Origin of the sequence: Pseudomonas sp. JH-2, assembly GCF_036231725.1 — a bacterium.
Lineage (GTDB): Bacteria > Pseudomonadota > Gammaproteobacteria > Pseudomonadales > Pseudomonadaceae > Pseudomonas > Pseudomonas delhiensis.
The window spans coordinates 1-52,604 of sequence record NZ_JAZAQP010000044.1 but is presented as its reverse complement, the minus strand read 5'-3'; the positions used below and the strand labels follow the sequence as shown (position 1 = coordinate 52,604).

45 protein-coding genes and 1 pseudogene are annotated in these 52,604 nt (G+C 69.7%); 23 read left to right on the top strand and 23 right to left on the bottom strand.

Annotated elements, in window-relative coordinates:
* Nucleotides 1-266: 266 nt before the first annotated feature.
* The 5 genes from VV867_RS24245 to acnB all read right to left on the bottom strand — a co-directional run bounded on the left by VV867_RS24245 (nt 267) and on the right by acnB (nt 6,701).
* A complete protein-coding gene (locus tag VV867_RS24245) occupies nt 267-1,007 on the bottom strand; it encodes a murein L,D-transpeptidase catalytic domain family protein (protein WP_109933570.1) in 741 nt (246 codons plus the stop codon).
* Nucleotides 1,008-1,087: 80 nt separating this feature from the next.
* Nucleotides 1,088-2,125 carry a L,D-transpeptidase gene (locus VV867_RS24240; protein WP_109933569.1) on the bottom strand — a complete coding sequence of 346 codons (1,038 nt, stop codon included), beginning with the start codon at nt 2,123-2,125 and terminating at the stop codon, nt 1,088-1,090.
* 84 nt (nt 2,126-2,209) lie between these two features.
* Nucleotides 2,210-2,905: a pseudouridine synthase gene (locus VV867_RS24235; protein ID WP_109933568.1), complete on the bottom strand. Its 696-nt coding sequence runs from the start codon at nt 2,903-2,905 to the stop codon at nt 2,210-2,212.
* Nucleotides 2,905-3,120, bottom strand: a complete 216-nt coding sequence (locus VV867_RS24230; protein WP_275627036.1) for a cysteine-rich CWC family protein — start codon at nt 3,118-3,120, stop codon at nt 2,905-2,907. Before VV867_RS24230 ends, VV867_RS24235 begins: the two co-directional genes overlap by 1 nt.
* 971 nt (nt 3,121-4,091) lie before the next feature.
* Entirely contained in the window at nt 4,092-6,701 is a 2,610-nt protein-coding gene (acnB, locus tag VV867_RS24225; RefSeq protein ID WP_328567765.1) for a bifunctional aconitate hydratase 2/2-methylisocitrate dehydratase, read from the bottom strand.
* 391 nt (nt 6,702-7,092) lie between these two features.
* Here acnB and VV867_RS24220 point away from each other — a divergent pair, with 391 nt between their 5' ends.
* Nucleotides 7,093-7,569, top strand: coding sequence for a DUF1289 domain-containing protein (locus VV867_RS24220; protein ID WP_089392036.1), 477 nt, complete (start codon nt 7,093-7,095; stop codon nt 7,567-7,569).
* 24 nt (nt 7,570-7,593) lie between these two features.
* On the opposite strand, the gene VV867_RS24215 is transcribed toward VV867_RS24220, so the two are convergent.
* Nucleotides 7,594-8,940 (bottom strand): class II 3-deoxy-7-phosphoheptulonate synthase, encoded by a 1,347-nt coding sequence (locus VV867_RS24215; protein ID WP_089392035.1) that lies wholly within the window; start codon nt 8,938-8,940, stop codon nt 7,594-7,596.
* Nucleotides 8,941-9,160: 220 nt separating this feature from the next.
* Between VV867_RS24215 and VV867_RS24210 the strand changes: the two genes are divergently transcribed.
* Nucleotides 9,161-9,907 (top strand): spermidine synthase, encoded by a 747-nt coding sequence (locus tag VV867_RS24210; protein ID WP_109935493.1) that lies wholly within the window; start codon nt 9,161-9,163, stop codon nt 9,905-9,907.
* Between the two features lie 15 nt (nt 9,908-9,922).
* Here VV867_RS24210 and VV867_RS24205 read toward each other — a convergent pair whose 3' ends face one another.
* The 3 genes from VV867_RS24205 to VV867_RS24195 all read right to left on the bottom strand — a co-directional run bounded on the left by VV867_RS24205 (nt 9,923) and on the right by VV867_RS24195 (nt 14,185).
* Nucleotides 9,923-11,581: a ShlB/FhaC/HecB family hemolysin secretion/activation protein gene (locus VV867_RS24205; RefSeq protein ID WP_275627033.1), complete on the bottom strand. Its 1,659-nt coding sequence runs from the start codon at nt 11,579-11,581 to the stop codon at nt 9,923-9,925.
* A 79-nt stretch (nt 11,582-11,660) separates the two neighbouring features.
* Complete coding sequence (locus VV867_RS24200) at nt 11,661-13,106, bottom strand: collagen-like triple helix repeat-containing protein (protein WP_109935491.1); 1,446 nt, start codon at nt 13,104-13,106, stop codon at nt 11,661-11,663.
* Between the two features lie 287 nt (nt 13,107-13,393).
* Complete coding sequence (locus VV867_RS24195; protein ID WP_109935490.1) at nt 13,394-14,185, bottom strand: crotonase/enoyl-CoA hydratase family protein; 792 nt, start codon at nt 14,183-14,185, stop codon at nt 13,394-13,396.
* Nucleotides 14,186-14,490: 305 nt separating this feature from the next.
* Here VV867_RS24195 and VV867_RS24190 point away from each other — a divergent pair.
* Nucleotides 14,491-16,214 (top strand): annotated as a pseudogene (locus VV867_RS24190) (DEAD/DEAH box helicase).
* A gap of 367 nt (nt 16,215-16,581) precedes the next feature.
* Here VV867_RS24190 and fabI read toward each other — a convergent pair.
* The 7 genes from fabI to gloB form a co-directional block, all read right to left on the bottom strand.
* On the bottom strand, nt 16,582-17,379 hold the full coding sequence (gene fabI, locus VV867_RS24185; protein ID WP_275627031.1) for an enoyl-ACP reductase FabI: 798 nt from the start codon (nt 17,377-17,379) through the stop codon (nt 16,582-16,584).
* Between the two features lie 22 nt (nt 17,380-17,401).
* Nucleotides 17,402-19,018 carry an ABC transporter ATP-binding protein gene (locus tag VV867_RS24180; RefSeq protein ID WP_275627030.1) on the bottom strand — a complete coding sequence of 539 codons (1,617 nt, stop codon included), beginning with the start codon at nt 19,016-19,018 and terminating at the stop codon, nt 17,402-17,404.
* A 1-nt stretch (nt 19,019) separates the two neighbouring features.
* Entirely contained in the window at nt 19,020-20,039 is a 1,020-nt protein-coding gene (locus VV867_RS24175) for an ABC transporter permease (protein WP_109935487.1), read from the bottom strand.
* 3 nt (nt 20,040-20,042) lie between these two features.
* A complete protein-coding gene (locus VV867_RS24170) occupies nt 20,043-21,128 on the bottom strand; it encodes a microcin C ABC transporter permease YejB (protein WP_328567764.1) in 1,086 nt (361 codons plus the stop codon).
* A complete protein-coding gene (locus tag VV867_RS24165) occupies nt 21,128-22,951 on the bottom strand; it encodes an extracellular solute-binding protein (protein ID WP_328567763.1) in 1,824 nt (607 codons plus the stop codon). Before VV867_RS24165 ends, VV867_RS24170 begins: the two co-directional genes overlap by 1 nt.
* A 519-nt stretch (nt 22,952-23,470) precedes the next feature.
* On the bottom strand, nt 23,471-25,081 hold the full coding sequence (locus VV867_RS24160; protein ID WP_109937220.1) for a LysM peptidoglycan-binding domain-containing protein: 1,611 nt from the start codon (nt 25,079-25,081) through the stop codon (nt 23,471-23,473).
* Nucleotides 25,082-25,160: 79 nt separating this feature from the next.
* Entirely contained in the window at nt 25,161-25,940 is a 780-nt protein-coding gene (gloB, locus tag VV867_RS24155) for a hydroxyacylglutathione hydrolase (protein WP_328567762.1), read from the bottom strand.
* A gap of 125 nt (nt 25,941-26,065) precedes the next feature.
* On the opposite strand from gloB, the gene VV867_RS24150 reads away from it, so the two are divergent.
* From VV867_RS24150 to dnaQ, 3 genes are all read left to right on the top strand, one after another.
* The gene (locus VV867_RS24150; protein ID WP_328567761.1) at nt 26,066-26,824 is read left to right on the top strand and encodes a class I SAM-dependent methyltransferase; all 759 of its coding nucleotides are present in this window, start codon (nt 26,066-26,068) and stop codon (nt 26,822-26,824) included.
* A 69-nt stretch (nt 26,825-26,893) separates the two neighbouring features.
* Nucleotides 26,894-27,340: a ribonuclease HI gene (rnhA, locus tag VV867_RS24145; RefSeq protein WP_109937217.1), complete on the top strand. Its 447-nt coding sequence runs from the start codon at nt 26,894-26,896 to the stop codon at nt 27,338-27,340.
* Nucleotides 27,341-27,396: 56 nt separating this feature from the next.
* On the top strand, nt 27,397-28,134 hold the full coding sequence (dnaQ, locus tag VV867_RS24140) for a DNA polymerase III subunit epsilon (protein ID WP_275627028.1): 738 nt from the start codon (nt 27,397-27,399) through the stop codon (nt 28,132-28,134).
* Between the two features lie 155 nt (nt 28,135-28,289).
* Here dnaQ and glpK read toward each other — a convergent pair whose 3' ends face one another.
* Nucleotides 28,290-29,804, bottom strand: a complete 1,515-nt coding sequence (gene glpK, locus VV867_RS24135; RefSeq protein ID WP_328567760.1) for a glycerol kinase GlpK — start codon at nt 29,802-29,804, stop codon at nt 28,290-28,292.
* 161 nt (nt 29,805-29,965) lie between these two features.
* Here glpK and ybaK point away from each other — a divergent pair, with 161 nt between their 5' ends.
* Nucleotides 29,966-30,436 (top strand): Cys-tRNA(Pro) deacylase, encoded by a 471-nt coding sequence (gene ybaK, locus VV867_RS24130; protein WP_328567759.1) that lies wholly within the window; start codon nt 29,966-29,968, stop codon nt 30,434-30,436.
* A 93-nt stretch (nt 30,437-30,529) separates the two neighbouring features.
* Nucleotides 30,530-31,315: a PhzF family phenazine biosynthesis protein gene (locus VV867_RS24125; protein WP_109937214.1), complete on the top strand. Its 786-nt coding sequence runs from the start codon at nt 30,530-30,532 to the stop codon at nt 31,313-31,315.
* 121 nt (nt 31,316-31,436) lie between these two features.
* Here VV867_RS24125 and VV867_RS24120 read toward each other — a convergent pair whose 3' ends face one another.
* Nucleotides 31,437-32,771 carry a heavy metal sensor histidine kinase gene (locus tag VV867_RS24120; protein WP_328567758.1) on the bottom strand — a complete coding sequence of 445 codons (1,335 nt, stop codon included), beginning with the start codon at nt 32,769-32,771 and terminating at the stop codon, nt 31,437-31,439.
* Nucleotides 32,768-33,448: a heavy metal response regulator transcription factor gene (locus VV867_RS24115; RefSeq protein ID WP_328567757.1), complete on the bottom strand. Its 681-nt coding sequence runs from the start codon at nt 33,446-33,448 to the stop codon at nt 32,768-32,770. The genes VV867_RS24120 and VV867_RS24115 overlap by 4 nt, the downstream gene beginning before the upstream one ends.
* A gap of 150 nt (nt 33,449-33,598) precedes the next feature.
* Between VV867_RS24115 and copI the strand changes: the two genes are divergently transcribed.
* Nucleotides 33,599-34,126, top strand: coding sequence for a copper-resistant cuproprotein CopI (gene copI, locus VV867_RS24110; RefSeq protein ID WP_328567756.1), 528 nt, complete (start codon nt 33,599-33,601; stop codon nt 34,124-34,126).
* A gap of 424 nt (nt 34,127-34,550) precedes the next feature.
* Nucleotides 34,551-35,381: an NADPH-dependent 7-cyano-7-deazaguanine reductase QueF gene (gene queF / locus VV867_RS24105; RefSeq protein WP_328567755.1), complete on the top strand. Its 831-nt coding sequence runs from the start codon at nt 34,551-34,553 to the stop codon at nt 35,379-35,381.
* 212 nt (nt 35,382-35,593) lie between these two features.
* Here queF and VV867_RS24100 read toward each other — a convergent pair whose 3' ends face one another.
* Nucleotides 35,594-36,403: an IclR family transcriptional regulator gene (locus VV867_RS24100; RefSeq protein ID WP_328567754.1), complete on the bottom strand. Its 810-nt coding sequence runs from the start codon at nt 36,401-36,403 to the stop codon at nt 35,594-35,596.
* A 143-nt stretch (nt 36,404-36,546) separates the two neighbouring features.
* Here VV867_RS24100 and VV867_RS24095 point away from each other — a divergent pair, with 143 nt between their 5' ends.
* From VV867_RS24095 to VV867_RS24040, 12 genes are all read left to right on the top strand, one after another.
* A complete protein-coding gene (locus VV867_RS24095; RefSeq protein ID WP_109936830.1) occupies nt 36,547-36,933 on the top strand; it encodes a Zn-ribbon domain-containing OB-fold protein in 387 nt (128 codons plus the stop codon).
* The gene (locus tag VV867_RS24090; protein ID WP_275627024.1) at nt 36,930-38,081 is read left to right on the top strand and encodes a thiolase; all 1,152 of its coding nucleotides are present in this window, start codon (nt 36,930-36,932) and stop codon (nt 38,079-38,081) included. Before VV867_RS24095 ends, VV867_RS24090 begins: the two co-directional genes overlap by 4 nt.
* A gap of 113 nt (nt 38,082-38,194) precedes the next feature.
* Nucleotides 38,195-40,342: an acetate--CoA ligase family protein gene (locus VV867_RS24085; RefSeq protein ID WP_328567753.1), complete on the top strand. Its 2,148-nt coding sequence runs from the start codon at nt 38,195-38,197 to the stop codon at nt 40,340-40,342.
* Entirely contained in the window at nt 40,326-41,192 is an 867-nt protein-coding gene (locus tag VV867_RS24080) for a MaoC/PaaZ C-terminal domain-containing protein (RefSeq protein WP_275627022.1), read from the top strand. The genes VV867_RS24085 and VV867_RS24080 overlap by 17 nt, the downstream gene beginning before the upstream one ends.
* Before the next feature lie 52 nt (nt 41,193-41,244).
* Entirely contained in the window at nt 41,245-42,594 is a 1,350-nt protein-coding gene (locus VV867_RS24075) for an MFS transporter (protein WP_328567752.1), read from the top strand.
* A 21-nt stretch (nt 42,595-42,615) separates the two neighbouring features.
* Entirely contained in the window at nt 42,616-43,065 is a 450-nt protein-coding gene (locus VV867_RS24070; RefSeq protein ID WP_328567751.1) for a PaaI family thioesterase, read from the top strand.
* A gap of 4 nt (nt 43,066-43,069) precedes the next feature.
* Nucleotides 43,070-44,128: an acyl-CoA dehydrogenase family protein gene (locus tag VV867_RS24065; protein ID WP_328567750.1), complete on the top strand. Its 1,059-nt coding sequence runs from the start codon at nt 43,070-43,072 to the stop codon at nt 44,126-44,128.
* Nucleotides 44,128-44,892, top strand: a complete 765-nt coding sequence (locus tag VV867_RS24060; RefSeq protein ID WP_328567749.1) for an enoyl-CoA hydratase/isomerase family protein — start codon at nt 44,128-44,130, stop codon at nt 44,890-44,892. Before VV867_RS24065 ends, VV867_RS24060 begins: the two co-directional genes overlap by 1 nt.
* Before the next feature lies 1 nt (nt 44,893).
* Nucleotides 44,894-46,039, top strand: coding sequence for an acyl-CoA dehydrogenase family protein (locus VV867_RS24055; RefSeq protein WP_328567748.1), 1,146 nt, complete (start codon nt 44,894-44,896; stop codon nt 46,037-46,039).
* A gap of 60 nt (nt 46,040-46,099) precedes the next feature.
* Complete coding sequence (locus VV867_RS24050; RefSeq protein WP_328567747.1) at nt 46,100-47,017, top strand: SDR family NAD(P)-dependent oxidoreductase; 918 nt, start codon at nt 46,100-46,102, stop codon at nt 47,015-47,017.
* A gap of 16 nt (nt 47,018-47,033) precedes the next feature.
* A complete protein-coding gene (locus tag VV867_RS24045; RefSeq protein ID WP_109936821.1) occupies nt 47,034-48,017 on the top strand; it encodes an NADH:ubiquinone reductase in 984 nt (327 codons plus the stop codon).
* 68 nt (nt 48,018-48,085) lie between these two features.
* The gene (locus VV867_RS24040) at nt 48,086-49,336 is read left to right on the top strand and encodes an OprD family porin (protein ID WP_328567746.1); all 1,251 of its coding nucleotides are present in this window, start codon (nt 48,086-48,088) and stop codon (nt 49,334-49,336) included.
* A gap of 47 nt (nt 49,337-49,383) precedes the next feature.
* On the opposite strand, the gene VV867_RS24035 is transcribed toward VV867_RS24040, so the two are convergent.
* From VV867_RS24035 to VV867_RS24025, 3 genes are all read right to left on the bottom strand, one after another.
* Nucleotides 49,384-49,647, bottom strand: a complete 264-nt coding sequence (locus VV867_RS24035) for a DUF4404 family protein (RefSeq protein ID WP_089391992.1) — start codon at nt 49,645-49,647, stop codon at nt 49,384-49,386.
* A gap of 77 nt (nt 49,648-49,724) precedes the next feature.
* Nucleotides 49,725-50,306 carry a phosphonate degradation HD-domain oxygenase gene (locus VV867_RS24030; protein WP_328567745.1) on the bottom strand — a complete coding sequence of 194 codons (582 nt, stop codon included), beginning with the start codon at nt 50,304-50,306 and terminating at the stop codon, nt 49,725-49,727.
* Nucleotides 50,303-51,052 carry an HAD family phosphatase gene (locus VV867_RS24025; RefSeq protein ID WP_328567744.1) on the bottom strand — a complete coding sequence of 250 codons (750 nt, stop codon included), beginning with the start codon at nt 51,050-51,052 and terminating at the stop codon, nt 50,303-50,305. The genes VV867_RS24030 and VV867_RS24025 overlap by 4 nt, the downstream gene beginning before the upstream one ends.
* A 123-nt stretch (nt 51,053-51,175) precedes the next feature.
* Here VV867_RS24025 and VV867_RS24020 point away from each other — a divergent pair, with 123 nt between their 5' ends.
* The gene (locus tag VV867_RS24020; RefSeq protein WP_328567743.1) at nt 51,176-51,892 is read left to right on the top strand and encodes a UTRA domain-containing protein; all 717 of its coding nucleotides are present in this window, start codon (nt 51,176-51,178) and stop codon (nt 51,890-51,892) included.
* Nucleotides 51,893-52,604 lie beyond the last annotated feature (712 nt).

Here is a 52,604-nt window from a genome sequence, read left to right as displayed (position 1 = left end):
GGAGGAATACCGTGTTTCCCGGCAACCTGTAGGAGCGGGCCCTGCCCGCGAAATCGCGCGCAGGGCGCGCTCCTACAGGGGAATGGCGCGGGTGGGGCAGCGTAGGAGCGGATCTCATCCGCGAACCGCACCAGCTATTGCCCAGGGGCAGGTAGGCACGGCTTCTCGTAGGAGCGAGCTTGCTCGCGAACAAACGCGGTGCCTTGCGGTTCGCGAGCAAGCTCGCTCCTACGAAGATACCAAGAGCGTTTCGGCGCGTTGCGGGCTCAGCGCTTGGCCAGGGTCGCGCTGCGCCCCAGGTTCTGCGCCTTGGCCAGGCTGCAGCTGGCACCGGCGAGGAACTGCGAGTTGTTCAGCCATTCCTGCTGCGGGTAGTAGGCGAACACGTAGCTGCCTTTCTGCAGGGTGTCGATCAGCTTCTGCGCCACCTGCGGGCGCACCGCCGGGCAGCCCTGGCTGCGGCCCAGGCGGCCGAGGCCGGGGACCACCCTGGGGTCGGCGTAGGCGGCCGCGTGCATGACGATGGCGCGCTCTTCGCTGTTGTCGTTGAAGCCCGGCTCCAGGCCCAGCAGGCGCAGCGAGCGGCCGTGCTTGCCGCTGTAGGTCTGGCCGGTCTGGTACAGGCCGATGGACGACTGGTAGCTGTTGGGGCGGTTGGAGAAGGAGGTGGCGAGGTCGTCGCCGCTGTTCTTGCCGTGGGCCACCCACTCCTCGAACAGCAGCTTGCGCCGCTTGAGGTCGAACACCCACAGGCGCTTGTCGCGCGAGGCCTTGGAGTAGTCGATGACGGTCAGCAGTTCGTCACGCCCGCCCAGTTGCGCGGCGTTGGCGCACTGGTAGGCGCTGAGCGCCAGGCGCAGGGCCTGCAGGTTGGTGGCCGGAGCCAGGCGGTGGAGTTCCTCGGCGCTGGGCAGCGCCGCTTGGGCAAGGCTGCTGCCGAGCGCGTAGAGCGCGCCCACGGCGAGCAGCGGCCGGAGTTTCCCCCAGACGGTGGATATGGACGGCATGGCGCCGTTCCCCCTTTGTCACTTCCTAAGGTCTGTTTTCGATTGCGCATGCAAGTGCGCGAAATTGAGGGGATTCTCGCCTATTTTTTGATCGATGCCGGTACCGCCTGTCGGTCGTTGGTGGTGATCACCGTGAAGTCCGGGTTGCTGCGCGTCTCGCGGCTGGACGGCAGGTCGGTGATGACCAGGGTGCTGCCGACGTCCATGGCCAGCAGCAGCGAGCGCAGGAAGTGCGCGTCCATGCTGAACTGGCCGAGCTGTTCCGCGGGCGTCAGGCCGGCCTGCGGGTTGCTCACCTGCACGGCGCTCCAGCGCAGGTTCGGCGAGGCGCTGGCGAGCTGTTCCGGGGTGGGCCGTTCCAGCAGCGAGAAGGCCGCCACGCCCGTGCGCGCGCCGGGGTTGTCGAGGGCCACCGGGGCGCTGCCGATCTGGGTGCCGCCGCGGTACACGTAGGCGCGGCGGTCGGCGCGGCTGATCAGCACCGAGATCGGCCCGGCGGCTTCGCCCGGGTCGCTCCAGTAGGGCTCCACCGCCGGGCTGGCCGGGCCGCTGGGCTTGCCTTCGGTCACCTGCGGGGCGAGCAGGCCGGGGTGGTAGACCTCCACCGGCGAGCTCTTGGCGTCGGAGATGATCACCGTGGTGTTGCTGAAGCCGGTGACCTCGTAGAGCTTCTTGGCGAAGGCCATGGGCAGGCGGATGCAGCCGTGGGAGGCCGGGTAGCCGGGCAGGTTGCCGGCGTGCAGGGCGATGCCGTCCCAGGTCAGGCGCTGCATGTAGGGCATGGGCGCGCTGTCGTACAGGTCGGAGTGGTACTCCACCTTCTTCTGCAGGATGGTGAACACGCCGGTGGGGGTTTCCTTGCCGCGCTTGCCGGTGCTGACCGTGGCCAGGCCGATGGCGATGCCGTTGCGGTACACGTAGGCGCGCTGCTCGGTGAGGCTGACCACTACCGTGACCGGGCCCTGCGGGGAGATCTCCGGGTACCAGAGGAACTGCCCGGGCTTGAGCTTCTTCAGCGCCGCCTGCAGGTCGTTGAGCGGCGAGCTGTGGCTGGAAGTGGCCACGGCGGGCAGGGCGACCAGGCTGAACAGCAGCAGGGCGAAAGACAGTGTCTTCATCGTATTCCTTCGATGCGCGGGCGTCCTCGCAGCTTAGTCGGGGCCGTGCCGCCCCTGCAATTCGCGATGCCGGACGGCAGTCTCTCAGTCCAGCGCGGCCAGCTCGGCGGCGCTCAGGGCGCGGTACTGGCCCGGCGCCAGCTGCGCGTCCAGGGCCAGGCCGCCCATGCGCTCGCGGTGCAGGCGGGTGACCTTGTTCTGGAAGTGCCCGAACATGCGCTTGACCTGGTGGTAGCGGCCTTCGTGGAGGGTCAGGCGCGCCGCCCGCGGGGCGAGGATCTCCAGCTGCGCGGGGAGGGTGGTGAGGTCCTCGTAGCGGAAGTACAGGCCGCGGGCGAAGACCTCGGCGTAGTGCGCCTCGATCGGCTGCTCGGTCTCGACGTAGTAGACCTTGGGCAGCTTGCGCCCGGGCAGGGTCATGCGCCGCGACCACTGGCCGTCGTTGGTGATCAGCAGCAGGCCGGTGCTGTTGTAGTCCAGCCGCCCGCCGATGTGCAGCTCGTGCTTGTCCGGCTCGTCCAGCAGGTCGAGCACGGTGCGGTGCTCGGCGTCGCGGGTGGCGCTGACGCAGCCGGCGGGCTTGTGCAGCATGAAGTAGCGCGCCGGGCGGCCGGCCTGCAGCACCTCGTCGTCCAGTTCCACGCGGCTGAACTCGCGCACTTCGTGGCGGCCGTCGCGGACCACCGCGCCGTCCACCTTCAGGCGCCCGGCGGCCAGCAGCAGGCGCGCATCCTGGCGGCTGAAGCGGGGCAGGTTGGCGAGCAGGCGGTCCAGGCGCATCAGGCGGGCTCGTCGGCGGGCGGCAGACCCTGCGCGCAGCGCGGGCAGAGGCAGGCGCGGTCGAGCTGCTCCGGCGGGACGCGGGCCAGGGCGGCGGGGTCGATGCGCGTCTGGAAGCACCAGCAGAGCGTGCCGTCGGCGTCCGGGTCGGCCTGGCTGCAGGCATTGCGCTGGCCGCAGAGGGGGCAACGGGTGGGATCGGGCGTGTCGGTCATGGTGCAGGTCGGTGCTTCGCTGGTTGCACAGGGTGCAGCGGGTGGCGCCGGGGTGCAAGGGGAATTCGTGCCACCGGGACGTCCGGCGTGGGCGGTGAGTCCAATCGCGGACGGAGTCCTCCTACGCCCGTGCTTCCTGGAACCGTAGGAGCGGACCTTGTCCGCGATTCGGCGGATAACGCCGTAGGCGTTATGCGCCCTACGGGGAGCCCGGGAGCTTCGTGGTTCCGCTTCACGCCGAACGGTCCCCTCTCCCGCTTGCGGGGGAGGGTTAGGGAGGGGGCGGCGTCAGGGTTGGCAGAGGTGCGTGAGCGAGGTCCGTCCCCTCTCCCCAGCCCTCTCCCTGAAGGGAGAGGGAGCCGTTCGGCGTGCACGGATAACGCAGCGTCAGCCGGCAAATTCGTAGGGCGAATAACCGTTCGCGGTTATCCGCCGTTGGCCGATACACGACGCAAACGGCGGATAACGCCGTAGGCGTTATGCGCCCTACGGGTTTCCAGAGAAACCACCGAGCGCACCGGAACGCCCCTTCAGAAGGCCGAGCGAAACCGGCGCTCAGGAGGTCATGCGACATGGATGTCGCTAGAGCCCCGATCAGCACAGGGACGTGCTGTCGGGGCGGGCCTCCGTGGCGGGGGAGTTCGCGAGGGTAGCCCGGCTCCATCGGGCCCGTATGTCGGGGCAAGCCTTTTTGGTTCCTTTTGTGGCGACTGACAAAAGGGACTCGCCCGAGGGGGCGAAACAAGAGACATCCGAACACTCGGAGCGGCGCGGTACACCCAAACCCAACGTCTTTTTTGGGTTCCGGCGTTCGCGGGAATGACGAGGGGGAGATCGGAGCGCGGAACCAAGCCCCGCAAGCAAAGCCATACCCCATCCCAAACGAAAATGCCGTTTCTCCCCAGGGGAAGAAACGGCATTCTCTTCAAAGCCCCACCGCACAGGCCAGGGCTTTCCTCACGCCGAAAGGCTTAGGCTTGAACGACCGGAATCTTGGCGTTCGCAGCGGCTTCCTTGAACTCGGCGATCTGGTCGAAGCTCAGGTAGCGGTAGATATCGGCAGACATGCTGTCGATGTCCTTCGCGTAGGCCATGTACTCCTCGACGGTCGGCAGCTTGCCGATGATCGAAGCCACGGCCGCCAGCTCCGCCGACGCCAGGAACACGTCGGTGGAATCGCCCAGGCGGTTCGGGAAGTTACGGGTCGAGGTCGAGACCACGGTGGAACCGGTCTGTACGCGAGCCTGGTTACCCATGCACAGCGAGCAGCCCGGCATTTCCATGCGCGCACCGGCCTTGCCGTAGATGCCGTAGTAGCCTTCCTCGGTCAACTGGTGGGCGTCCATCTTGGTCGGCGGGGCCAGCCACAGACGGGTCGGAATGCCACCCTTGACCTTGTCCAGCAGCTTGCCGGCGGCGCGGAAGTGACCGATGTTGGTCATGCACGAACCGATGAACACCTCGTCGATCTTGCGGCCTTGCACGCTGGACAGCAGGCGGGCGTCGTCCGGGTCGTTCGGGGCGCAGAGTACCGGCTCCTTGACGTCGGCCAGGTCGATCTCGATGACCGCGGCGTATTCGGCGTCCTTGTCGGCTTCCAGCAGTTGCGGGTTGGCCAGCCAGGCTTCCATCGCCTTGGCGCGGCGCTCCAGGGTGCGGGCGTCGCCGTAGCCTTCGCCGATCATCCAGCGCAGCAGGGTGATGTTGGACTTCAGGTATTCGGCGATGGCCTCTTCCGGCAGCTTGATGGTGCAACCGGCGGCGGAACGTTCGGCCGAGGCGTCGGACAGCTCGAAGGCTTGCTCGACGGTCAGGTCGTTCAGGCCTTCGATCTCGAGGATGCGGCCGGAGAAGATGTTCTTCTTGCCTTTCTTCTCGACGGTCAGCAGGCCGGCCTGGATGGCGTAGTAGGGGATGGCATGGACCAGGTCACGCAGGGTGATGCCCGGTTGCAGCTTGCCCTTGAAGCGCACCAGTACCGATTCGGGCATGTCCAGCGGCATCACGCCGGTGGCAGCGGCGAAGGCTACCAGGCCGGAACCGGCCGGGAAGCTGATGCCGATCGGGAAGCGGGTGTGCGAGTCGCCGCCGGTGCCGACGGTGTCGGGCAGCAGCATGCGGTTCAGCCAGCTGTGGATGATGCCGTCGCCCGGACGCAGGGATACGCCGCCACGGGTCATGATGAAGTCGGGCAGGGTGTGGTGGGTCTTGACGTCGATGGGCTTGGGGTAGGCCGCGGTGTGGCAGAAGGACTGCATCACCAGGTCGGCGGAGAAGCCCAGGCAGGCCAGGTCCTTCAGCTCGTCGCGGGTCATCGGGCCGGTGGTGTCCTGGGAACCGACGGTGGTCATCTTCGGTTCGCAGTAGGTGCCCGGACGCACGCCCTTGCCTTCCGGCAGGCCGCAGGCGCGACCGACCATCTTCTGCGCCAGGGTGTAGCCCTTGCCGCTGTCGGCGGGGGCTTCGGGCTTCTTGAACAGGGTGGACGGGGCCAGGCCCAGTTCGGCGCGGGCCTTCTCGGTCAGGCCACGGCCGACGATCAGCGGGATACGGCCGCCGGCGCGGACTTCGTCCAGCAGCACGGGGGTCTTCAGCTCGAAGGTGGTGACCACTTCGCCGCTGTCATGGCGCACGACCTTGCCTTCGTACGGGTACACGTCGATGACGTCGCCCATGGCCAGGTTGGTGCAGTCGAACTCGATCGGCAGGGCGCCGGCGTCTTCCATGGTGTTGTAGAAGATCGGGGCGATCTTGGTGCCGAAGCAGAAACCGCCTGCGCGCTTGTTCGGCACGTAGGGGATGTCGTCGCCGAAGAACCACAGCACCGAGTTGGTGGCGGACTTGCGGGAGGAACCGGTGCCGACCACGTCACCGACGTAGGCGACCGGGAAGCCCTTGGCCTTGACCGCTTCGATCTGCTTCAGCGGGCCGATGGCGCCGGGCTGTACCGGCTCGATGCCGTCGCGGGCCATCTTCAGCATGGCCAGGGCGTGCAGCGGGATGTCCGGACGCGACCAGGCGTCGGGCGCCGGGGACAGGTCGTCGGTGTTGGTTTCGCCGGGCACCTTGAACACGGTCAGGGTGATCTTCTCGGCGACCGCCGGGCGGGCCTGGAACCACTCGCCGTCGGCCCAGGACTGCATCACGGCCTTGGCCGCGGCGTTGCCCTTCTTGGCGCGCTCGGAGACGTCGTGGAAGGCGTCGAACATCAGCAGGGTGTGCTTCAGCTGGGCGGCGGCGACCTCGGCCAGCTCGGCGCTGTCCAGCAGTTCCACCAGGGTGGCGATGTTGTAGCCGCCCTGCATGGTGCCCAGCAGCTCGACGGCGCGGGCCTTGCTGATCAGCGGGGAAGTGGCTTCGCCCTTGGCGACGGCGGAGAGGAAGCCGGCCTTGACGTAGGCGGCCTCGTCCACGCCCGGCGGGACGCGGTTGGTGATCAGGTCGAGGAGGAATTCTTCTTCGCCGGCCGGCGGGTTCTTCAGGAGTTCGACCAGACCAGCGGTCTGTTCGGCGTTCAGCGGCTGGGGCACGACACCCTGGGCGGCACGCTCTTCTACGTGTTTGCGGTAGGCTTCAAGCACAGTATTTCCCTCATCAGTGGTCCCGTGGGACGCGTATCCAGGAGACCTCGCCGATCCATTCGTCAGGCATGGTGGACGGTAATCCACGGACCTACGACGGCACCGGCAGCCTCCAGACAGAAGCTGTTTTCAAAGTTTTACGCCGGAGGGCCTGGGACGTGAGGGACTGGGCGCTTGAGGGGGGCGCCCAGACCGCGCGGCTGCCGGAATCTGTGCTTCGTGACGCTTTGAAAACAGCTTCGAACGGGCATTGCGCCTTGTGAAAGGCGGGCCGATTCTACTGGAATTCATTGCTGAAAGTAAGCGCCATCGCGCCGATGCGAAAGGTGATCTTGCCTAGACAAAGGGCTAAGATGACGCCCGTCCCCCGTTGTCCCGAAGCCGTTCCGCCATGTCCTCCCAGCGCATCAAGACCCCCTGTGTCGGCCTTTGCTCCACCGTCTACGGCGACCTCGTGTGCCGCGGTTGCAAGCGCTTCCACCACGAGGTGGTGAACTGGAACCTGTACGGCGAGGAGGAGAAGCGCGCGGTGTGGAAGCGCCTGGAGGTGCTGCTGGTGCAGGTGATGGTGGCCAAGCTCGAGGTGTTCGATGCGCCGCGCCTGCGCGCCCAGCTGGAGCAGCGGCAGATCCGCTTCGTCCCCGAGCAGTCGCCGTACTGCTGGGCCTACCAGCTGATCGCCCGCGGCTCGCGGCTGATCCAGAGCATCGAGGCCTACGGCGTGGCCCTGCTGCCGGAGTTCCGCGAGCGGCCGCTGCCGGAGCTGCGCGACGCCATCGACCGCGAGTTCTTCCTGCTTTCCGAGGCCCACTACGACCGCTACATAGCCCCGCGCTTCCTCAGCGAGGGCATGGACCTGCGCGTCTGAGCCCAGCCCCGCCGTTCGTCGGTTTCAGCGCCGCGCCTGCTTCAGCGTCTCGGCGATGAGGAAGGCCAGCTCCAGCGACTGGTCGGCGTTGAGCCGCGGGTCGCAGTGGGTGTGGTAGCGGTCGCTGAGCCCGGCCTCGGTGATCGGCCGCGCACCGCCGATGCACTCGGTGACGTTCTGCCCGGTCATCTCGATGTGGATGCCGCCGGGGTGGGTGCCCTCGGCCCTGTGCACCTCGAAGAACTGCCGCACCTCGGCGAGGATGCGCGCGAAGTCGCGGGTCTTGTAGCCGCTGGAGGCCTTGATGGTGTTGCCGTGCATCGGGTCGCAGCTCCACAGCACCTGGCGGCCTTCGCGCTGCACGGTACGGAGCAGCCGCGGCAGGCCGTCGCCGACCTTGTCGGCGCCCATGCGCACGATCAGGTTGAGGCGGCCGGGGTCGTTGTCCGGGTTGAGGATGTCGATCAGGCGCAGCAGTTCCTCGTCGCCCATGCTCGGCCCGACCTTCACGCCGATGGGGTTGCCCACCCCGCGCAGCAGCTCGACGTGGGCGCCGTCCAGCTGGCGGGTGCGGTCGCCGATCCAGAGCATGTGCGCCGAGCAGTCGTACCAGCCGCCGGTGAGGCTGTCGCGGCGGATGAAGGCTTCCTCGTAGTTCAGCAGCAGCGCCTCGTGGGCGGTGAAGAAGCTCACCTCGCGCAGCTGCGGCGCGCCGTCCAGGCCGCAGGCGCGCATGAAGGCGAGGGTTTCGTCGATGCGCCCGGCGAGCTGGCTGTACTTCTCCGCCAGGGCCGAGTTGGCGATGAAGTCGAGGTTCCACTGGTGCACCTCGTGCAGGTCGGCGAAGCCGCCCTGGGCGAAGGCGCGCAGCAGGTTGAGGGTGGCGGTGGACTGGTGGTAGGCCTGCAGCAGGCGCTGCGGGTCCGGCACGCGGTTGGCCTCGTCGAAGCCGATGCCGTTGACGATGTCGCCGCGGTAGGCCGGCAGGGTCATCTCGCCCACGGTTTCCTCGCCGGAGGAGCGCGGCTTGGCGAACTGCCCGGCCATGCGCCCGACCTTCACCACCGGGCAGCCGGCGGCGAAGGTCATGACCACCGCCATCTGCAGCAGCACCTTGAAGGTGTCGCGGATCTTCGCCGCGGAGAACTCGGCGAAGCTCTCGGCGCAGTCGCCGCCCTGCAGCAGGAAGGCGCGCCCGGCGGTGACCTCGGCGAACTGCCGGCGCAACTCGCGGGCCTCGCCGGCGAACACCAGCGGCGGGTAGCTGGCCAGGGTCTGCTCGACCTGCTGCAGGCGCGCGGCGTCGGGGTAGGCGGGTTGCTGCTGGATGGGGCGGCTTCTCCAGCTGTCGGGGCTCCAGGTCTGGCTCATCGGGGGCTCGCGGGGCAATGGCGGGTATCGGCCCATGGTAACACCGGGCGGGGCCTCCTTCAGCGGGGCCGGGCTGGTATCCTTCGCTTTCCATGAGCCCGCGGCCGTCGCCGTCCTTGCCCTGCGGAGAACCCCGCGTGTACCAGAGCCCGACTTCGAATCCCCGTCCGTATCGCCGGCCCAGCGCCAGCGCCCGTGGCCATGGCCGGGGGCGCCGGGCATGAGCGAGGACCTGCTGATAGCCGAGGAGCGCGATGCCTACGGGGTGATCCGCGTGGTGGAGCAGGGCGGCTACCGCTACCTGGAGTTCGGCGAGGAGGTGGAGCAGAGCTGCGTGCGCATCGGCGACCCGGCCTGGCTGGAGTACGACTATTCCCGCGCCATGCTGCTGGGCGCGCTGTGCCACCCCGCGCCGCGCCGCGCGCTGTTCCTCGGCTTCGGCGCCGGCAGCCTGACCCAGGCCTGCCTGAAGCACCTGGCGCTGGACGAGGCGGAGGCCGTCGAGCTGCGCCCGGCGATCCCGCGCCTGGCCCGCGAGCACCTGGGCCTGGTGGACGAGCCGCGCCTGCGGCTGCGCATCGGCGACGCGGTGGAGGAACTGGGCGACTGCGAGCCGGCCGACCTGATCTTCCTCGACCTCTACACCGACACCGGCCCCGCCCCGGCGCACCTGGGCTGGGACTTCCTCGGCGCCTGCCGCGACAAGCTGCGCCCCGGCGGCTGGCTGATCATCAACCAGTGGAGCACCGACGACGGCCGGCCCCTGGGCGCGGCCCTGCTGCGCGGGCGCTTCCACCGCCACTACCTGGAATGCCCGGTGCCGGAAGGCAACGTGATCGTCTTCGTTCCCGCCGACATCGAGCAGAGCCTCGAACCGCGCGGGCTGAAGAAACGCGCCAAGGCCCTGCAGGGCGACCTGGGCTACGACCTGGGTACCTACATCGACGCGCTGCGCCCCGCGCAGTAGCGGCGGGGCGCCGGCTCAGGGGATCTGGTAGCTGAGCGTCAGGTTGAGCCGCGGGCTGCGCTCGTCGTTGTCGATGGCGCGGTCGGCGAACGGCTTGGCCACTTCCACCCCCAGCACGTACTGCTTGCGGTTGGAGAAGCGCACCCCGACGGCGCCGGAGCCGAGCCTGGCGCCGGGCTGGCCGTCGGCGTTGTACCAGGTGCGCGCGCCGTCCACCACCAGATAGGGCTGCAACTGGTTCATCCAGCGGTTTTGCCAGAGGAAGGCGTAGTTCACCTCGTAGGAGGCGCCCCAGCCCTTGTCGCCGGTGGCCTGGTCGTCCGGGTAGCCGCGGCCGAAGTTGGCGCCGCCGTAGGTGACCTGCTCGGAGTCCGGCAGGCTGTCGTGGGCCCACTGGAAGCTGGCGTTGGCCACGCCCTGCACCCGCTCGCCGAACTGGTTCTGCTGGGCGCCGAAGCCGAGCACGCGGGTGAAGTCCTTGCGCGCCGGCGCCGTGCTCTGCGCGTCGAAGGCGTTCAGGCCCTTGTAGAGGGCCAGGCTGCCGGCGCGCACCTGCTTCTCGCCGAACTGCTGGACCAGGGTGTCGACGCCCACCACGCGCAATTTGTTGCGCAGCTTCACGCTATAGGGGGTAGCCGGCGCCACCAGGTCGTAGCGGCTGCTGTCGTCCACCGTGTAGGCGCGCAGGTTGACGTCCCAGGTCAGGTCGCGGCGCAGCAGCACGGGGATGCCCAGGCCGGCGCTGAGCCGTTCGTTCTCGCGCTTGCGCGCGTATTGCAGCGGGCCGATCACCACGCGGTCCTCGAGGCTGGCGTTGTAGTGGCTGTAGCCGGCCATCAGCTGCAGGCCGTTGTCGCCCAGCAACTGGCTGTAGTTCCAGGCGCGGTAGTACTCCTTGTCGTCGCCGGGCGGGTAGAGGTAGCTGAACTGCAGCTGCTCGCCCCGGCCCAGCAGCGAGGCCAGCGTGGCGTTGAACAGCCCGCGCGGGTTGCCGTGGCGCGAGTCGAAGTCGGCGCCGGTGGTGACGACCTCGTGCTTGCCGAGCATCTCCAGCACGGCGCCGCCGTCGGTGGTGGTCGGCGGGTTGAGGACCATGTTCATCTGCAGGCCGGGCACCCGGCTCATCAGTACGCTGAAGCGCTCGAAGCTGGCGCGGGTCAGCGGCCGCTCCGCCTTCAGGCGCTCGATCCAGCGCGCCACGCGGGCCTGGTGCACGCCGAGGTCGCCGGCGCTGCGCACCTCGCTCAGGTGGCCCTCGATCAGCATGATGCGCCCGACGCCGCCATTGAAGTCCTGGTTGGGTACGTAGGCGAAGGAAATGACGAAGCCGTCGTCCTGGTAGCGCCGGGTGATGGCCTTGGCCGCCGCCACCAGCTCGCCGATCCTGATGTCGCGACGGGTCAGCGGTTCCAGCAGGGGCTTCCAGGTGGCGATCGGGTAGTGGCCGCCGCCGGCGACCTCGATGCGCCGCAGGCGGATGCGCCGTTCGAGCAGTTGCTGCGGCTGCGCGGCCGCCGGGGTGCTGACCCGCGGCGCTTGCGGGCGCACGTCGCCGCCGGGCAGGTTGGGCCTGGGCAGGCCCTGTTCGATGTCGGAGCCGGGCAGTTGGATCGGGCGGTCGGCCCAGGCTAGGGGGCTGGCTAACAACAGCGTTACTACGGCTAGCTTGCGCATGGCTTCTCCCTGAAGCCGTTAAATGAAAGGGCGAAGGGCCGTTGCCGACCCTTCGCCGTTCGCTTTGGCGGGCTTGCCGTCAGTTTCCGGACTTGCCGCCCAGGCTGCCGGTCACGCCGCCGAGCAGGCCACCCACGGTGCCCAGGGTGCCGCCGAGCAGGCCGTTGTTGCTGGCCAGGCCGTTGCTGCCGACGCCTGTCGCGACTCCGCTGGTGAGGCCACTGGTGACGCCGCCCAGGGTGCCGGTGACGCCGGAGAGCAGGCCGCCGACCGGGTTGCTGCCGCCGGTGGCGCCGCCCAGGGTGCCGGTGACGCCGGAAAGCAGGCCGCCAACCGGGTTGCTGCTGCCGGTGGCGCCGCCCAGGGTGCCGGTGAGGCCGGAGAGCAGGCCGCCGACCGGGTTGCTGCTACCGGTGGCGCCGCCCAGGGTGCCGGTGACGCCGGAGAGCAGCCCGCCGACCGGGTTGCTGCCGCCGGTGGCACCGCCCAGTACGCCGGTGACGCCGGAGAGCAGCCCGCCGATCGGGTTGCTGGCGCTGCTGCCGGCCGGTGCGTTGACCAGCCCACCCGTCGCGCTCACGGCCTCGCCGACGTTGGTCACGACGCTGCCGACCGGCGCGAGGACCGGCGTGGTACTGCCGAGCTGGGTGCCGACCTGGCCCACCAGGCCGCCGACCGTGGTCACCAGGTTGTTCACCGGGGCGCCCAGGCCGGTGGCCGCGCCGACCTGCTGGGTCACGCCCTCGACCTGGCCGACCAGGCCCGCGGTAGTGCCGCTGAGCTGCTTGGTCAGCGGGCTGAGCGGGCCGGTGGTGACGGCGCCGCTGAGGGAGTCGCCGAGCATGCTGATCTGCCCGCCGACGCCGTCGACCACGCCGCCCAGGGCAGTGGTCACCGGTTTCAGCGGAGTGTTGGCGCCTACCGCGGCGACGGTGCCGCCCAGGTCGCTGACCGCATTGCCGACGCTGCTCACCGTGCCGGTGGCGCCGGCCACCGTGGTGCCCAGGGCGTTGGGGTTGCTGCCGAGCTGGCCGACGCCGTTGGTGATGCCGCTGCCCAGGCTGTTCACGCCCTGGCCGACGTCCTGGATGACGTTGCCGGCGCCTTCGGTCACGCCGCTGCCGACCACCGGCAGGCCCACGCCCTTGACCACGCTGCCGACGCCGTTGACGGTGTCGCCCAGCGAGCTGACCGCTTCGCCGGTGTTGCTGAGGATGGTGCTGGTGGTGCTGGGGTTGGTGCCGCCGGTGCTTCCGCCGTTGTTACCGCCGTCGCCACCGTTGTTGCCACCGTTGTTGCCGCCGGTTCCACCATTACCGCCGGTGCCGCCGTCGCCACCGCTGCCGGTACCGCCGGAACCGTTGCCGTCGCCGCCGCTACCCGAGCCGCCGTTGCCGGCGCCCTGGTCGGAGCCGCTTCCGGAACTGGCGACACTGCTGTGATGGCCGCCCTTGCTGCTGCAACCCTGCAGCGACATGGCAACGACCAGGAGAGACAACGCGAATACACGAATGGGACCAGACATCTGGGGCTCCTCCCTGAAGGGCTCTGGTGTTCAGGAGAAGCCTCGGTCCGCCGTCGGCAAGAGTACTTCCACTGATTGCCGGCACAGTTTCAGTACTTGCGGGAGGGGGCGAAATTGCATCTTGTATATAGTCGTTTGTTATAGGCATCCCGTTGATTCGAATGAAATTTCAGCAGAATTGCTGGCCTTTTGATTGCAATCTAATACTTTCGATATAGCGCTTTCCCGGGGCGTTTCGAAGGCGTGCCCGGACGGCGTCGCGAAGTGGCGTGACGGGGGCGCCACGGCTAGTTGCCGGAGAAGTGGCCTTCGCGCTTTTCCAGCAGCGACTGCAGGCCTTCCCGGGCGTCCTCGCTGGCGAGCAGGGCCTTGAGCTGTTGCGGCAGCTCGCGGATGGCCTCCGCCGGGCCCTGTTCCTGGGCGCGGCGCGCCGAGGCCAGGGTGGCGCGCACGGCCAGCGGGGCGCGGCGGGCGATGCGCGCGGCCAGCTTCAGGGCCTCGGGCAGCAGCTCCTCGGGCGGGTGGATTTCCTGGACCAGGCCCAGGCGGCAGGCCTCGTGGGCGTCGAACTCGTCGCCGCTGAGCAGCCAGCGCATGGCGTTGCCCCAGCCGGCGACCTGCGGCAGGCGCAGGGTGGCGCCGCCCAGCGGCAGCAGGCCGCGGCGCACCTCCATCTGGGCGAAGCGGGCGTTGCTGGCGCACAGGCAGATGTCCGCCGCCAGCATCAGTTCGATGCCGATGGTGTAGCAGTAGCCCTGCACGGCGACCAGCAGCGGCTTGCTCAGCCGCGGCCCGCCGAGGGTGCCCCAGGGGTCGACCGCGCCGGCCGGCAGTTGCCAGCCGTCGTGCAGGCGCCGGCTGACGTCGGCCAGGTCGAGGCCGGCGCTGAAGTGCTCGCCGTGGGCGACGATCAGCGCGCAGCGCAGGTCGTCGTCGCGTTCGTACCCGCCCAGGGCCAGCATCAGCTCGTCGAGCATGCGCTGGTCGAAGGCGTTGCGCTTTTCCGGCCGGTTCAGGCCCAGCAGCAGGAGATGACCACGACGCGTGACGGTGACGCGGGGTTCGCTGGTAGGGTTCACGGCGCGTGCTCCTGGCAGGTGGGCCCTGCTCGGTATAGACGGCGGGTGGCCGATTGTGCAAGTCTTGACCGTTCGGCCAGCGGCGGCGGAAAAGCCACACATCGACGGCGTTTTTCCGGTATGATGCGCGCCGGCCTGTTACGGCCCCGTTCGGGACCGCATCTTTCAGAGCCTGCACGCTCTGGCTGTGCGTCCGCTTCCGCGGACTTCCTTGACGTATTCTTCCAACAGTTCAGTTCGCAAATCCCCGCTTCCAGCTGCCTGGGTGACTTCTACTGTCGTACAGGGCATGCGCAGCTCGGCCATTGGGTCTTTGCGGATGTATTTAGAGGCAAAACCCATGACCCAGGAAACCGGCGGCTTCGCCGCGCTCGGCATTCATCCCAATATTCTGGCGGCCATCGCCGCGGTCGGCTACGAAGAGCCTTCGCCCATCCAGGCCCAGTCGATCCCGGTGATCCTCGAAGGCCACGACATGATCGGCCAGGCCCAGACCGGCACCGGCAAGACCGCCGCCTTCGCCCTGCCGCTGCTGTCGCAGATCGAGCCGGCCCGCCGCGAGCCCCAGGTGCTGATCCTGGTGCCGACCCGCGAACTGGCCCTGCAGGTGGCCACCGCCTGCGAAACCTACTCCAAGCAGATGCCCGGCGTCGGCGTGGTAGCCGTCTACGGTGGCGCGCCCATGGGCCCGCAGCTCAAGGCCCTGCGCCAGGGCGCCCAGGTCCTGGTGGCCACCCCCGGCCGCCTGTGCGACCACCTGCGCCGCGACGAGAACCTGCTGGCCACCGTCGAGCGCCTGGTGCTGGACGAGGCCGACGAGATGCTCAAGCTCGGCTTCATGGACGACCTGGAAGTGATCTTCGAGGCCATGCCGGCCAGCCGCCAGACCGTGCTGTTCTCCGCGACCCTGCCGGCCTCGATCCGCAGCATCGCCGAGCGCCACCTGAAGGAACCCAAGCACGTCCGCATCGCCGCCAAGACCCAGACCGTGGCGCGCATCGAGCAGGCGCACCTGATGGTCCATGCCGACCAGAAGCCCGCCTCCATCCTGCGCCTGCTGGAAGTCGAGCAGTTCGACGCGCTGATCGGCTTCGTGCGTACCAAGCAGGCCACCCTGGACATCGCCGAGCTGCTCGAGCGCCAGGGCTACCGCGCCGCCGCGCTCAACGGCGACATGCCGCAGGCCCAGCGCGAGCGCGTCATCGAGTCGCTGAAAGACGGCTCGCTGGACATCGTCATCGCCACCGACGTGGCCGCCCGTGGCCTGGACGTGTCGCGCATCACCCACGTGCTGAACATCGACATGCCGTACGACCCCGAGTCCTACGTGCACCGCATCGGCCGTACCGGCCGCGCCGGCCGCGAAGGCCGCGCGCTGCTGCTGGTGACCCCGCGCGAGCGGCGCATGCTGCAGGTGATCGAGCGCGTCACCGGGCAGAAGGTCGGCGAAGTGCGCCTGCCCGACGCCGACACCGTGCTGGAAGCGCGCCTGGCGCGCCTGGCCTCCAGCCTGCAGCCGCTGCTGGAAACCGCGGTCGCCAACCGTGGCGCCGTGCGCGACGAGCTGTGCCGCCGCCTGGGCACCGACGTCGAGACCCTCGCCGCGGTGCTGCTGGCCAAGCTCACCGAAGGCAAGGCCCTGGACCTGGAGTCGGTGCGCCGCGAGCAGCCGCTGACCCCGGCCGCCCCGCGCGAGCGCAGCGACCGTTACGAACGTAGCGAGCGCGGTGAGCGCAGCGATCGTGGCGAACGCTCCGGCGAGCGCCGCCCGATGGCCGCCCCGGCCGAAGGCAAGGCCCGCTGCCGCACCGCCCTGGGCGCGCGCGACGGCGTGGCGGCGAAGAACCTGCTGGGTGCCATCCTCAACGAGGGCGGCCTGTCCCGCGAGGCCATCGGCCGCATCCAGATCCGCGAGACCTTCAGCCTGATCGAGCTGCCGGAAGACGGCCTGGAGCGCCTGCTGGGCAAGCTCAAGGACACCCGCGTCGCCGGCAAGGCCCTGCGCCTGCGCCGCTACCGCGAGGATTGATCCGCGCGCCACGCGCCGCGATCCGATGAAAACGCCGCAGTCGGGTGACCGGGTGCGGCGTTTTTCCTTGTGCGGTGGTTGGGGGCAGCCACGAGGTCCCTGTAGGAGCGCGCCCTGCGCGCGATTCGCGGATAAGATCCGCTCCTACAGTTTGCTGCGAGGCATGCCTGAAGTTCGACGGCGGATAACGCCATAGGCGTTATGCGCCCTACGGAGGCCGGAGGCTCGGTATTTCCCGTAGGAGCGGACTTTGTCCGCGATAGCTCGACGCCATGTGGTTGCCATGTAGGAGCGCGCCCTGCGCGCGAATCGCGGGCAGGGCCCGCTCCTACGGTTTGCTGTGAGGCGTGGCATTCCCGCCGCCTGCTCAGTCCTCTTCCAGCGGCCCCATCGCCGTGGTGTTGAAGCCGCCGTCGACGTAGAGGATTTCGCCGCTGATGCCGCTGGCCAGGTCGGAGCAGAGGAAGGCCGCGGCGTTGCCGACTTCCTCGATGGTCACGTTGCGCCGCAGCGGCGTCTGCCGTTCGCTGGCGGCGAGCATGCGGCGGAAGCTCCTGATGCCGGAGGCCGCCAGGGTGCGGATCGGCCCGGCGGATACCGCGTTGACCCGCGTGCCTTCCGGGCCGAGGCTGGCGGCCAGGTAGCGCACGCCGGCCTCCAGGCTGGCCTTGGCCATGCCCATCACGTTGTAGTTGGGCAGGGTGCGCTCGGCGCCCAGGTAGGAGAGGGTGAGCAGGGCGCCGTGGCGGCCCCGCATCATCCCGCGGCCGGCCTTGGCCAGGGCCACGAAGCTGTAGGCGCTGATGTCGTGGGCGATGCGGAAGCCGTCGCGGCTGGTGACGGCGGTGAAGTCGCCGTCGAGCTGGTCACCCGGGGCGAAGCCCACCGAGTGGACGATGATGTCCAGGCCGTCCCAGTGCCTGCCCAGCTCGCGGAACACCGCCTCGATGTCGGCGTCGCTGGCCACGTCGCAGGGGAAGCACAGCCCGGGGCCGGAGCCCCAGCCGGCGGCGAATTCCTCGACGCGGCCCCTGAGCTTGTCGTTCTGGTAGGTGAAGGCCAGCTCGGCGCCTTCGCGGTGCATCGCCGCGGCGATGCCCGAGGCGATGGAGAGTTTGCTGGCGACGCCGACGATCAGTGCGCGCTTGCCGGTGAGAAAGCCCATGGTGCTCCGCCTCCCGTGCGGGTCATGCCTGGCTGGTGGCCGCCGGGACCATGAACGCGGCTTCCAGCAGCTGTTGGGTGTAGGGGTGGCTCGGCGCGGCGAAGATCGCCTCGGCCGGGCCCTGTTCCACCACCTTGCCCTGGCGGATGACCATCAGCTGGTGGCTGAGCGCCTTGACCACCGCCAGGTCGTGGCTGATGAACAGGTAGCTGAGGTTGTACTTGGCCTGCAGCTGGCGCAGCAGGTCGACCACCTGGCGCTGCACCGAGCGGTCCAGCGCCGAGGTCGGCTCGTCCAGCAGGATCAGCGCCGGCTTGAGCACCAGGGCGCGGGCGATGGCGATGCGCTGGCGCTGGCCGCCGGAGAATTCGTGGGGGTAGCGGTGGCGCGTCTCCGGGTCCAGGCCGACTTCCAGCAGCGCGTCGATGATCCGCTGCTCCTGTTCCTTCTCGTCGCAGATGCCGTGGATCTCCAGGCCCTCGCCGACGATCTGGCCCACCGACAGGCGCGGGCTGAGGCTGCCGTACGGGTCCTGGAAGACCACCTGCATCTCGCGGCGCAGCGGGCGCACCTCGGCCTGGTTCAGGGTGTCCAGGGCGTTGCCCTCGAAGCGGATGGCGCCGCGGCTGTCGATCAGCCGCAGGATGGCCAGGCCCAGGGTGGACTTGCCCGAGCCGCTTTCGCCGACGATGCCCAGGGTGTGCCCGCGCGGCAGGCTGAAGTCGATGCCATCCACCGCCTTGATGTGGTCCACGGTGCGGCGGAACACGCCTTTCTTGATCGGGAACCACACGCGCAGGTCCTGCACGCTCAGCAGCTCCGCGCCCGGCGGGTTGGCCGCCGGCGCGCCGCTGGGCTCGGCGCCGAGCAGCTCGCGGGTGTAGGGGTGCTGCGGGGCCTCGAACAATTGTTCGCAGTCGGCCTGCTCGACGATCCTGCCCTGCTGCATCACGCAGACGCGGTGGGCGATGCGCCGCACCAGGTTGAGGTCGTGGGTGATCAGCAGCAGCGCCATGCCCAGGCGCGCCTGCAGCTCGCCCAGCAGGTCGAGGATCTTCAGCTGCACGGTGACGTCCAGCGCCGTGGTCGGCTCGTCGGCGATCAGCAGCTCCGGCTCGTTGGCCAGGGCCATGGCGATCATCACCCGCTGCCGCTGGCCGCCGGAAAGCTCGTGGGGATAGGCCTTCAGGCGCGTGGCCGGGTCGGGGATGCCGACCAGGTCGAGCAGCTCGATGATGCGCGTGCGCGCCGCCTGGCCCTGCAGGCCCTTGTGCAGGGTGAGCACCTCGCCGATCTGCTTCTCCACGGTGTGCAGCGGGTTGAGCGAGGTCATGGGCTCCTGGAAGACCATGGCGATGCGGTTGCCGCGGATGCCGCGCAGCTTGCGTTCCGGCGCCTTGAGCAGGTCCAGCCCGGCGTAGCGCACGCTGCCGCTGGGGTGGCTGGCGGTGGGGTAGGGCAGCAGGCGCAGGATGGAGTTGGCGGTCACCGACTTGCCCGAGCCGCTTTCGCCGACCAGGGCGAGGGTCTCGCCGCGGCGGATGTCGAAGCTGACCTTGTCCACGGCATGGACGCATTCCTCGCCGCAGGCGAAGTCGACGGAAAGGTCGCGGACTTCGACCAGGTTGTCGTGGCTCATCTCACTTCCTCGGGTCGAAGGCATCGCGGGCGGCCTCGCCGATGAACACCAGCAGGCTGAGCATCAGCGCCAGCACCACGAAGGCGCTGATGCCCAGCCACGGCGCCTGCAGGTTGGACTTGCCCTGGGCGACCAGCTCGCCGAGCGACGGCGAGCCGGCGGGCAGGCCGAAGCCGAGGAAGTCCAGGGAGGTCAGGGTGGCGATGGCGCCGGTCAGGATGAACGGCATGAAGGTCAGGGTGGAGATCATCGCGTTGGGCAGGATGTGGCGGAACATGATCTTGCCGTTCTTCATGCCCAGGGCGCGGGCCGCGCGCACGTACTCCAGGTTGCGGCCGCGGAGGAACTCGGCGCGCACCACGTCCACCAGGCTCATCCAGGAGAACAGCAGCATGATGCCCAGCAGCCACCAGAAGTTCGGCTGCACGAAGCTGGCGAGGATGATCAGCAGGTAGAGCACCGGCAGGCCCGACCAGATTTCCAGGAAGCGCTGGCCGAGCAGGTCGACCCAGCCGCCATAGAAGCCCTGCAGGGCGCCCACCAGCACGCCGATCAGCGAGCTGAGCAGGGTCAGCACCAGGGCGAACAGCACCGAGACGCGGAAGCCGTAGATCACCCGGGCCAGCACGTCGCGGGCCTGGTCGTCGGTGCCCAGCAGGTTCTCCCGGCTCGGCGCCGAGGGCACCGGCACGCGCAGGTCGTAGTTGATGGAGTCGTAGCTGTAGGTGATCGGCGGCCAGAGCACCCAGGCGTCCTTCTCGGCCAACTGCTGGCGCATGTAGGGCGCCTTGTAGTTGCCTTCCAGGGGGAACTCGCCGCCGAACACGGTTTCCGGGTAGCGCTTGAGCACCGGGAAGTACCACTGGCCGTCGTAGTGCACCGCCAGCGGCTTGTCGTTGGCGATCAGCTCGGCGCCCAGGCTCAGCACGAACAGCGCGAGGAACAGCCACAGCGACCACCAACCGCGCTTGTTGGCCTTGAAGCGCGCCCAGCGGCGCTGGTTCATCGGGGACAGGCGCATCGCTTACTCCCGGTTCTCGAAGTCGATGCGCGGATCGACGAGGGTGTAGAGGACGTCGCTGACCAGCTTCATGATCAGGCCGAACAGCGTGAAGATGAACAGGGTGCCGAACACCACCGGGTAGTCGCGGTTGAGCGCCGACTCGAAGCTGAGCAGGCCCAGGCCGTCGAGGGAGAAGATCACCTCGATCAGCAGCGAGCCGGTGAAGAACACTCCCAGCAGCGCCGAGGGCAGGCCGGCGATGATCAGCAGCATGGCGTTGCGGAACACGTGGCCGTAGAGCACCTGGCGCTCGGTCAGGCCCTTGGCGCGGGCGGTGACCACGTACTGCTTGCCGATCTCGTCGAGGAAGCTGTTCTTGGTCAGCAGGGTGATGGTGGCGAAGTTGCCGATGACCAGGGCGGTGATCGGCAGGGCCAGGTGCCAGAAGTAGTCCTTGACCTTGCCGAAGGTGCTCAGCTCGTCGAAGTCGTTGGAGGTCAGCCCGCGCAACGGGAACCAGTCCCAGTAGCTGCCGCCGGCGAACAGCACCACCAGCAGGATGGCGAAGAGGAAGGCGGGGATGGCGTAGCCGATGATGATCGCCGAGCTGGTCCAGATGTCGAACTGGCTGCCGCTGCGCACTGCCTTGGCGATGCCCAGGGGGATGGACACCAGGTACATGATCAGGGTGCTCCACAGCCCCAGGGAGATGGACACCGGCAGCTTCTCGATGATCAGGTCGGTGACCTTGGCGTCGCGGAAGAAGCTGCTGCCGAAGTCCAGGTGCACGTAGTTCTTGAGCATGATCCAGAAGCGCTCGGGCGCCGGCTTGTCGAAGCCGTACATGCGCTCGATCTCCTTGACCAGCTCCGGGTCCAGGCCCTGGCCGCCGCGGTAGTGCGAGCCGCCGGAGGAGGCCAGTTCGCCACCGGAGCCGGCGATGCGCCCGGTGGCCCCGCCGGCGGCGGCGTTGACGCCTTCGAGCTTGGCGATCATCTGGTCCACCGGCCCGCCGGGGGCGGCCTGGATGATGATGAAGTTGATCAGCAGGATGCCGAACAGCGTCGGCACGATCAGCAGCAGGCGGCGCAGGATGTAGGCGAGCATCAGGGGGTCTCCGGCGCCTGGGTCACGGCCTGGGTCGGCTCGGCCTTGCCGCGGGCCTGCCACCAGGTCATCAGCGCGTAGCTGTAGGGCGGCAGCTTCGCGGGGTGGGCGATGCGGTTCCAGTAGGCCAGGCGCCAGGTGTCCAGGTACCAGTTGGGCACCACGTAGTGGCCCCACTGCAGGGCGCGGTCCAGGGCGCGGGCGTGGCGCACCAGGGCTTCGCGGGAATCGGCCTTGATCAGGCCGTCCACCAGGGCGTCGATGGCCGGGTCGCGCAGGCCGATGAAGTTGCGGCTGCCGGGGTTGTCGGCGCTGGCCGAATGCCAGAACTCGCGCTGTTCGTTGCCCGGCGAGTTGGACTGCGGCCAGCTGGCGACCATCATGTCGAAGTCCCGCGAGCGCAGGCGGTTGATGTACTGGGAGATGTCCACCACGCGGATCTGCATGTCGATGCCCAGCTCGGCGAGGTTGCGCTTGTAGGGCAGCAGCACGCGCAGGAAGTCGGCCTGGACCAGCATGAATTCGAAGCTCAGCGGCTTGCCGTCGGGGCCGACCATGCGGTCGTCGACGATCCTGTAGCCGGCCTCCAGCAGCAGCTTGTAGGCCTTGCGCTTCTGCTCGCGGATGATGCCGCTGCCGTCGCTGACCGGCGGCTCGTAGACGCGCTCGAAGACCTGCGGCGGCAACTGGCCGCGCAGCGGTTCGAGGATCGCCAGCTCCTGGGCGTCGGGCAGTTCGTGGGCGGCCATCTCGGAGTTCTCGAAGAAGCTGCGGTCACGCTTGTAGGAGCCGAAGAACAGCTGCTTGTTGGTCCACTCGAAGTCGAACAGCAGGCTGATGGCCTCGCGCACCCGCGCGTCCTGGAACACCGGGCGGCGGATGTTGAAGGCGAAGCCCTGCATGCCCCAGGGGTTGTCGTTGTGCAATTCCTGGCGGACGATGCGGCCGTCGCGCACCGCCGGCGAGTCGTAGGCGGTGGCCCAGTTCTTCGCGATGCGCTCCTCGTTGAAGTCGAACTGCCCGGCCTTGAAGGCCTCCAGGGCCACGGTCAGGTCGCGGTAGGAATCCACCACCACGGCGTCGAAGTTGTTGAAGCCACGGTTCACCGGCAGGTCCCTGGCCCAGTAGTCCTTGACCCGCTCGTAGCGGATCGAGCGGCCCGGGTCGACCTTGGCGACGCGGTAGGGGCCGCTGCCCAGCGGCGGCTCCAGGCTGGTCTTGGCGAAGTCGCGGCTGGCCCACCAGTGCTTGGGCAGGATCTGCAGCTGGCCGAGGATCAGCGGCAGCTCGCGGTTGCCCGGGCGCTTGAAGTCGAAGCGCACGCGCAGCTTGTCCTCGGCCACCACCTTGTCGACGTCCGCGTAGTAGTTGCGGTACATCGGGTCGCCCTGCTTGACCAGGGTCTGGAAGGTGAACACCACGTCCTCGGCGGTGACCGGCGTGCCGTCCTGGAAGCGTGCCTGCGGGCGCAGGTAGAAGCGCACGAAGCGCTGCTCGGGGTCCTTCTCGATCTTCTCGGCGAGCAGGCCGTATTCGGTGAAGGGCTCGTCCAGGGAATGGAAGGTCAGGGTGTCGTAGACCAGGCTGATCTGCGAGGCCGGGTTGCCCTTGGGAATGAACGGGTTGAGGCTGTCGAAGCCGCCGGTGTCGGAGAGCCGCAGGGTGCCGCCCTTGGGCGCGTCGGGGTTGACGAAGTCGAAGTGGCGGTAGTCGGCCGGGTATTTCGGCGCCTCGTCGTAGAGGGTGATGGCATGTTGCGGCGCGGCCCGCAGGCCGGCGCCCAGGCCGAGCAGGCCGAGCAGGAGGAGGGCGCGCAGCTTCATCGACGGCGCTCCGCCGCCGTTCCGGTGGTGGGAGCGGGTGCGGGGCGAGGGGCGCTGGTCGACAGTCTGGGCATGGTCTGCTCGTAGGTCCGTTCGGGCTGGCATCGTTTGTACTGGTTGCGGCCCGTCCCGTGCAAGGGGGCGGGCCCCGGGAAGCCTGGCGGAGCGCCGGCGCCGCCGGCTTTTCGACAGGCATTCCAGGCGGTCACGGTAACAGCTTGTATTGCGGGGAAAAAGCTCGGGCCGGAAGCTTAGGCCGTGCTTTGGGGGGAAAGTTGCCGGGGGCGGGGAGCGCCGGCGGGGTTTCAGTGCCACCGCGGGGTTTGCTGCAACGGATCGGCAATCGCGGACGGAGTCCGCTCCTGCATCACCGGTTGGCAACGATTCTCGTAGGAGCGAGCTTGCTCGCGAACAAACGCGGTGCCATGCGGTTCGCGAGCAAGCTCGCTCCTACGAAGAGCATCGCAAGGGGCGTAGGGCGTATAACCGTTCGCGGTTATCCGCCGTTACACCGTGGAATCAACGGCTGGCGGTGTCGAGGTAGAGCGTCAGGGTCTGCCCGGGCTTGAGCGCGTGGGCGCTGCTGCGCGGGTTCCAGCGCTTGATGTGCTGCATCTCGACGTTGAAGCGCTTGGCGATCAGGTACATGGAATCGCCCTGCTTGACCTTGTAGTAGGTCGCCGCTTCCTGCGCCTGCTGCTGCTTGGCCTTGCCGCTGGCGCCGCTGCGGGCCGCCAGCTGGGTGGCGCCTTGCAGCTTGAGCACCTGGCCGGGCTTGACGCCGTGGCTGTCCAGGCCGTTCCAGCGCTTCAGGTCGTCGACGCCGACGCCGGTGGCGCGGGCGATCTGCCAGAGGTTGTCGCCACGCTTGACCTTGTAGCTGCGGGTGGCGTTGGCCAGGCTGGGCGCCTTGGGCGCGTCGGCCTTGGCCACCTGGCGCGCGGGCTCCAGTTCCGGCATGCGGCTGCCCTTGGCGGGGATCAGCAGCGCCTGGCCGTTGCGCACGCGGTTGGAGCTCAGGCGGTTGCTGCTCTTGAGCTCGGCCACGGTGATGCCGTGCTTGGCCGCGATGCTGCGCAGGCTGTCGCCGCGGCGCACCTTGTACTGCTTCCAGCTCACCAGGTCCTGGGGCTGCAGGGAGGCGAGGCCGGCCTTGAGCCGCTCGACCTTCTCCTTGGGCACCAGCAACTGCTGCGGGCCGTCCATGGTGATACGGCGCTTGAAGGCCGGGTTGAGCAGGTACAGCTCGTCCTCGTCGAGTTCGGCCAGCGCCGCGACGCGCGACAGGTCCAGGCCGGGCTTGACCTTCACCGCGGCGAAGTAGGATTCGTTGGCGATGGGGTTGAGGTTGATGCCGTAGGCTTCCGGCGACATCACCAGCTGCGACAGGGCCAGCAGCTTGGGCACGTAGTCCTGGGTTTCCTGGGGCAGCGGCAGGTTCCAGTAGTCGGTCGGCAGGCCGAGCTTCTGGTTGCGCTCGATGGCGCGGCTGACGGTGCCTTCGCCGGCGTTGTAGGCGGCCAGGGCCAGCAGCCAGTCGCCGTTGAACATGTCGTGCAGGCGGTTCAGGTAGGTCAGCGCCGCGTTGGTCGAGGCCTTGATGTCGCGGCGGCCGTCGTACCAGCTGGTCTGGCGCAGGTTGAAGTGGGTGCCGGTGGTGGGGATGAACTGCCACAGGCCCACCGCCTGGGCGCGGGACACGGCGAGGGGGTTGTAGGCGCTCTCGATCATCGGCAGCAGCGCCAGTTCCAGCGGCATCTGCCGTTCTTCCAGGCGCTCCACCACGTAGTGCATGTAGGGGCTGCCGCGCTCGGAGGCCTGCTCGATGAAGGCATGGTTGCCGACGAACCACAGGCGCTGGCGTTCGATGCGCGGATTGGTGTCGGTGGCGTCGGCCTGCAGCTGGAAGCCGTGGCGCATGCGCTGCCAGATGTCGCTGTCGGCGTAGGCCGGGTTGAACTGTACGTCCACCGCGCGGCTGGCGGCGGGGCGGTAGGTCAGGGCGTCCTGGCCGGTGCCGTGCTGGCTGGTCTGGCAACCGGCGAGGGCGCCGGCGCCGAGCAGGACGGAGACTCGTATGGCACGAGCCAATGCGTCTAGATCGCTGGTCTTACTGGTCTTTGGCGGCATTGGCGGATGACTTTGTCCAGGGTAAAAATTTCGGGGATTCTAGAAACCGCGCCGGACGTGGTCAAGATTTCGCCAGACCTCAGAATTTATCTTTCCATTGCCGAATGACCGCAAAAACCTCTGCGGGGCTGGCTGTCGGCCCGCCGTTCCGCTCGTCGGCGGCTTTTTTCACGCTGCTTTCCGAGGTGCGCAAAAAGGGGTTGGTGGCCCGCTCCAGGGCGATGGTCGAGGGCAGGCTGATGCGGCCCTGCTCGCGCCAGGCGGCGACCTCGTCGAAGCGCGCGGCCAGCTCGGCGTTGCCGGGCTCCACCGCGCGGGCGAAGCGCAGGTTGCCCAGGGTGTACTCGTGGGCGCAGTACACGCCGGTGGCGCCCGGCAGCGCGGCGAGGCGGCCCAGGGAGGCGTGCATCTGCGCCGGGGTGCCCTCGAACAGGCGGCCGCAGCCGCCGGCGAACAGGGTGTCGCCACAGAACAGCAGGGGCGCGTCGGCGTCGGCGTGGTAGTAGGCGATGTGCCCGAGGGTGTGGCCGGGCACCTCGATCACCTCGAAGTCCAGGCCCAGCACCTGGACCTGGTCGCCGCCCTGCAGCGCCTGGTCGATGGCCGGGATGCGCTCGCCGGCCGGGCCCAGCACCCGGGCGCCGCTGGTCTGTTTCAGGCGCGCCACGCCGCCGACGTGGTCCTGGTGGTGGTGGGTGACCAGGATGGTGGCCAGGCGCCAGCTCGGGTGCGCGGCCAGCCAGGCCTCGACCGGCGCGGCGTCGCCCGGGTCGACCACCGCGCAGGTCTGCGTGGTCACATCCTGCAACAGCCAGATGTAGTTATCGGAAAAGGCGGGCAGCGCGTCGATCTGTATCATGGCCGGATGTCGCTAAGCGGAATAGGTTGGCGCATAGTAGTGCGAATGTGCCGTCCTGTGTTCGCCGAAGGGCGTCGCCCGCCTTCCCGGCGGCGGCAGCCAACCTGTTTCAGGGGGTGGTGAGAATGGAACGAGAAGCCTTCGCCCAGGCCGATGCCGACTGGCTGGAGCTGATCGCCGAGGCGCGCGACTGGTTCGCCGGGCCGCTGGGCGCGATGATGCTGGCCGAGGAGCAGCGCCTGCTCTGCGACGAGCTGCAGCGCTACTTCGGCGGCTACCTGGTGCACTACGGCCCGCACGCCGAGCTGCCGGAGAGCACCGGCAACATCCAGCGCGGCGTGCGCCTGGGGCCGCCGCTGCCGGGCGTGGAGATCGCCTGTGACGAATGCGCCTGGCCGCTGGGCGAGCACGCCGCCGACGTGGTGCTGTTGCAGCACGGCCTGGACTTCTGCCTGTCGCCGCACCGCCTGCTGCGCGAGGCCGCGCGCAGCGTGCGGCCCGGCGGGCACCTGCTGGTGATCGGCGTCAACCCGCGCAGCGCCTGGGGCCTGCGGCACCATTTCGCCTCCGACGGCCTGGGCCGGGCGCGCTGCATTTCCCCCGGGCGGGTGTGCGACTGGCTCAACCTGCTGGGCTTCGCGCTGGAGAAACGCCGCTTCGGGTGCTATCGTCCGCCGCTTGCCTCGGCTGCCTGGCAGGCGCGTCTGCAACGCCTGGAGAACTGGGACAAGGGCCTGAAGGGCACCGGCGCCGGCTTCTACCTGCTGGTGGCGCGCAAGCTGGTGGTCGGCCTGCGGCCGTTGCGCCAGGCCCGCCGCGAGGCCCGCGGCCAGCTGGTGCCGCTGCCGGTGGCCAAGGTCAGCCGGCGGGATTCCGAAATCTAGCGACGGCCCTCGCCAGTCCCTCGTGCCACCTTCCCGGGGCGGGACGCCGCGGGCCGTACTGAAGGTGATATGAGCGAAGAAGAGAAGGTCGTCATCTATACCGACGGCGCCTGCAAGGGCAACCCCGGCCGCGGTGGCTGGGGCGCTGTGCTGTTCTACAAGGGCGCCGAGCGCGAACTCTGGGGCGGCGAGCCGGAGACCACCAACAACCGCATGGAACTGACGGCGGCCATCATGGCCCTGGCGGCGCTCAAGCGGTCCTGCGAGATCCGCCTGGTCACCGACTCCGAGTACGTGATGAAAGGCATCAAGGAATGGCTGCCGAACTGGAAGAAGCGCGGCTGGAAGACCGCTGCCAAGCAGCCGGTGAAGAATGCCGACCTGTGGCAGGCGCTGGACGAGCAGGTCAACCGGCATAATGTCGAGTGGCAGTGGGTGCGCGGCCACACCGGGCACCCCGGCAACGAGCGCGCCGACATGCTCGCCAACCGTGGCGTCGCCGAACTGCCGCGCTGAATATTGCAACGGGCGCCCGCGGGCGCCCTCCCTGGTCAAAGCAACAAGGTCACGAAATGCGCAGCGTCGTACTGGATACCGAAACCACCGGCATGCCGGTCACCGATGGCCACCGGATCATCGAGATCGGCTGCGTCGAGCTGGAAGGCCGCCGCCTCACCGGCCGCCACTTCCACGTCTACCTGCAGCCCGACCGCGAGATCGACGAAGGCGCCATCGCGGTCCACGGCATCACCAACGAACACCTCAAGGACAAGCCGCGCTTCCGCGAGGTGGCCGACGAGTTCTTCGAGTTCATCAAAGGCGCCCAGCTGATCATCCACAACGCGGCGTTCGACATCGGCTTCATCAACAACGAGTTCGCCCTGCTGGGGCAGAGCGAGCGCACCGACGTCGCCGACTACTGCTCGGTGCTCGACACCCTGATGATGGCCCGCGAGCGCCACCCGGGGCAGCGCAACAACCTCGATGCCCTGTGCAAGCGCTACGGCGTCGACAACTCCGGCCGCGACCTGCACGGCGCACTGCTCGACGCCGAGATCCTCGCCGACGTCTACCTGGCGATGACCGGGGGCCAGACCAGCCTGTCGCTGGCCGGCCAGGGCGCCGAGGGTGACGGCAGCGGCCGCCCGCAGGCCAGCCCGATCCGCCGCCTGGCGGCCGGCCGCGCGCTGACCCGGGTGATCCGCGCCAGCGAAGAGGAACTGGCGGCGCACGCCGCGCGCCTCGCCGCGGTGGAAAAGTCCGCCGGCGCCCCCTCGCTGTGGGCACAATTGGAAGCCCCTGAGGCGTAGGGCGAATAACCGTTCGCGGTTATCCGCCGCCTGACCTTGGCCCGGGGCGCCGCGGTTTCGAACCCGGAGCCCCTGTCTCGGGCGCTCCGGTCCCGACCTGCGGACCCGGGCACATCGGCGTACAACCGCGAACGGTTGTACGCCCTACGTCGGTTTCAATCCTCCGCCGCCCACCCCCGGGTGCGCTCCACCGCCTTCTTCCAGCCCGCATACAGCCGCTCCCGCTCGGCCGCCTCGCAGTGGGGCTGGAACACCCGCTCGATCACCGCCTTGCCCTTCAGTTCGTCCAGGCTCTGCCAGAAGCCGCTGGCCAACCCCGCCAGCACGGCGGCGCCCAGGGCCGTGGTCTCGCGCATCTGCGGGCGTTCCACCGGGGTGCCGAGGATGTCGGCCTGGAACTGCATGAGGAAGTTGTTGGCCACCGCGCCGCCGTCCACGCGCAGGGCGCGCAGCGGTTCGCCGGCGTCCTGCTGCATGGCGTCGAGCACGTCGCGGGTCTGGTAGGCGATGGATTCCAGGGTGGCGCGGATCAGGTGGTCGGCCTTGACCCCGCGGGTCAGGCCGAACAGCGCGCCGCGGGCGTACGGGTCCCAGTAGGGCGCGCCCAGGCCGGTGAAGGCCGGCACCAGGTAGACGCCGTTGCTGTCCTTGACCTTGCTGGCGAAGTACTCGGAATCGTGGGCGTCGTTGATCACCTTCAGCTCGTCGCGCAGCCACTGCACCGTGGAGCCGCCGTTGAACACCGCGCCTTCCAGGGCGTACTGCGGCTCGCCGCGGGGCCCGCAGGCGATGGTGGTGAGCAGGCCGTGGGTGGACTTCACCGCCTTGGCGCCGGTGTGCATCAGCAGGAAGCAGCCGGTGCCGTAGGTGTTCTTCGCCTGGCCGGGTTCCACGCAGAGCTGGCCGAACAGCGCGGCCTGCTGGTCGCCGGCGATCCCGGCGATGGGCGTGCGGTGCACGCCCAGGCCGCCGACCCTGGCGTGGCCGAACACCCCGGAGGAAGCCTGGACCTTCGGCAGCATGGCCCGGGGGATGTCCAGGGCGGCCAGCAGGCGGTCGTCCCAGTCGCGCTTGTGGATGTCGAACAGCAGCGTGCGCGAGGCGTTGGTGTAGTCGGTGACGTGCACCTCGCCCTCGGTGAGCTTCCACACCAGCCAGCTGTCCACGGTGCCGAACAGCAGTTCGCCGCGGCGGGCGCGCTCGCGGGCGCCGTCGACCTGGTCGAGGATCCACTTCAGCTTGGTGCCGGAGAAGTAGGGGTCGATGACCAGCCCGGTGGTGTCGCGGATGTAGGACTCCAGGCCGTCGGCGCGCAGTTGCTCGCAGATGCCCGCGCTGCGCCGGCACTGCCAGACGATGGCGTTGTGGATCGGCCGGCCGGTGGCCTTGTCCCACACCACCGTGGTCTCGCGCTGGTTGGTGATGCCGATGGCGGCCACCTCGCCGAAGCCGATGCTGGCCTGGGCCAGGGCCTCGACCAGGGTGGAGCTCTGGGTGGCCCAGATTTCCATGGGGTCGTGCTCGACCCAGCCGGCCTGGGGGTAGATCTGCGCGAACTCGCGCTGCGCCACGCTGACCACGTTGGCGTCGCGGTCGAAGATGATGGCGCGGGAGCTGGTGGTGCCCTGGTCTAGGGCGACGATGTATTTCTTGTTCTGGCTGTCGGTCATGACGTTGGCCTTGTGCTGCATCCGGCAGAGCCCGGGTCGTCTGCGACCTTAGGCCATTCCGCGCGCCGGGTGAAGGGCCGTGCGCGCAGGCGGCGGTGGCGGATTCGGCCGCCGGCCCTTGCTATGCTTGGGCATCGTTCACGGACAGACCCCGGACCGTCATGACCCCCGCCATCGACCTGCTGAAGAAGGCCCGCGCCGAGCACCGCGTGCTGAGCTACGAACACGACCCCAAGGCGCCGTCCTATGGCCTGGAAGCCGCCGAGAAGCTCGGCCTGGAGCCGGCGCGGGTGTTCAAGACGCTGCTCGCCGCCACCGAGAAGGGCGAGCTGCTGGTGGCCGTGGTGCCGGTGGCCGGCAGCCTCGACCTGAAGGCCCTGGCCCACGCCGCCGGGGCCAAGAAGGCCGACATGGCCGACCCCAACGCCGCCCAGCGCGCCACCGGCTACCTGGTCGGCGGCATCAGCCCGCTGGGGCAGAAGAAGCGCCTGCGCACCTTCATCGACGAGTCCGCCCGGCAGTACCCGAGCATCCACGTCAGCGCCGGGCGCCGCGGCCTGGAGGTGGAGCTGAGCGCCGAGACCCTGGCCGGGCTGACCGCGGCCAGCTTCGCCGCCATCGGCCGGGCCTGAGGGCGCGACTGTGCCGATGCGAAAGTCGCACACTGTATAGCAGTGCCGAGCGTGCGGGGCGGCATGCTGGAACCCCACTCAAAGGAGAACGCCATGCAGCTCGAATTCCACCAGGTCGATGCCTTCACCCACCGTCCGTTCGCCGGCAACCCGGCGATGGTCTACCGCCTGGACGCCTGGCTGGCCGACGAGCTGATGCAGAACATCGCCGCCGAGCACAACCTGTCCGAGACCGCCTTCCTGGTCCGCGAGGCCGATGGCTGGCGCATCCGCTGGTTCACCCCGACGGCCGAGGTGCCGCTGTGCGGCCACGCCACCCTGGCCAGCGCCCACGTGCTGTTCGAGGTGTTCGGCGAGCCGGGCGAGCGCCTGGAGCTGAACTCGCTGTCCGGCCCGCTGCGGGTGTACCGCGAGGATCAGCGCCTGGCCCTGGACTTCCCGGCGCAGCCGCCCCGCGAGGCGGGCAGCACCGTGGAGCTGGAGCAGGCCCTGGGCCTGCCGGTGGTCGACGCGCTCAGCACCACGGCGCACCTGATGGTGCTACTGGAGTCGGAGGAAGCGGTGCGCGCCTGCAAGCCGGACTTCGTCGCCCTGGCCCGGCTGCCGTACCTGGGGGTGATCGTCACCGCGCGAGGGGAGGGCGACCACGACTTCGTCTCGCGCTTCTTCGCCCCGGCCATCGGCATCAACGAGGACCCGGTGACCGGCGCCGCCCACTGCTGCCTGATCCCCTACTGGTCGCAGCGCCTGAGCAAGCTGCAGCTGCGCGCCTTCCAGTGCTCGGCCCGCGGCGGCGAGCTGTGGTGCCGGCTGGAGGGCGACCGCGTACGCATCGCCGGCCAGGCGCGGCTGGTGGCGAGCGGGCGGCTGGTGATCTGAAGCACGCCGCCATGCCATGGTGTAACGGCGGATAACCGCGAACGGTTATTCGCCCTACGTTGCGGGTGGGGTTGGCGTAGGGCGAATAACGCTCCGCGTTATCCGCCGCCTGGCCGTGGCCCTACGCTTCCGGCAATTCGATGACGAAGCGCGTCCAGCCGCTGTCGGATTCGGCACGGATGCCGCCGCCGTGGGCCTGGACGATGGAGCGGCAGATCGCCAGGCCCAGCCCGGCGTGCACGCCCTGGCCCTCGCGCTGGGCCGGTTCGCGGTGGTGGAAGCGGTCGAACAGCCGCGGCAGCTGCTCGGCGGGGATGGCCGGGCCCTGGTTCTCCACGCTGACCTGGCCGGGCCGCAGGCGCACGCGGATGGCGCCGCCGGCGGGGGTGAAGCGCAGGGCGTTGTCCAGCAGGTTGGCCAGCACCCGGCGCAGCATGCCGCGGTCGCCGAGTACACGTGCCTGGCCCTCGCGCTCCAGGCGGACACCCTGGTCTTCGGCCAGCGGCGCATAGAACTCCAGCAGGGCATCCACTTCCCCGGCCAGGTCCAGGCTGTCGCGCCCGGGGGCCAGCAGGCCGTGGTCGGCCTTGGCCAGCAACAGCATGTCGTTGACCATGGCGGTCAGCCGCTGCAGTTCCTCCAGGTTGCCGTGCAGCGCCTCGCGGTAGTCGTCCTCGCCGCGCGGGCGCGACAGCACCACCTGGGTCTGCGTCAGCAGCGCGGTGAGCGGGGTGCGCAGCTCGTGGGCGATGTCCGCGGAGAACGCCGACAGGCGCTGGAAGGCTTCTTCCAGGCGCGCCAGCATGGCGTTCAGCTCGCTGGCCAGGCCGCGCAATTCCGCGGGCAGGCGGCTGGCGTCCAGGCGCGTGGTCAGCGACTGCGCCGACACCTGTGCCGCCACCTCGCGCATGCGCCGCAGCGGGCGCAGGCTGGCACGGGTGGCCCAGGCGCCGAGCAGCGCGGTGGCCAGGGCGGAGAGGCCCATGGTCAGCCAGATCAGCTGCTGCATGCGGCCGAGGAAGTGCTGGTGGTGGGTGATGTCCAGCACCAGGGTCAGCTGGCGCCCGGCGGGCTCGGCCGGGTCCAGCGGCACGCGCGTCTCGCGGTAGGCGGGTGGTTCGCCCATGCCTTCCATGCCGCTGCTCATGCGCGGCGGCTCGTCCAGCCAGCGCTGGCCGTCGGCGCCCTCCAGGCGCAGGCCCAGGTCCGGGTGGCGCGTCAGTTCGTGCTCCAGTGTTTCGCGTTGCGCAGTCAGGTCGGAGGGATCGCGCACCGGGCCGAGCAGTTCGCGGAAGAACGGCAGGCGGCCAGCCATCACCTGGCGGTCCAGCTCGACGAAGTGCGCCTCGCTGGCGCGGCTGAACACCACCCCGGCGATCAGCGACACAGCCGCGGTGCAGGCGGCGAACAGCAGGCTCAGGCGGACGCCCAGCGAAACCCGCGCGGCGGCGCTCACGGCGCCCGCTCTTCGAGCACGTAGCCCATGCCGCGCACGGTGTGGATCAGGCGCTGCGGGAAGTCGTCGTCGACCTTGGCGCGCAGGCGGCGGATGGCCACCTCGATGACGTTGGTGTCGCTGTCGAAGTTCATGTCCCAGACCTGGGAGGCGATCAGCGACTTGGGCAGCACCTCGCCGTGGCGGCGCAGCAGCAGTTCCAGCAGGGCGAACTCCTTGGCGGTCAGCTCGATGCGCCTGCCGCCGCGCTGCACCCGGCGGCGCAGCAGGTCCAGCTCCAGGTCGGCCAGTTGCAGCACGGTCTCCTGCAGTTGCTGGCCGCCGCGGCGCAGCAGGGTGCGCACGCGGGCCAGCAGTTCGACGAAGGCGAAGGGCTTGACCAGGTAGTCGTCGGCGCCCTGTTCCAGGCCGCGCACGCGGTCCTCCACGGCGTCGCGGGCGGTGAGGAACAGCACCGGCAGGGCCAGGCCGGCCTGGCGCACGGCGCGGAGGATCTGCCAGCCGTCGCGGCCGGGCAGCATGACGTCGAGGATCGCCAGGTCGTAGTCGCCGGACAGCACCAGCTGCTCGCCCTCGGCGCCGTCGCCGCAGAGGTCCACGGCATAGCCGGCCTCGCTCAGGCCCTGGCGCAGGTACTGGCCGATGCGGGGTTCGTCTTCGACGATCAGCAGTTTCAAGGTGAATGGCCTCCGTGGCGGGAATGCCGGTCATTGTATCCAGCGCTGCCGGTGACGCTGCCAAGCTGACACAACTGTAATCTTCCCGACAGCCAACCGGCAGGTGGCCGGCGGCAACATGGGGGCAATCATCTGCAAGAGGTCCGCATCATGCGTACACGCCAGCTGTTCAACGCCGCCATCCTCGGCCTCGCCGCCGCCTTTGCCCTGCCGGCCCTGGCCGACGCCGGCCACGGTCACGGGTACGACTTCGGCAAGCCGGCCGAGGCCGCCCAGGCCACCCGCAGCGTCGAGGTCACCCTGGGCGAGATGTACTTCGAACCCAAGTCGCTGCAGGTGAAGGCCGGCGAGACGGTGCGCTTCGTCATTCACAACAAGGGCAGCCTGCTGCACGAGTTCAACCTCGGCAACGCCGCCATGCACGCCGAGCACCAGAAGGAAATGCAGCAGATGCAGGCGATGGGCATGCTCACGCCCACCGGCATGAGCCACGGCATGGCCGGCATGGACCATTCGAAGATGATGAAGCACGACGACCCCAACAGCGTGCTGGTGGAGCCGGGCAAGACCGCCGAGCTGACCTGGACCTTCACCAGGGCCACCCAGCTGGAGTTCGCCTGCAACATCCCCGGCCACTACCAGGCCGGCATGGTCGGCCGCCTGACCGTCGAACCCTGAGCGCTGGCGCAATCGGAGATAAATCAGCCCTCGTAGGAGCGCGCCCTGCGCGCGAATCGCGGGCAGGGCCCTACGAGGGGCCGTGCTCGCCTGCAACGTAGGAGCAACTGTCTATTGGCTTTCCGCGTTCGCGGGAATGATGGGGTATGAGGATGGCGCCTGGCCTCGACGCCGCTCAGGACAGCCCCCTCTCCCGCTTGCGGGAGAGGGGCTGTTCGTAGGGCATCGGAGTCCCGGTCAACGGCGTATAGCCGCGAACGGTTATACGCCGTACGTGCAGGAGGACTCCGTCCGCGATCCGCTCCGAGGTCGCCAGCCGTCACGAAGGCATCCCGCGCCTGCTGAAACCACCGGGGCATTTGTATACACTTGCCCCGCCCGCCACCCCCGGCGGGCGCCGACGAGATTCCCGCAGGTCCATCCCATGCAGCACCCCGCCGAACACTCCCCGCTGGGCAAGTCCAGCGAATACGTCTCCACCTACGCGCCGGAGCTGCTGTTCCCCATCAGCCGCGCCACCAAGTGGGCCGAGCTGGGCCTGGACGGCGCCAACCTGCCGTACCGCGGCGTGGACATCTGGAACTGCTACGAGCTGTCCTGGCTCACCCCTGGCGGCAAGCCGATGGTGGCCATCGGCGAGTTCGCCATCCCGGCGCAGTCGCCGAACATCATCGAGTCCAAGTCCTTCAAGCTCTACCTCAATTCGCTGAACCAGAGCGCCTTCGACAGCCGCGAGGCGCTGCGGGCGGTGCTGGAGCGCGACCTGTCCGCCGCCGCCGGCGCGCCGGTGGGCGTGCGCCTGCGCAGCCTGGACGAAGTGGCGGAGGAGGGCGTGGCCATTCTGCCCGGCCAGTGCATCGACGACCTCGACATCGCCGTGGACGGCTACGACCACCCGCGCCCGGAGCTGCTGCGCTGCGACGACGCGCGGCGGGTGGACGAGGTGCTCTACAGCCACCTGCTGAAGTCCAACTGCCCGGTCACCGGCCAGCCGGACTGGGGCACCCTGGTGGTGGACTACGCCGGCCCGGCCCTGGACCCCGCCAGCCTGCTGGCCTACGTGGTTTCCTTCCGCCAGCACCAGGACTTCCACGAGCAGTGCGTGGAACGCATCTACCTGGACCTGCAGCGCCTGCTGCAGCCCAGCCGCCTGACGGTCTATGCGCGCTACGTGCGCCGCGGGGGGCTGGATATCAACCCCTACCGCAGCAGCGGGGAGATCACGCCGGACAACCGGCGGCTGGTGCGGCAGTAACGTTAGCCCCGAACGCGGGGCGCGGCTTCATCGCGGACGGAGTCCGCTCCTACGGTTCCAGGGACGCACGGTCGTAGGGCGGATAACCGTTCGCGGTTATCCGCCGTTGTCCGGAGCGCCGGTGCCGACGGTAACGGCGGATAACGCCATAGGCGTTATGCGCCCTACGAAACCCGGGAAAGCCTTTCCAAATACTGAATGGCATTCTGGTTCTACGCCTTGCGGCCACCGCCCTGGGGGAAGAGGGCGCGGCCAATGAAGCTGGCGGTGTCGCGCAAACTGCTGCCGATGCTTTCCAGCTCATCGCGGCGGTGCTGGGCGCTGATGCCGATGGCGGAGATGATGAAGCGCGGCTGCCGGTCGCGGTCGGTGACCGCGCTGGCGACCATGCTCACGCCGCGGTACAGGTGGTCCTGGTCCATGGCCCAGCCGCGTTCCAGGGCTTCGTGGGCGTCGGCCTGGTATTGCTCGAAGGCCGGCGGGTTCTCCCAGCGCACCCGCGACAGGCGCCGGCGCAGTTCGTCCTCCGGCAGTTGGCGCAGGCCGGCGATGCAGCGCCCGGCGGCGCCCACCAGTTCCGGCAGGCGCGTGCCCATGGCCACGTTGACGTGGGCGATCTGCGGCTCGGAGCGGGCGATCACGCGGATGTGCGCGTCGTCCGTGACCTGCCAGAGGGCGACGAGTATCCGGTGGGCCAGGCTCAGGCGCTCCAGTTCCGGCTGGATCAGGTCGGCGTAGCTGCGGCCGATGAAGCTCACCGCCAGTTCCGACAGGCCCAGGCCCAGCTGGTAGGTCTTGGTCTCGTTGTCGAACGAGGCCAGCTGCTCGTTGTGCAGCGTGCGCAGGATGTTGAAGGCGCTGCTGGGGCTGATGCCGGTGGCGCGGGCGATGGCGGCCACGCCTTCGGGGGCTTCGGCGTGGGCCAGGTGGCGGAGGATCTGAATAGCGTTCACCACGGCCCCTACGTCCTTGGTGCTGGAGCTCTTCGTATTGGCTTCCGGTACGGTTTCTTTGTTTTTCATATTCACTATTGGGATTGACATTCACTGGGGTGAATATATGCTGGCTTCACGGAGCGCACAACGGCTGCCTTGAAACCGCCGGCTGTGCGTCCACGTCGCTGCACTTTGCAGCAAAGGTCGAACAAGAACAAAGGAGGACCTACGTGGCAGATCTCCCCGAGTGCGTCGTTCCGGGCCCCGAGGCCCAGTATCTCGCCTTCCTCGCCGAGGGCCGCTTCATGCTGCAGCGCAGCCGTTCCAGCGGGCGGCACGTGTTCTACCCGCGCAACCTGGTGCCCGGCAGCGGCGAGACGGACCTGGAATGGGTCCCGGCCTGCGGCCTGGGCACTCTTTATGCGATCACCGTCAACCGCGCCCGCGGCGGCGACTACAACGTCGCCCTGGTCGACCTGGACGAGGGCGTGCGCATGATGTCGCGCATCGAGGGCCACCTCGAACTGCCCATCGGCACCCGCCTGAAGGCGCGCATCGTCGAACAGGAAGGCGCACCCGTGGTGGTGTTCCAGCCCCTGGCGGAGGTGCAGCCATGAGCCAGGTCCTGCGCGGCAAGACCGCCATCGTCGGCATCGGCAGCGCCGGCATCGGCGAGGCCCCCGGCCACAGCGCCATCGAGCTGCTCGGCCAGGCCTCGGTGAAGGCCATCGCCGACGCCGGGCTGAAGCTGGCGGACATAGACGCGGTGTTCGCCGCCACCAGTTCCCATGCCTTCCCGACGCTGTCGGTGTGCGAATACCTGGGCATCCGCCCGAAATTCGTCGACGGCACCAACATCGGCGGCTCCAGCTTCGAACTGCACCTGCTGCAGGCCACCCTGGCCCTGGAGGCCGGGCTGTGCGACGCGGCGCTGATCTGCTACGGCTCCAACCAGCGCACCGCCGGCGGCAAGCTGGTGTCGATGAGCGAGCCGCAGTGGCACGAGACGCCCTACAGGCCGCGCCACCCCATCACCGCCTATGCCCTGGCCGCCAGCCGGCACATGCACCAGTACGGCACCACCCGCGCGCAGCTGGCGGAAGTGGCGGTGGCCGCGCGGGGCTGGGCCAACCTCAACCCCGAGGCCTTCGCCCGCGGCCCGCTGGGCATCGAGGACGTGCTCGCCGCGCGCATGGTCAGCGACCCGCTGAGCAAGGCCGACTGCTGCCTGGTCACCGACGGCGGCGGCGCCTGCGTGCTGGTCCGCGCCGACCGCGCCCGCGACCTGCCCAACGCGCCGGTGTACTTCCTCGGCGCCGCCGGTGCGCAGTGGCACCGCTCCATCGTCGCCATGCCCGACCTGACCGTCACCGCCGCCTCGGAAAGCGGCCCGCGGGCCATGGCGATGGCCGGGGTGAGCCACGCCGACATCGACCTGGTGATGCTCTACGACGCCTTCACCATCAACACCCTGCTGTTCCTCGAAGACCTCGGCTTCTGCCCGAAGGGCGAGGGCGGGCGTTTCGTCGAGGGCGGGCGCATCGCCCCCGGCGGCGAGCTGGCGGTGAACACCAATGGCGGCGGGCTGTCCTGCGTGCATCCGGGCATGTACGGCATGTTCCTGATCATCGAGGCGGTGACGCAGTTGCGCCGCCAGGCCGGCGAACGCCAGTTGCGCAAGGCCGACGTCGCCCTGCTGCACGGCAACGGCGGCACCCTGTCCAGCCAGGTCACGGCCCTGCTCGGCACCCAGTCGGTGCTCTGAAACCCGGGTTCGACGCCCCAGCGGTGGCCGCCTCGGCGGCCCGCCGTGGACGCGCTCGCCCTCGCGCCGGGACGGTCGGTCCGGCAACCGTCAACAGTTCAGGTGGAAACGTCATGTCAGTGAGTCACGCGCAACACCCCGGCGGCGCCTCGCGCTTCGCCAGCCTCACGCCCCTGCTGCAACCCCGTTCCGTGGCCGTGGTCGGCGCCTCCAGCGACCCGCACCGCATCGGCGGCCGGCCCATCGCCTACATGCTGCGCAACGGCTTCGCCGGCCGCATCCTCCCGGTCAACCCCAACCGCAGCGAGATCCAGGGCCTGCCGGCCTTCGCCAGCGTCGAGGCGCTGCCCGAGGCGCCCGACGTGGCCATAGTCGCGCTGCCGGCGCCGCAGGTGCTGGAGACCATCCGGGCCCTGGGCCGCAAGGGCGCGCGCAGCGCCATCGTGTTCTCCTCCGGCTTCAGCGAGGTGGGCGGCGAGGGCGAGCAGATGCAGGAGGCCCTGGTCGAGGCCGCCCGCGCGGCGAACATGCGCCTGCTGGGGCCCAACGCCCTGGGCGTGTTCAATGCCAACCTGGGCTACTACGCCTTCTTCTCCACCAGCCTGGAGCGCGGCACGCCACTGGCCGGGCGCGTCGGCATCGCCACCCAGTCCGGCGCCTATGGCGCGCACCTGCTGGGGCTGGCGCGGCAGCGCGGGCTGGGCACGCCGATCTGCGTGGCCACCGGCAACGAGGCCGACGTCACCCTGGGCGACGCCATCGGCTGGCTGGTGGAGTCGCCGGAGGTCGACGTGGTCATGGCCTACGCCGAGTCCATCCGCAACGTCGACAGTTTCCTCGCCGCCCTGGCGGCCGCCCACCGCGCCGGCAAGCCGGTGATCCTGCACAAGGTTGGGCGCAGCGAGCTGGGCGGCCGCGCGGCCATGTCCCACACCGCCTCGCTGGCCGGCGACGACAAGGTGCTGGACGCGGTGCTGGCCGACTACGCCGTGGTCCGCGCGCGCAACACCGAGGAGCTGATGGACATCGCCTACCTCGCCACCCAGCGCATCTACCCAGTGAACAACAGCCTGGGGATGATCACCGTCAGCGGCGGCGCCGGCATCATCGTCAGCGACGCCGCCGAAGAGGTGGGCCTGCCCATGCCGCCCATGCCCGAGGCGGCCCAGGCGCGGCTAAAGCAGCGGCTGTCCTTCGCCTCGCCGATCAACCCGGTGGACTGCACCGCCCAGGCGCTGAACGACCTGAGCCTGGTGCACGACTTCACCGAATCCATGGTGGTGGACGGCGGCTACCGCTCGCTGATCGCCTTCTTCACCCAGGCCGGCACCGCCGCGTCCATCGGCCCGCGCCTGGCCGAGCAGTTCGCCCGCATCAAGGCGGACCACCCGGAGCGCCTGTTCGTGGTCTCGGTGATGGGCGAGGGCGAGGAACTGGCGCCCTACGAGAAGGCCGGCTTCGCCCTGTTCGAGGACCCCACCCGCGCGGTGTACGCCATCCAGGCCATGGGCCGGCTCGGCGAGGCCTTCGCCCGGCCGTTGCGCCAGGTGCCGGTGCCCGGCGGCGTGGAGCTGCCGGCGCAGACCCCCGGCGAGGCGGAGGCCAAGCAGCTGCTGGCCGGCGCCGGCATCGAGTCGGCGCCGGAGCGGGTGCTGGGCAACGCCGCGGACGCGGTGGCCTTCGCCGAAGCGATCGGCTACCCGGTGGTGCTGAAGATCGCCTCGGCGGACATCCTGCACAAATCCGAGATCGGCGGCGTGCTGCTGGGCGTGGACAGCGCCGAGGCCGTACGCGAGGGCTTCGACCTGCTGCTGCGCCGCGCCGCCGAACACGCGCCCGCGGCGCGTATCGATGGCGTGCTGGTGGCGCGCCAGCTGCAGGGCGGCGTGGAGTGCTTCATGGGCATCCAGCGCGACCCGCAGTTCGGCCCGGTGGCTGTGTTCGGCCTCGGCGGCATCTTCGTCGAGGTGCTCAAGGACGTGGTGTTCCGCCGCTGCCCGTTCGACGCCGCGGAAGCCGAGGCGATGATCCGCAGCATCAAGGGCGCGCCCCTGCTGCTCGGCGCCCGCGGCCGCCCGGTGACCGACGTGAAGGCGCTGGCGCAGGTGCTCTCGCGGCTCTCGCGGTTCGCCGCCCAGGCCGGCCCGCGGTTGCGCTCGGTGGACCTCAACCCGGTGTTCGCCATGCCCGAGGGGCAGGGCGCCTGGGCCGCCGACGCGGTGCTGGAAGTCGAGGAGGTGGCCCATGGCGCTGAATCCTGAGCACCTGCTGAACTACCGCATCCCCGAGGTGCGCCAGCGCTACAGCCGCGAGGACAGCGCCTTCTACGCGCTGTCCGTGGGCCTGGGCGCCGACCCGATGGACGAGCACCAACTGGCCTTCGTCGACGCCAACCGCGATATCCAGGCGCTGCCGTGCATGGCGGTGGTGCTGGGCCACCCCGGTTTCTGGCTGGGCAATCCGGACACCGGCGTCGACGCCCTGCGCCTGGTGCATGGCGAGCAGAGCGTGGAATGGCTCAGGCCGCTGCCGCCGGAAGGCGAGGTGGTCGGCCGCACCCGCGTCACCGGCCTGGTGGACAAGGGCGCCGGCAAGGGCGCGCTGCTGTACAGCGAGAAGGTGCTGAGCGATGCCGCCAGCGGCGCGGTGCTGGCCATCGCCCGCGGCACCACCTTCCTGCGCGGCGACGGCGGCTTCGGCGGCGACGGCCGGTCGTCGAGCCAGCCGCACCGCCTGCCCGAGCGCGCGCCGGACCTGGCCATCGACCTGCCGACGCGCCCGGAGCAGGCCCTGTACTACCGCCTCAACGGCGACGACAACCCGATCCACGCCAGCCCGGCGGCCGCGGCGCGCGGCGGTTTCCCCAGGCCGATCCTGCATGGCCTGTGCACCCTGGGCGTGGCCTTCCACGCCCTGCTGCGCGGCTTCGCCGACTACCGCGCCGAGCGTTTCGGGCAACTGCAGGTGCGCTTCTCCGCGCCGGTGTTCCCGGGCGAGACCCTGCGCACGGAAATCTGGAACGACGGCTCCTTCCGCACCCGCGTGGTCGAGCGCGATGTGGTGGTGCTGGACAACGGCCGCGTGCGCCTGACCCCGGAGGCCGGCAACTGACCCGGGCGGCACGGCGCGACCCCACCTCAACCCACCTGCGAGAACAAGAACAATGAACGCATCCCTGAGCCCTCCCCAGGGCCCCGTGTTTTCCCGGCGTACGCTGGTCATCGCTTTCTTCTTCTGCTTCCTCGGGCTGCTCGCCGACGGCGTCGACCTGATGTTCCTCGCCTACAGCCTGAACAGCCTCAAGGCCGAGTTCGGCCTGAGCAACTTCGAGGCCGGCTCGCTGGGCAGCATCACCCTGGCCGGCATGGCCATCGGCGGCATCTACGGCGGCTGGTGCTGCGACCGCTTCGGCCGGGTGCGGGTGGTGACCTGGACCATCGTGATCTTCTCGGTCGGCACCGCGCTGCTGGGCATGACCCACAACTACTGGCAGTTCGCGCTGATCCGCTTCCTGTCCTCCCTGGGCCTGGGCTCGCTGTTCGTCGCCTGCAACATCCTGATGTCCGAGTTCGTCACCTCGAAGTACCGCACCACCATCCTGGCGACCATGCAGGCCGGCTGGACCGTGGGCTACCTGGTGGCGACCATCCTCGCCGGGCAGATCATCCCCGACTTCGGCTGGCGCGCGCTGTTCTTCACCGCCCTGGCCCCGGCGCTGGTCTGCCTGGCGCTGCGGCCCTGGGTGCCGGAGTCGCCGTCCTGGCTGGCGGCCCAGGCCCAGCGCCGCCAGCAACCGGCCGGCGTGCGCGCCGCACCCGCCGCCGGTGGCGGCCTGCGCGGCCTGCTGGGCGAGCCGGCCACGCGCCGCATGTTCCTGCTCTGGGCGCTGACCTCGTGCTTCCTGCTGTTCGGCTACTACGGCACCAACAACTGGATGCCCTCGTACCTGGAAAGCGAGCTGGGCATGAACTTCAAGTCCATGACCGGTTACATGGTCGGTACCTACACCGCGATGATCCTCGGCAAGGTGGTCGCCGGGATGGCCTCGGACTACTTCGGCCGCCGCGCCACCTTCGCCGCCGGCGCCATCGGCAGCGCCATCTTCATGCCGCTGATCGTGTTCTGGCACACGCCGGACAACATCGTCTGGATCCTCGCGCTGTTCGGCTTCATCTACGGCGTGCCGGTGGGCGTGCTGGCCACCTACATGACCGAGAGCTTCTCCACCCGGGTGCGCGGCGCCGCCGTGGGCACCGCCTACAACCTCGGCCGCGTCGGCGCGGCGGTGGCGCCGGCGGCCATCGGCCTGCTGGCCTCGCACGTCTCCATCGGCGCGGGCTTCCTGGTGATGGGCATCACCTACGTGATCACCGGCCTGATCCCGGCGCTGTTCATCCCCGACCGCCTGTACGACCCGAACCGCGCGGCGAGCGATGCCGACGCCCCGCCCGGGCCCGCCCCGGCGCGTGCCGACGCCGCTGACGCCGCCGAGCCGCGGCCGCTCAAGGCCTGACCCCATGACGGAGCCCCTGCGATGAACGATTCGACCCTGGCGGCCGCCCCGGCCGAGCCCGCGAGCGTGTTTCCCACCGGCCGCTTCACCTTCCAGGAGTTCCTCGGCCTGGAACGCTGGGCCGAGGGCGAGGTGGCGCGCATCCGCCTGAGGCACCGCCCGGAGCTGATGAACTACCTCGAGCACTTCCACGGCGGCGTGCTGATGAGCGTGCTCGACGCCGCCATGGCCGGGGCCATCCGCATCTGCTCGCCGGGTTGCTCGATGGTCACCATCGACATGGCCACGCACTTCATGGGCAGCACCCGCGACGAGCTGAACGCCGTCGGCCGGGTGCTGCGGCGCACCCGCACCCTGTGCTTCTGCGCCGCGGAGATCCGCGACGAGGCGGGCGAGCTGGTCGCCACCGCCACCGGCAGCTTCAAGTACCGGCCCGCCCAGGCCGGAGCCGTTCAACCGACACGAGAATGACGAGATGACCGAGAACACCGAGATGGCCGGCGAGCGCGAGGAGCGCCTGCGGCTGATTCGCGACAGCGCCGCCTCCCTGGTGCCGCGCGATGGCGACCTGAACCGCGTGCGCCGCCAGCGCTTCCAGGCGCCGGGGGTGGACCGCGCGGCCTGGGCCGAGGTCTGCGCCATGGGCTGGCCGGGCCTGCGCCTGGCCGAGGCGCAGGGCGGCAGCGGCCTGGGCATGGCCGAGTACGCCGCGCTGCTGGAGGAACTGGGCCGCGGCCTGCTGCCCGAGCCGCTGATCGAGGCCAGCCTGGTGGCGCCGCTGCTGCCGCAGGCCGAGCGCGACGCGCTGCTGGCCGGGGAGCGGCTGATCCTGCCGGCCGGCATCGGCTACGAGGGCGCCGCCGCGCGGCCACTGTGGCGCGATGGCGCGCTGCGCGGCGAGGTCGCCCACGTCCACCTGGGCGCCGCCGCCGACGCCTGGCTGGTGGCCTGTGACCAGGGCCTGGCCCTGGTGGAGAGCTACGCCGAGGGCCTGGAGCTGCGCAGCGAGCCGGCCCAGGACGGCGGCCACCTGGCGCGCCTGCGTTTCGACGGCACCCCGGCGCGCCTGCTGCAGGCGCCGCCGCCGGCCCTGGACGAAGCCGCGCTGGCCTGCGCCGCCTACCTGGTGGGGGCGATGGACGCCGCCTTCGAGCGCACCCGCGAGTACCTCGGCGTGCGCAGCCAGTTCGGCCGCGCCATTGGCAGCTTCCAGGCCCTGCAGCACCGCATGGTCGACCTGAAGATCCAGATCGAACTGGCCCGCGCCATGGTCGCCGAGGCCGCCGCGGCCATCGACGCCGACGCGCCGGCCCACCAGGTGCAGCGCCTGGTGTCCACCGCCAAGGTGCGCGCCAGCGAGGCGGCGCTGCTGGTCACCCGCCAGGCGATCCAGCTGCACGGCGGCATCGGCTACACCGACGAGGCCGACATCGGCCTGTTCCTGCGCCGCGCCATGGTGCTGCTCAACGCCCAGGGCTCGCTGGCCTTCCACCGGGCGCGCTACATCGCCCTGCTGCACGGGGAGGTGGCCTGATGAGCGAGCTCCTGCTGCAAGAGACCCACGGCAGCGTGCGCCTGCTGCGCTTCAACAACCCGGCGCGGCGCAACGCCCTGTCGCCGGCGCTGCGCATGGAACTGCTGGGCGCCCTGGAAGAGGCCGAGCGCGACGCCGCCGTGCGCAGCGTGGTGCTCACCGGCAGCGCGGAAGTGTTCTGCGCCGGCGGCGACCTGGGCGACATGCGCGTGGAAACCCTCGGCGCCGGCCGCGCGCGGATGCAGGCCAACGCCCGCCTGGTGCGGCAGATGGTGCGCATGGGCAAGCCGCTGGTGGCCGCCATCGAGGGCTGGGCGGTGGGCGCCGGGCTGTCCATCGCCCTGGCCTGCGACAGCCTGGTGTGCGGCGCCACGGCGCGCTTCGCCGCCGGCTTCGGCAAGGTCGGCCTGCTCGCCGACCTGGGCCTGCTGCACAGCCTGCCGGCACGCATCGGCCACGGCCGCGCGCGGCAGCTGCTGATGTTCGGCGAGGTGCTGGAAGCGCAGGAGGCGCTGCGCATCGGCCTGGTGGACCAGCTCTGCGCCCCCGGCGTGGCCCTGGAGACGGCGCTGCGGCGCGCGGCCCTGGTCGAGCAACAGGCGCCGTTGCCGCTGGCCATGACCAAGGCCCTGCTGGCCGAGGGGCTGGACCTGCTGCTGGAGCGCGAGGGCGAGCTGCAGAGCCAGCTGTTCCTCAGCGCCGACCATGCCGAAGGCAAGGCGGCCTTCCTGGCCAAGCGCACCCCCCACTTCGAAGGACACTGAGATGACCGACTACAACGCCCTGGGCGATGGCGAATTCCGCCTGGTGGTGCGCGACTGGATCGCCGCCAACTACCCGCAACGCATCCGCAACCCGGCCCACCGCCTGGGCCGCGACGACACCTGGGAGTGGTACCAGGCGCTGTCGCGCCAGGGCTGGCTGTGCCCCGGCTGGCCGGTGGAGTACGGCGGCATGGGCCTGAGCGCCGGCAAGCAGCTGATCATGATCGAGGAGATGGAAGGCTACGGCTGCGCGCGCCTGCCCGACAGCGGCATCACCATGCTCGGCCCGCTGCTCATCCGCTACGGCAGCGACGCCCAGCGCCGGCGCTTCCTGCCGCGCATCCTCAGCGGCGAGGACATCTGGTGCCAGGGCTACAGCGAGCCCAACGCCGGTTCCGACCTGGCCAGCCTGCGCACCGAGGCGGTGCTGCAGGGCGGCCACTGGGTGATCAACGGCCAGAAGACCTGGACCACCATGGGCAGCGAGGCCAACTGGATCTTCGTGCTGGCGCGCACCGAGCGCGGCGGCAAGCCGCAGCAGGGCATCAGCTTCCTGCTGGTGCCCATGGACAGCCCCGGCGTGGAGGTGCGGCCGATCCTCAACCTGGAGCTGCAGGGCGAGTTCTGCGAGGTGTTCTTCAACGAGGTGCGGGTGCCGGCCGACCACCTGGTGGGCGAGGTCAACCAGGGCTGGAGCATGGCCAAGGCGCTGCTGGGCTTCGAGCGCATCTTCCTCGGCTCGCCCAAGCAGGCCACCTTCGCCCTCGAACGCCTGGTGCGCCTGGCCCGCCACCAGGGCCTGTGGGACGACCCGGCGTTCGCCCAGCGCTTCGCCGCGCTGAGCATGGACCTGGACTGCCACAAGGCGCTGTACGAGCGCTTCGCCGAGCGCCTGCGGCGCGGCGAGAGCCTGGGGCCGGACGTGTCGATGCTGAAGATCCACCAGTCCGAGCTGTACCAGCGCATCAGCGAGCTGGGCCTGGAGATCGCCGGCCCCGACTCGGCGCTGCTGCAGCCCTTCGCCGACGACCCCGAGCTGCACCCGGCGGGCATCTTCATCCAGTCGCGGCCCACCACCATCTACGGCGGCACCAACGAGATCCAGCGCAACATCCTGGCCAAGAGCCTGCTCGGCCTGCCGGGCTGAACCCCGCGCGGCCCGGCCGTTGCCGGGCCGCCCAGCGAATTCATACGAGAGGAAAGTGCGATGACCGAACGACTCAACGAAGGCAAGGTAGCGATCGTCACCGGCGCCGGTGGCGGCATCGGCCGCGAGATCGCCCTGGCCCTGGCCGACAGCGGGGCGAAGGTGCTGATCAACGACATCGGCGTGTCCCTGGGTGGCGAGGGTGGCTCCGCCTCTCCGGCCGAGGAGACCCTCGGGCTGATCCGCCAGCGCGGCGGCGAGGGGGCGATCAACACCAACAGCGTGGCGGACTGGGACAGCGCCCGGCGCATCGTCGCCAGCGCCCTGGACGCCTTCGGCCGGCTCGACATCGTGGTCAACAACGCCGGCATCCTGCGCGACGCCATCTTCCACAAGATGAGCGCCGAGGACTGGCTGTCGGTGATCAACGTCCACCTCAACGGCAGCTTCTTCGTCAGCCGCGCCGCCGCCGAGCGCTTCCGCGAGCAGGGCAGCGGCGCCTTCGTGCACATGACCAGCACCTCGGGGCTGATCGGCAACTTCGGCCAGGCCAACTACTCGGCGGCCAAGCTGGGCATCGTCGCCCTCTCCAAGTCCATCGCCCTCGACATGCAGCGCTACAACGTGCGCTCCAACTGCATCGCGCCCTTCGCCTGGAGCCGCATGACCGACTCCATCCCGGCCCAGACCCCGGAGCAGAAGGCGCGGGTGGAAAAGCTGCAGCGCATGACCCCGGAGAAGAACGCGCCCCTGGCCGTGTACCTGGCCTCCGACGCCGCCCGCGAGGTCAACGGCCAGGTGTTCGCCGCGCGCAACCACGAGCTGTTCCTGATGAGCCAGAGCCGCCCGCTGCGCAGCGTGCACAGCGAGCACGGCTGGACCCCGCAGAGCATCGCCGAGCACGGCATGCCGGCCTTGCGCGGCAGCTTCATGGACCTGGCGCGCAGCCCGGACGTGTTCTCCTGGGACCCGATCTGAGCCGCGGGGGCCAGCCATGAGCGTGTTCAAGACCCGTTTCACCGAGACCTTCGGCGTCGAGCACCCGATCATGCAGGGCGGCATGCAGTGGGTGGGGCGCGCCGAGCTGGCCGCGGCGGTGGCCAACGCCGGCGGCCTGGCCACGCTGTCGGCGCTGACGCAGCCGACGCCGGAAGCGCTGGCCGGCGAGATCGCCCGCTGCCGCGAGCTGACCGACAGGCCCTTCGGCGTCAACCTGACGCTGCTGCCGACGCAGAAGCCGGTGCCCTACGCCGAGTACCGCGCGGTGATCGTCGAGGCCGGCATCGGCGTCGTCGAGACCGCCGGCAACAACCCCGGCGAGCACATCGCCGAGCTGCGCCGCCACGGCGTCAAGGTGATCCACAAGTGCACCTCGCTGCGCCACGCGCTCAAGGCCGAGCAACTGGGCGTGGATGCGGTGTCCATCGACGGCTTCGAGTGCGCCGGCCATCCGGGGGAGGACGACATCCCCGGGTTGGTGCTGATCCCCGTGGCGGCCAACCGCCTGCGGGTGCCGATCATCGCCTCCGGCGGCTTCGCCGACGGCCGCGGGCTGGTGGCGGCGCTGGCGCTGGGGGCGGACGCCATCAACATGGGCACGCGCTTCCTCAGCACCCGCGAATGCCCGATCCACCCGCAGGTGAAGGCGGCCATTCGCGCCGCCGACGAGCGCTCCACCGACCTCATCATGCGCAGCCTGCGCAACACCGCGCGGGTGGCGCGCAACGCGGTGAGCCAGGAGGTGCGGGCGATCGAGGCGCGCGGCGGGGCGACCTACGCCGATATCGCCGCGCTGGTCAGCGGCCAGCGCGGGCGCACCGTGTACGAGCAGGGCGACACCGACCTGGGCATCTGGTCGGCGGGCATGGTCCAGGGCCTGATCTTTGATGAGCCGGGCTGCGCCGAACTGCTGCGCGGCATCGTCGAGCAGGCCCGGGCCCTGGTGCGCCAACGCCTGGAGGGCATGCTCGGCGACTGACCGCGACTCCCCACGCGGCGCCGCAGGAGGGCGCCGCTTCACCTCATCCGAACGAAGAGACAACAACAATGAAAAATCTTCCCGCACGGGCGCTGGCCTCGGCCGCCGCCTGCCTGCCATTGTTCGCCCAGGCCGACTTCATCGGCGACAGCAAGGCCAGCCTGGAGCTGCGCAACTTCTACTTCAACCGCGACTACCGCCAGTCCGGCGCCAGCCAGTCGTATTCGGAGGAATGGGCGCAGGGCTTCCTGCTGCGCTACGAATCCGGCTATACCGACGGCACCGTCGGCGTGGGCGTCGATGCCCTGGGCCTGCTCGGGCTGAAACTGGACTCCAGCCCCGACCGCTCCGGCTCCGGCCTGCTGCCGTACTCGGCCAGCGACCGCCGCGCCGCCGACGACTATTCCGACCTGGGCCTGACCGCCAAGCTGCGCGCCTCGAAGAGCACCCTGAAGGTCGGCACCCTGACACCCAAGCTGCCGGTGGTGCAGTACAACGACACCCGCCTGCACCCGCAGACCTTCCAGGGCGGCCTGGCGGAAATCGGCGAGATCGACGGCCTGTCCGTGCAGCTCGGCCAATTGCGCCAGGTGAAGCAGCGCGATTCGAGCAACGCCGAGGACATGAGCATCACCCGTGGCAACAAGCGCAACATCCTGCCCGGGCGGCACACCACCAGCGACCGCTTCAACCTGGCCGGCGGCACCTACCGCTGGAACGACAACCTGAGCACCAGCTACCACTACGGCAACCTGGAGGACTTCTACCGCCAGCACTACCTGGGCCTGGTGCACGTCCTGCCGATCGCCAGGGACCAGTCGCTGAAGTCCGACATCCGCTGGGCGCGCTCCACCGACGAGGGTGGCAGCAACGTCGACAACCGCGCGCTCAACGCGCTGTTCACCTACCGCCTGGGCGGCCACGGCTTCGGCCTGGGCTACCAGCGCATGTCCGGCGACACCGGCTACGCCTATCTGGCCGGCACCGACCCCTACCTGACCAACTTCGTGCAGATCGGCGATTTTGCCAACAAGGACGAGCGTTCCTGGCAGCTGCGCTACGACTACGACTTCGCCGCCATCGGGCTGCCCGGGCTGACTTTCATGACGCGCTACCTGCGCGGCGACAACATCGACCTGTTGAACGGCCAGGGCAACGGCAAGGAGTGGGAACGCGACACCGACATCGGCTACGTGGTGCAGGGCGGGCCGCTGAAGAACCTCGGCTTCAAGGTGCGCAACGGCAGCTTCCGCAGCGACTTCGGCAACGACGTGGACGAAACCCGCGTCATCATTAGTTACACATTGCCGCTCTGGTAAAGGCGATGCGGCCCGCGCCGGGAGGGGCGGGCCGCCGGGAGAGGGGTTCAGATGCCCATGTTGGCCAGGCTCTGCATGATCGAGCGCAGGGTGCCGGCGAGGGTCGGGTGGCTGACCTCGAAGCGCTCCACCGCGAGGTTGACGCCGTCCAGCAGGCTTTCGTCGGCCAGCGCTTCCTCGTTGGCCAGTTGCAGTTCGATGTCCTGGATCAGTGTCTGCAGCTCCGAGCGCTGTTCTTCGCTCAGCGGCGGCTGCTGTTCCAGCTGGTCGCGCAGTCGCTGCAGTTCTTCATGCAGTTGACGTGTGGGCATGGTGGTTTCCTTCTGCGGTGGCTACCCAGGATGGACTGCCGCACGGCGGCGAAAAATCCATCTCCATGCCACACAGCTTAACTCGCCGGACGCAACCGTGTCTGATGCCCGTCAATGCGCAGCAGGCGTTCCAGCAGCGGGAAGAAGTGCGCCAGCTCCGGGGTGCGCATGGCCGGGTCCTTGCCGAGGTCGTCCAGGCGCCGCAGGGTGACGGCGTCCTGGGCGTAGGGGATGCTGAGGAAGGCGCTGGCGCCGCGCTCGTCGAAGGGCCCGCCCTGCAGCGCCAGGCTGTGCCGCGAAGCCGGCGACAGGCCGGCGTGGTAGGCCGCGTCCACCGCGCACAGGTAGCGCTTGGCGGCCACGTGCAGGCGGATCGGTTGCCACACCGCCTCGGGCAGCAGGGCGCGCAGCAGGTTGGCGCCGACTTCCTCGTGGCGCAGGTCGCAGGCCTCGATCTCGTCGGGGTTCTCGTAGAGGTGGCCGATGTCGTGCAGCAGGGCGGCGATCACCAGGCTGTCGGAACAGCCGGCGCGTTCGGCCAGGGTGGCGCACTGCAGGGCGTGCTCGGCCTGGCTCACGGATTCGCCGTAGGGCTCGGCGCCGTGGCGGGCGAAGCGTTCGGCCAGCTCGTCGAGGAAGGCGTGGCGGGCGCGGTTCATGGTTTTTCTCCTTTGGCGCGGCGGCTGGCGATGTCCAGCAGGCAGGAATCCAGCTCGCCCAGGTGGTCGATGACCGAGTGCACGCCCAGGCGGTACAGGCCGAAGGTCGCCTGGGCGCGGCGCAGGTCGCGCCGGGGGCCGTCCAGCGCCTCCCAGTCGCGCACCGAGAGGCCGCACAACGGGCCGCTGGCGGCCAGGCCGATGGTCCACAGCCCGGCGTTGAGGCCGGCCTGGAGCAGGCGTGGCTGGCTGCTGACCAGCACGCAGCCGTCCAGCTGCGGCGTGCCCAGCTCCATCAGCGCGCGCCAGCAGGCGTCCGGCGCCGGCCAGGGGCGGCCGGCGTGGGCGATGCCGTTGTCCAGGGCGCCGTCGAGGGCGGCGGCCAGGCGTTCGCTGGCCGGCTCCGGCAGCTCCTCCAGCCAGGCGCAGGGTACGCCCTGGCGGTTCAGTTGCTGGAGGGCTGGCAGGGCTTCGGCGATGAGTTCGGCATGGGCGTCGGCGGCTTCCGCCAGGCGCCTGCGGAAGCGCGCTATCTCCTCGGCGCTGGGCAGGCGGCCGAGCACGTGGCTCAGGGCCTGGTGCGGGGCCAGGGTGGCGGCTTCGGCGAGGCGTTCCTGCGGGCACTCCGGGCAGCTCTGCTGCAGGGCGAGGGGCAGGGTGCGGGCGCCGAAGTCCACCAGGTCGCCGGCGAGTCCGAAGAGCAGGGAGGTGAAGCGGGGTAGGTCGGCGGGTGTCGAGGCGGGCATGGCGCGGTGGTCTGGACGATGGTCTAGGCCAGACTAGACGCCCATTGTGACGATCCGGTGAAGCCGGCCTGCGCGCGTACCCGCTGCCTTTATAATGGCGCGCCTTTCGCTGGAGAGCCCACCATGGCGGCCGAACGACCCCTGCACTACCTGCGCATCCGCGACCAGCTGGCCACGGACATCCGCCAGGGCGGCCTGGCCGCGAAGCTGCCGGGCGAGCGCGAGCTGGCCGAGCGCTTCGGCTGCACCCGGGTGACCCTGCGCGAGGCCCTACAGCAGCTGGAGACCGAGGGCCTGCTGTACCGCGAGAACCGCCGCGGCTGGTTCGTCGCGCCGCCGCGGGTGCGCTACAACCCCACCCGCACCCAGGGCTTCATGGAATACGTCGCCGCCCAGGGCCGCCAGCCGCGCACCGAAACCCTGAGCCGCCGCGAGTGCGCCGCCGACGCGCCGACCGCCCGGCGCATGGGCCTGGAGGAGGGCGCCTTGCTGTTCGCCATCGAGCGGCGGCGCTGGATCGACCGGCGCCCGGTGCTGCTGGAGCGCATCCTGCTGGACGCCGCCTGGTGCCCGGGGTTGCTGGAGGAGGACCTGGACGGCTCCCTCACGCAAGTGCTGCGCGAGCGCTTCGGCAAGCGCCCGCAGCGCTGCGAGCTGGCCATGCACCCCTGCGCCCTGGGCGCGGACCAGGCCGCGCCGCTGCAACTGGCGCCGGGTGCGCCGGGGCTGTACCTGGAGCGCCTGAGCTACGCCGAGGGCGGGCGGGTGGTGGAGCTGGACCGGGAGTTCTGGCGCCCGGATGCCCTGGAGATCGTCATCCAGGCGCAGTACCCGGACTGACTCGCGGGCGAGGGGAGGCGAGCACGGCTTCTCGTAGGAGCGAGGGGGACGTCTAGTTCTTGCTCGCGAACAGTGGTTGCTTCTACGACCCTGCCCAGCCGTAGGGCGAATAACCGTTCGCGGTTATCCGCCGCCGTCCGTGCCACCGGGGCGTCTGGCACGGCCAGCGAATCCAATCGCGGACGGAGTCCGCTCCTACGCCCGTGCGTCCTGGAACCGTAGGAGCGGACTCTGTCCGCGATTCGGCGGATAACGCCGTAGGCGTTATGCGCCCTACGAGGAGCCCGGGAGCCTCATGGTTTCGCATCGCGCCGAACGGTCCCCTCTCCCGCTTGCGGGGGAGGGTTAGGGAGGGGGACGGAGTCAGGGTTCGCGAGCAAGCTCGCTCCTACGAAAAGCAAAAGCGCTTTTGCTCTGGCGTTTGGACTTCCAGAGAAACAACCGAGCGCACCGGAACGCCCCTTCAGAAGGCCGAGCGAAACCGGCGCTCAGGAGGTCATGCGACATGGATGTCGCGAGAGCCCCGATCAGCACAGGGACGTGCTGTCGGGGCGGGCCTCCGTGGCGGGGGAGTTCGCGAGGGTAGCCCGGCTCCATCGGGCCCGTATGCGGGGCAAGCCTTTTTGGTTACTTTTGTGGCGTTTGACAAAAGTGACTCGCCCGAGGGGGCGAAACGAGAGACATCAACGCACTCGGAGCGGCGCGCTACACC

Excerpts from the sequence above, each read along its gene's own strand:
- VV867_RS24240 (WP_109933569.1), bottom strand. The coding sequence starts at position 2,125 with ATGAAGACACTGTCTTTCGCCCTGCTGCTGTTCAGCCTGGTCGCCCTG.
- glpK (WP_328567760.1), bottom strand. The coding sequence starts at position 29,804 with ATGACCGACAGCCAGAACAAGAAATACATCGTCGCCCTAGACCAGGGC.
- VV867_RS24170 (WP_328567764.1), bottom strand. The coding sequence starts at position 21,128 with ATGCTCGCCTACATCCTGCGCCGCCTGCTGCTGATCGTGCCGACGCTG.
- VV867_RS24125 (WP_109937214.1), top strand. The coding sequence starts at position 30,530 with ATGCAGCTCGAATTCCACCAGGTCGATGCCTTCACCCACCGTCCGTTC.
- ybaK (WP_328567759.1), top strand. The coding sequence starts at position 29,966 with ATGACCCCCGCCATCGACCTGCTGAAGAAGGCCCGCGCCGAGCACCGC.
- VV867_RS24210 (WP_109935493.1), top strand. The coding sequence starts at position 9,161 with ATGAGCGAGGACCTGCTGATAGCCGAGGAGCGCGATGCCTACGGGGTG.
- VV867_RS24100 (WP_328567754.1), bottom strand. The coding sequence starts at position 36,403 with ATGAAAAACAAAGAAACCGTACCGGAAGCCAATACGAAGAGCTCCAGC.
- VV867_RS24035 (WP_089391992.1), bottom strand. The coding sequence starts at position 49,647 with ATGCCCACACGTCAACTGCATGAAGAACTGCAGCGACTGCGCGACCAG.
- VV867_RS24160 (WP_109937220.1), bottom strand. The coding sequence starts at position 25,081 with ATGCCGCCAAAGACCAGTAAGACCAGCGATCTAGACGCATTGGCTCGT.
- VV867_RS24230 (WP_275627036.1), bottom strand. The coding sequence starts at position 3,120 with ATGACCGACACGCCCGATCCCACCCGTTGCCCCCTCTGCGGCCAGCGC.
- VV867_RS24020 (WP_328567743.1), top strand. The coding sequence starts at position 51,176 with ATGGCGGCCGAACGACCCCTGCACTACCTGCGCATCCGCGACCAGCTG.
- VV867_RS24200 (WP_109935491.1), bottom strand. The coding sequence starts at position 13,106 with ATGTCTGGTCCCATTCGTGTATTCGCGTTGTCTCTCCTGGTCGTTGCC.
- VV867_RS24070 (WP_328567751.1), top strand. The coding sequence starts at position 42,616 with ATGAACGATTCGACCCTGGCGGCCGCCCCGGCCGAGCCCGCGAGCGTG.
- VV867_RS24245 (WP_109933570.1), bottom strand. The coding sequence starts at position 1,007 with ATGCCGTCCATATCCACCGTCTGGGGGAAACTCCGGCCGCTGCTCGCC.
- VV867_RS24090 (WP_275627024.1), top strand. The coding sequence starts at position 36,930 with ATGAGCCAGGTCCTGCGCGGCAAGACCGCCATCGTCGGCATCGGCAGC.
- VV867_RS24165 (WP_328567763.1), bottom strand. The coding sequence starts at position 22,951 with ATGAAGCTGCGCGCCCTCCTCCTGCTCGGCCTGCTCGGCCTGGGCGCC.
- VV867_RS24055 (WP_328567748.1), top strand. The coding sequence starts at position 44,894 with ATGACCGACTACAACGCCCTGGGCGATGGCGAATTCCGCCTGGTGGTG.
- VV867_RS24180 (WP_275627030.1), bottom strand. The coding sequence starts at position 19,018 with ATGAGCCACGACAACCTGGTCGAAGTCCGCGACCTTTCCGTCGACTTC.
- VV867_RS24150 (WP_328567761.1), top strand. The coding sequence starts at position 26,066 with ATGGAACGAGAAGCCTTCGCCCAGGCCGATGCCGACTGGCTGGAGCTG.
- copI (WP_328567756.1), top strand. The coding sequence starts at position 33,599 with ATGCGTACACGCCAGCTGTTCAACGCCGCCATCCTCGGCCTCGCCGCC.
- gloB (WP_328567762.1), bottom strand. The coding sequence starts at position 25,940 with ATGATACAGATCGACGCGCTGCCCGCCTTTTCCGATAACTACATCTGG.
- VV867_RS24040 (WP_328567746.1), top strand. The coding sequence starts at position 48,086 with ATGAAAAATCTTCCCGCACGGGCGCTGGCCTCGGCCGCCGCCTGCCTG.
- VV867_RS24065 (WP_328567750.1), top strand. The coding sequence starts at position 43,070 with ATGACCGAGAACACCGAGATGGCCGGCGAGCGCGAGGAGCGCCTGCGG.
- VV867_RS24050 (WP_328567747.1), top strand. The coding sequence starts at position 46,100 with ATGACCGAACGACTCAACGAAGGCAAGGTAGCGATCGTCACCGGCGCC.
- VV867_RS24175 (WP_109935487.1), bottom strand. The coding sequence starts at position 20,039 with ATGCGCCTGTCCCCGATGAACCAGCGCCGCTGGGCGCGCTTCAAGGCC.
- VV867_RS24030 (WP_328567745.1), bottom strand. The coding sequence starts at position 50,306 with ATGAACCGCGCCCGCCACGCCTTCCTCGACGAGCTGGCCGAACGCTTC.
- rnhA (WP_109937217.1), top strand. The coding sequence starts at position 26,894 with ATGAGCGAAGAAGAGAAGGTCGTCATCTATACCGACGGCGCCTGCAAG.
- VV867_RS24075 (WP_328567752.1), top strand. The coding sequence starts at position 41,245 with ATGAACGCATCCCTGAGCCCTCCCCAGGGCCCCGTGTTTTCCCGGCGT.
- VV867_RS24235 (WP_109933568.1), bottom strand. The coding sequence starts at position 2,905 with ATGCGCCTGGACCGCCTGCTCGCCAACCTGCCCCGCTTCAGCCGCCAG.
- fabI (WP_275627031.1), bottom strand. The coding sequence starts at position 17,379 with ATGGGCTTTCTCACCGGCAAGCGCGCACTGATCGTCGGCGTCGCCAGC.
- VV867_RS24080 (WP_275627022.1), top strand. The coding sequence starts at position 40,326 with ATGGCGCTGAATCCTGAGCACCTGCTGAACTACCGCATCCCCGAGGTG.
- VV867_RS24215 (WP_089392035.1), bottom strand. The coding sequence starts at position 8,940 with ATGAGCCAGACCTGGAGCCCCGACAGCTGGAGAAGCCGCCCCATCCAG.
- dnaQ (WP_275627028.1), top strand. The coding sequence starts at position 27,397 with ATGCGCAGCGTCGTACTGGATACCGAAACCACCGGCATGCCGGTCACC.
- VV867_RS24060 (WP_328567749.1), top strand. The coding sequence starts at position 44,128 with ATGAGCGAGCTCCTGCTGCAAGAGACCCACGGCAGCGTGCGCCTGCTG.
- VV867_RS24025 (WP_328567744.1), bottom strand. The coding sequence starts at position 51,052 with ATGCCCGCCTCGACACCCGCCGACCTACCCCGCTTCACCTCCCTGCTC.
- VV867_RS24045 (WP_109936821.1), top strand. The coding sequence starts at position 47,034 with ATGAGCGTGTTCAAGACCCGTTTCACCGAGACCTTCGGCGTCGAGCAC.
- VV867_RS24085 (WP_328567753.1), top strand. The coding sequence starts at position 38,195 with ATGTCAGTGAGTCACGCGCAACACCCCGGCGGCGCCTCGCGCTTCGCC.
- queF (WP_328567755.1), top strand. The coding sequence starts at position 34,551 with ATGCAGCACCCCGCCGAACACTCCCCGCTGGGCAAGTCCAGCGAATAC.
- VV867_RS24220 (WP_089392036.1), top strand. The coding sequence starts at position 7,093 with ATGTCCTCCCAGCGCATCAAGACCCCCTGTGTCGGCCTTTGCTCCACC.
- VV867_RS24205 (WP_275627033.1), bottom strand. The coding sequence starts at position 11,581 with ATGCGCAAGCTAGCCGTAGTAACGCTGTTGTTAGCCAGCCCCCTAGCC.